The sequence below is a fragment of the Polyangium sorediatum genome, from assembly GCF_029946465.1.
GTDB classification, from domain to species: Bacteria; Myxococcota_A; Polyangia; order Polyangiales; family Polyangiaceae; genus Polyangium; species Polyangium fumosum.
In genome coordinates, this window is sequence record NZ_JARZHI010000018.1 from 1 (window position 1) to 57,671 (window position 57,671).

Annotated in this window: 35 protein-coding genes; 14 read left to right on the forward strand and 21 right to left on the reverse strand. The window is 68.7% G+C overall.

What is annotated here, in order from left to right:
• Window positions 1-390: 390 nt before the first annotated feature.
• From QHF89_RS20985 to QHF89_RS21030, 10 genes are all read right to left on the reverse strand, one after another.
• The gene (locus QHF89_RS20985) at window positions 391-1,140 is read right to left on the reverse strand and encodes a TrmH family RNA methyltransferase (protein WP_136969959.1); all 750 of its coding nucleotides are present in this window, start codon (window positions 1,138-1,140) and stop codon (window positions 391-393) included.
• A gap of 49 nt (window positions 1,141-1,189) precedes the next feature.
• A complete protein-coding gene (locus tag QHF89_RS20990) occupies window positions 1,190-2,065 on the reverse strand; it encodes a PAS domain-containing protein (protein ID WP_136969958.1) in 876 nt (291 codons plus the stop codon).
• A gap of 81 nt (window positions 2,066-2,146) precedes the next feature.
• A complete protein-coding gene (locus QHF89_RS20995; protein ID WP_136969957.1) occupies window positions 2,147-3,196 on the reverse strand; it encodes a hypothetical protein in 1,050 nt (349 codons plus the stop codon).
• A gap of 534 nt (window positions 3,197-3,730) precedes the next feature.
• The gene (locus tag QHF89_RS21000) at window positions 3,731-7,036 is read right to left on the reverse strand and encodes a hypothetical protein (RefSeq protein WP_284720746.1); all 3,306 of its coding nucleotides are present in this window, start codon (window positions 7,034-7,036) and stop codon (window positions 3,731-3,733) included.
• Between the two features lie 100 nt (window positions 7,037-7,136).
• Window positions 7,137-8,423, reverse strand: coding sequence for a hypothetical protein (locus tag QHF89_RS21005; RefSeq protein ID WP_136969956.1), 1,287 nt, complete (start codon window positions 8,421-8,423; stop codon window positions 7,137-7,139).
• 49 nt (window positions 8,424-8,472) lie between these two features.
• The gene (locus QHF89_RS21010; protein ID WP_136969955.1) at window positions 8,473-12,663 is read right to left on the reverse strand and encodes a VIT domain-containing protein; all 4,191 of its coding nucleotides are present in this window, start codon (window positions 12,661-12,663) and stop codon (window positions 8,473-8,475) included.
• A gap of 178 nt (window positions 12,664-12,841) precedes the next feature.
• Window positions 12,842-13,249 carry a hypothetical protein gene (locus QHF89_RS21015; protein WP_136969954.1) on the reverse strand — a complete coding sequence of 136 codons (408 nt, stop codon included), beginning with the start codon at window positions 13,247-13,249 and terminating at the stop codon, window positions 12,842-12,844.
• Complete coding sequence (locus QHF89_RS21020; RefSeq protein WP_136969953.1) at window positions 13,246-13,959, reverse strand: hypothetical protein; 714 nt, start codon at window positions 13,957-13,959, stop codon at window positions 13,246-13,248. The genes QHF89_RS21015 and QHF89_RS21020 overlap by 4 nt, the downstream gene beginning before the upstream one ends.
• A 146-nt stretch (window positions 13,960-14,105) precedes the next feature.
• Window positions 14,106-16,664, reverse strand: a complete 2,559-nt coding sequence (locus tag QHF89_RS21025; RefSeq protein WP_284720747.1) for an alpha-amylase family glycosyl hydrolase — start codon at window positions 16,662-16,664, stop codon at window positions 14,106-14,108.
• Between the two features lie 124 nt (window positions 16,665-16,788).
• On the reverse strand, window positions 16,789-18,294 hold the full coding sequence (locus QHF89_RS21030) for a DUF2330 domain-containing protein (protein WP_136969951.1): 1,506 nt from the start codon (window positions 18,292-18,294) through the stop codon (window positions 16,789-16,791).
• Between the two features lie 84 nt (window positions 18,295-18,378).
• On the opposite strand from QHF89_RS21030, the gene QHF89_RS21035 reads away from it, so the two are divergent.
• The gene (locus tag QHF89_RS21035; protein ID WP_136969950.1) at window positions 18,379-20,613 is read left to right on the forward strand and encodes a hypothetical protein; all 2,235 of its coding nucleotides are present in this window, start codon (window positions 18,379-18,381) and stop codon (window positions 20,611-20,613) included.
• Between the two features lie 82 nt (window positions 20,614-20,695).
• On the opposite strand, the gene QHF89_RS21040 is transcribed toward QHF89_RS21035, so the two are convergent.
• Window positions 20,696-21,985, reverse strand: coding sequence for a bifunctional nucleoside/nucleotide kinase/histidine phosphatase family protein (locus tag QHF89_RS21040; RefSeq protein WP_136935719.1), 1,290 nt, complete (start codon window positions 21,983-21,985; stop codon window positions 20,696-20,698).
• Window positions 21,986-22,031: 46 nt separating this feature from the next.
• The gene (locus QHF89_RS21045) at window positions 22,032-23,852 is read right to left on the reverse strand and encodes a radical SAM protein (protein ID WP_284720748.1); all 1,821 of its coding nucleotides are present in this window, start codon (window positions 23,850-23,852) and stop codon (window positions 22,032-22,034) included.
• A 70-nt stretch (window positions 23,853-23,922) separates the two neighbouring features.
• Here QHF89_RS21045 and QHF89_RS21050 point away from each other — a divergent pair, with 70 nt between their 5' ends.
• Window positions 23,923-26,931 (forward strand): radical SAM protein, encoded by a 3,009-nt coding sequence (locus QHF89_RS21050; RefSeq protein WP_136969948.1) that lies wholly within the window; start codon window positions 23,923-23,925, stop codon window positions 26,929-26,931.
• A gap of 45 nt (window positions 26,932-26,976) precedes the next feature.
• Here the strand turns inward: QHF89_RS21050 and QHF89_RS21055 are convergent, their stop codons facing one another.
• A complete protein-coding gene (locus QHF89_RS21055; RefSeq protein WP_284720749.1) occupies window positions 26,977-30,480 on the reverse strand; it encodes a calcium-binding EGF-like domain-containing protein in 3,504 nt (1,167 codons plus the stop codon).
• Between the two features lie 305 nt (window positions 30,481-30,785).
• Between QHF89_RS21055 and QHF89_RS21060 the strand changes: the two genes are divergently transcribed.
• Complete coding sequence (locus tag QHF89_RS21060; protein WP_284720750.1) at window positions 30,786-31,859, forward strand: NnrU family protein; 1,074 nt, start codon at window positions 30,786-30,788, stop codon at window positions 31,857-31,859.
• Between the two features lie 20 nt (window positions 31,860-31,879).
• On the opposite strand, the gene QHF89_RS21065 is transcribed toward QHF89_RS21060, so the two are convergent.
• On the reverse strand, window positions 31,880-34,000 hold the full coding sequence (locus QHF89_RS21065) for a response regulator (RefSeq protein ID WP_136969945.1): 2,121 nt from the start codon (window positions 33,998-34,000) through the stop codon (window positions 31,880-31,882).
• A 22-nt stretch (window positions 34,001-34,022) separates the two neighbouring features.
• Window positions 34,023-39,563 (reverse strand): HAMP domain-containing protein, encoded by a 5,541-nt coding sequence (locus QHF89_RS21070; RefSeq protein WP_136969944.1) that lies wholly within the window; start codon window positions 39,561-39,563, stop codon window positions 34,023-34,025.
• 189 nt (window positions 39,564-39,752) lie between these two features.
• Here QHF89_RS21070 and QHF89_RS21075 point away from each other — a divergent pair, with 189 nt between their 5' ends.
• From QHF89_RS21075 to QHF89_RS21085, 3 genes are read left to right on the forward strand one after another with little or no spacing between them, the layout of a single operon-like run.
• The gene (locus QHF89_RS21075; protein ID WP_284720751.1) at window positions 39,753-40,181 is read left to right on the forward strand and encodes a winged helix-turn-helix domain-containing protein; all 429 of its coding nucleotides are present in this window, start codon (window positions 39,753-39,755) and stop codon (window positions 40,179-40,181) included.
• Complete coding sequence (locus QHF89_RS21080; RefSeq protein WP_136969942.1) at window positions 40,174-40,431, forward strand: DUF5985 family protein; 258 nt, start codon at window positions 40,174-40,176, stop codon at window positions 40,429-40,431. Before QHF89_RS21075 ends, QHF89_RS21080 begins: the two co-directional genes overlap by 8 nt.
• On the forward strand, window positions 40,428-40,709 hold the full coding sequence (locus QHF89_RS21085; RefSeq protein ID WP_232379689.1) for a DUF5985 family protein: 282 nt from the start codon (window positions 40,428-40,430) through the stop codon (window positions 40,707-40,709). Before QHF89_RS21080 ends, QHF89_RS21085 begins: the two co-directional genes overlap by 4 nt.
• Before the next feature lies 1 nt (window position 40,710).
• Here the strand turns inward: QHF89_RS21085 and QHF89_RS21090 are convergent, their stop codons facing one another.
• Together QHF89_RS21090 and QHF89_RS21095 are read right to left on the reverse strand one after the other, a co-directional pair.
• Complete coding sequence (locus QHF89_RS21090; protein WP_136969941.1) at window positions 40,711-41,445, reverse strand: class I SAM-dependent methyltransferase; 735 nt, start codon at window positions 41,443-41,445, stop codon at window positions 40,711-40,713.
• Between the two features lie 14 nt (window positions 41,446-41,459).
• Entirely contained in the window at window positions 41,460-43,169 is a 1,710-nt protein-coding gene (locus QHF89_RS21095; RefSeq protein WP_136969940.1) for a hypothetical protein, read from the reverse strand.
• Window positions 43,170-43,314: 145 nt separating this feature from the next.
• Between QHF89_RS21095 and QHF89_RS21100 the strand changes: the two genes are divergently transcribed.
• Window positions 43,315-43,815 carry a hypothetical protein gene (locus QHF89_RS21100; protein ID WP_136969939.1) on the forward strand — a complete coding sequence of 167 codons (501 nt, stop codon included), beginning with the start codon at window positions 43,315-43,317 and terminating at the stop codon, window positions 43,813-43,815.
• A gap of 5 nt (window positions 43,816-43,820) precedes the next feature.
• Here QHF89_RS21100 and QHF89_RS21105 read toward each other — a convergent pair whose 3' ends face one another.
• A complete protein-coding gene (locus tag QHF89_RS21105; protein ID WP_136969938.1) occupies window positions 43,821-44,546 on the reverse strand; it encodes a hypothetical protein in 726 nt (241 codons plus the stop codon).
• Between the two features lie 497 nt (window positions 44,547-45,043).
• On the opposite strand from QHF89_RS21105, the gene QHF89_RS21110 reads away from it, so the two are divergent.
• A complete protein-coding gene (locus tag QHF89_RS21110; RefSeq protein ID WP_284720752.1) occupies window positions 45,044-46,231 on the forward strand; it encodes a hypothetical protein in 1,188 nt (395 codons plus the stop codon).
• A gap of 445 nt (window positions 46,232-46,676) precedes the next feature.
• Here the strand turns inward: QHF89_RS21110 and QHF89_RS21115 are convergent, their stop codons facing one another.
• Together QHF89_RS21115 and QHF89_RS21120 are read right to left on the reverse strand one after the other, a co-directional pair.
• Window positions 46,677-47,132, reverse strand: coding sequence for a VOC family protein (locus QHF89_RS21115; protein WP_136969936.1), 456 nt, complete (start codon window positions 47,130-47,132; stop codon window positions 46,677-46,679).
• A gap of 51 nt (window positions 47,133-47,183) precedes the next feature.
• Complete coding sequence (locus tag QHF89_RS21120) at window positions 47,184-47,723, reverse strand: TetR/AcrR family transcriptional regulator (RefSeq protein WP_136969935.1); 540 nt, start codon at window positions 47,721-47,723, stop codon at window positions 47,184-47,186.
• Between the two features lie 816 nt (window positions 47,724-48,539).
• Between QHF89_RS21120 and QHF89_RS21125 the strand changes: the two genes are divergently transcribed.
• The 6 genes from QHF89_RS21125 to QHF89_RS21150 all read left to right on the forward strand — a co-directional run bounded on the left by QHF89_RS21125 (window position 48,540) and on the right by QHF89_RS21150 (window position 55,288).
• Window positions 48,540-48,935 (forward strand): hypothetical protein, encoded by a 396-nt coding sequence (locus QHF89_RS21125; RefSeq protein ID WP_136969934.1) that lies wholly within the window; start codon window positions 48,540-48,542, stop codon window positions 48,933-48,935.
• A gap of 405 nt (window positions 48,936-49,340) precedes the next feature.
• Entirely contained in the window at window positions 49,341-50,228 is an 888-nt protein-coding gene (locus QHF89_RS21130) for a hypothetical protein (protein ID WP_136969933.1), read from the forward strand.
• Between the two features lie 77 nt (window positions 50,229-50,305).
• On the forward strand, window positions 50,306-51,988 hold the full coding sequence (locus QHF89_RS21135) for a 1-acyl-sn-glycerol-3-phosphate acyltransferase (protein WP_136969932.1): 1,683 nt from the start codon (window positions 50,306-50,308) through the stop codon (window positions 51,986-51,988).
• Entirely contained in the window at window positions 51,985-52,968 is a 984-nt protein-coding gene (locus QHF89_RS21140) for an NAD(P)-binding domain-containing protein (protein WP_136969931.1), read from the forward strand. Before QHF89_RS21135 ends, QHF89_RS21140 begins: the two co-directional genes overlap by 4 nt.
• Before the next feature lie 84 nt (window positions 52,969-53,052).
• Window positions 53,053-54,597, forward strand: a complete 1,545-nt coding sequence (locus tag QHF89_RS21145) for a serine/threonine protein kinase (RefSeq protein WP_136969930.1) — start codon at window positions 53,053-53,055, stop codon at window positions 54,595-54,597.
• Between the two features lie 43 nt (window positions 54,598-54,640).
• Complete coding sequence (locus tag QHF89_RS21150) at window positions 54,641-55,288, forward strand: HAD family hydrolase (protein ID WP_136969929.1); 648 nt, start codon at window positions 54,641-54,643, stop codon at window positions 55,286-55,288.
• An 18-nt stretch (window positions 55,289-55,306) separates the two neighbouring features.
• Here QHF89_RS21150 and QHF89_RS21155 read toward each other — a convergent pair whose 3' ends face one another.
• A complete protein-coding gene (locus tag QHF89_RS21155; protein ID WP_284720753.1) occupies window positions 55,307-57,670 on the reverse strand; it encodes an MYXO-CTERM sorting domain-containing protein in 2,364 nt (787 codons plus the stop codon).
• Between the last annotated feature and the right edge of the window lies 1 nt (window position 57,671).

Below are 57,671 nucleotides of genomic sequence, written 5' to 3' on the forward strand. Positions count from 1 at the left end.
GGCGCGGGCGCGGGCGCCCCTGCGGCGGGGCGCGGCGGCGACGGCGCGGCGGGCGCGGGCGCTTCGAGGGGGCTCGGGAACGGCACCGTGGCGATGGCGGAGGGCAAGGGCGCATCCGCGAACACGGGCGGCGGCGGCGCGGGGTTTGCCGCGGGGCCGGGGTGCACGGGCATCGGCACCGTTCCCGTGGCCCTGGGAGGCGGCGCGGAAGGGCGCGCGATCGCGCCGGGTGCAGGGGGTGCCGCGCGAGGCGGCGCAGGCGGTTTCGGCGGCGCAGGCGGAGCAGGCACGAGGACTCCCGGACGATCGAAAACAGCCGACAATCGTCGTTCCGCACAGGCTATCGACTTTCGCCGGAAGGGGCAAGCGAGGTGGAAATGTCCCTGCGCGCTACCCCTCCGCCCCCTCGACCCCGAGCGCATCCTCCCCGAGTGAAATCCCATTCGCGAGAAGAACCTCCGCCGCGTGATCGATCGTCAGGATCATCGCGCGGGCATGCAGCGCGCGTAACTCCTCCTCGGGCAGATCCCCTTGCCGGCCCGAGGTCGCGTGCTGAAGCAGGATCGCGCCCGTGACGCTCACGTTCAGGCTCTCCACGAACCCCCGCATCGGGACACGCACGCTCCGCTTGCAGGCGGCGACGAGCTCCTCGTGGATGCCGTCGCGCTCGTTGCCGAGGACGAGGCACACCTTCGGGATCGAACGAAGATCCTCGGGCATGAGCTCGCCTTGCGGATGCGTCGCGACGAGCTCGTGGCCGGACGCGGCGAGGACGTCGAGGGCCGCTCGGCCCGTGGGATACGTGCGCACGTGGACCCATTGCTCGGAGCCGCGGGCGACCTCGCGGGCCGCGAGGAACGAGATGCCGCCGCGCTCGACCACGTGGAGCCGCTGCACGCCGAATGCGTCGCACGACCGGAGGACGGCGGCCCCGTTGTGCGGGTCGTAGGGCGCGTCCATGAGCACGGTCACGTTGCCGAGGCGGGAGGCGAAGACCGCGTCGAAGCGGGCTTTGCGCTCGGGCGTGAGGAAGGGGCTGAGCGCGCGTACGATCGCGGCGTGGTCGAGGCCGGCGAGCCGGGCGAGGAGCCGCTTCTGCGCGAGCTCGACCTGGATGGCATGGGGGGTCCTGCGGCGCATCGCGGGGGCGGGGATAGCACGAGGGAGCCGATCGCGGGAACGGGGGCGATCAGCCGGCGCGGGCCATCGCGAAGGCGATCCCGCTCTGGACCGTGCTGCGCGTGACGATGCCGCCGAGGTCGGCCTGGATCTCGACCAGCGTCTGCGCGACGTCGCGCCGGACGCCGGTGAGCACCACCCTCGCGCCGAGGAGCTGCACCGCGCGGGCGGCCCGGACGAGCGCGTCGGCCACCTCCGTATCGACGACCGAAATGCCCGTGATGTCGAGGATGGCCGTGCGCGCGCGCCGCTCGGTGACGCCACGGAGCAGCGTATCCATGACCTGCTGCACGCGCTGCGCGTCGAGCACGCCAATGAGCGGCATCACCACGATCTCGTCGGTGACGGGGATGAGCGGCGTCGAAAGCGCGGAGAGCGCCGCCTCCTGGGCGTCGATCACGGCCTGCCGGCGTATCCCCTCGGCGAGCGCCTCCTCGGCGCGCTTGCGGTCGGTGACGTCGCGCGCGACGACGATGGCCACGTCGTCCGACATCGGCGTGATGTTGGTGCTGAAGAAGATCTCCCGGCCGCCGGCGGGCATGCTGTATTCGAGGTTCACGAGCCCCTGCTGCTCCAGCGACGCGCGGACGTGGGACAGGAGGAAATCGGCCATCGCCGGCGGCATGACCTCGTGCAGCGTCTTGCCGAGGAGATCACCGCTCGGCTTGTAGAGGAGATCGGCCCCGGTCGGCGCGATCTTCAGGTACCGCCCCTCCCGGTTCATGACGATCACCACGTCCGTCATGGCCGTGAACATGGCCCGGAGCTCCGCCTCGGCGGTGCGCGCCTCGGTGAGCGCCGTCTCGGCTGCGGCGAGCCGCGCACGCAGCCCCGCCACCTCGGCGCGAAGGGCGTCGGTTTCGTTCGGATCGAACGTTTCCCCCATCCCTGCGTCCTGTCGCAGGTGACGCGCGATGTCTAGAGCCCTGTCGCAGGCCTCGTCGACCTGCCTCCGAGGGTCGTGGCTTTAGCTGCGCGCCGTCGCGGCGTGCAGCCGCTCGCGTGCGGCGAGGTACGCCGTCTCCAACGACCACGACAAGCTGCGGTCCGTCGCCGTGGAGAACACGCGAACCTCGTCGAGCACGCGGCTCGGCACCGCGAGGGTCCGCTTGACCTTCTTGTCGGACGTCGGCGGCGTCTCCAGCGCCTTCGCGGACACCGACACGAGCTGCGGGACCTCGATCGCCTGAGGCGGCTGGGCGGGCGGGGCCGGCAGGAAACGAGCGGGGCCTGACGCGTCGCCCCCCTCGCAGATCGGCGTCGTGTGATGCAGCTCGAGCTTCGCGGCTTCCCACGCGGCCCACGCGATCGTCCCCACCGGGACGTCGAGGCGGCCCGCGAGCCCCTCGATCTCCGCGACCATCCAGGCGGGGAAGTAGAAGGTCTGCGCGACATCGAGCTCGCCCGTCAGCGTCGCCGGTGAAAGCCCGCCGTACAGGCTGCGCAGCGGCTGCGCCAGGTACGCGGCGATGGCGTCCGTGCAGCTCGGCCCGACGAGCGCGACCTCGACCGTCGGCGTGTCGTACCCGAGGGCCATGTCGAGCACGCTGCGCGGAATGCCGAGCGTCCTGGCGAGCGCGCCGAGCGGGGCGGCCTCGAACAGCCGCTTGGCGCGCTCGGCGCGGTCGAGATCGCCGCCGAGCTCCTTGGCGAGATCGTCCCAGCGACAGGACACCTCGCGGAGCTTCGTCCCGTCGGGGCCGAACGCACGCACGGACTCCGTGCCGACCTGGTTCTCGTAGTGGTACGCCCATACCTCGACGCCGGCGGCCCGCGCGACGTCCGCGCCGAGGTCGGCGTTCTGCTCGTGGAAAAACGCGTAGTCCTTGCCGTCGGCGACCGCGCCGCGCACCGCGACGTGCATCACCGGGCAGCCGCGCCGGGCCGCGAACGTCAGGTGATTGCGCTCGAGATCGACGCGCCGCGCCGTGAGCGCGCTCGCAAGTGCCTTGCGAATCGGCTCCGCCACCCCTGCATCGACCGACCGCACGAAGAAGCCGCCGTGGAACTCGGACACGCGGGGGTCCTACGTCACGTGGTGCCTTGTTTGCAATAGCGTGCAGACCATGGCGGGCCTCCCCCGATACAAGCCGCCGAGGTGGTCACGACCCTCCCGCAACCCTCGGCGACAAGCCGCCGAGAGGGTCACGACCCTCCTGCAACCCTCGGCGACCAGCCGCCGAGAGGGTCACGACCCTCCTGCAGACCTCGTCAGAGCCTCCTCCGACAGGGTCACATCCCTCCCGCAGACCTCATCGACCCACCTCCAAGACGGTCACGACCCTCCCGCAAGAATCGTCGACAAGCATCCGAGACGGTTACGACCCTCCCGCAGGCATCGTCCGAGCCTCCTCCGACAGGGTCACGCCCGTCCCGCAGACCTCATCGACCCACCTCCGAGACGGTCACGACCCTCCCACAAGCATCGTCGACAAGCGGCCGAGACGGTCACGACCCTCCCGCAGGCATCGTCGACCAGCCTCCGAGACGGTCGCGACCCTCCCATCGGCATCGTCCACAAGCCTCCGAGACGGCCACGACCCTCCCGCGGTCAGGGCCTACGCCCCTCCCGACGGCCCCGCCGCGTCATCGCCGCGACGAGCCCAAGGGCCGCCGCCGCGAGCGGCATCCCGGACGACCCGCCATGACCCGCGGCGCGGCAGTCACATTCGGCCCCGCCTCCCGGCACGGTGGAGCCGCCTGTCCCGCCCGAACCGCCAGAGCCCGGACCCACGCCGCCCATGCCGCCGGACCCGCCCACGCCACCAGAGCCGCCCATTCCGCCAGCGCCGCCCACGCCGCCCGTCCCGCCAGAGCCCGGACCAGCGCCGCCCATTCCGCCAGCGCCGCCCATTCCACCGGACCCGCCCATTCCACCGGCGCCATTCCCTTCCCCCACGCAAATCCCATCGACGCACACGCCGCCGTTGCACTGCGCATCCATCGTGCAGGCCGTGAAATCCACGACCTTCGCCAGGACCCGCGACGTCCCGAAGGGCGCCTCCGTATGGAATTGCGGATAAGCCACCAGCACCTTGCCCGCATTCGTCGAGGCGAGCGCCGGGAGGCCCTCGGGGTGGCCATCACTCGTGATCACGAGCGTCGTGATCGGCGCGAGCATGCCGTCGACCACGAGCGCATGCACGTCCGTCGCGCCCTGCCCACACGTGCGAACTCCGATCACGGTGCGCCCCCCGTCCGCGACCACGCCGCGCCCCGCGAGCCCCACGTGCGCGCATCCCGGCGCGCTCGCGAGCGGCACCGCCGCGGCATCGAGCACGGCCCCCGCAGGGCTCACCCGCGCCCCGAAGACGCCCTCCCCGTCCACCCACACGACGACATGGTTCGTTCCATCAAAGGACACGGACGCCCCGGCCGGCGCGGCGAGCGTCCCTGAAAGGGCCATCGGCATCGCATCCACGGCGCTTCCCTGCGGCGTGAAGCGCTTGCCGACGATTTGCTTCGCCGCGTTTTGCCATACGACGAGGTGATGCACGCCGTCGAACGACGCGCTGAGCGCCTCGGGGCGGGCGTCCGGCGCAAACGACGCCAGCGTGCCCGATGGCTGCCCCGCCCCGTCGATCGTCGTCGCGAGCAGCTCGTCATAGCTGCTCGCGGCCACGAGCGTCGCGCCGCCGCCCACCGAGAGCGCCACACGGTCGCCGTACCCATCGAAGCCCAGGATCTCCGTCGCAGGCGTGTCGAGCACCACGCCCTGCGGGCTGAGCCGGCCCGCGCGTAACCCGCAGTCCGTGCCGTCGTAATAGATGTGGCACTCGAACCACGAGAGGAGCGTATTCGTCCCGTCGAATACGGCCGCCGGGTGGATCACGTCGTACGCCCCGTCATCCACCTGAATGGCGCTCGCATCGACGACCATGCCCGAGGGATCGATACGCGTCGCATACAAGTTCGTCTCCTGCTTCGCGACGAGATCACGCCCGTCCGACCAGGCCACGACGAAGTTCTGGCCGTCGAACGCCACCGCGGGCGCACGCTGCTCGCTCGCCCCGCGCGACACCACGATGGGCGCGGGCTCGAGCGCCTGGCCATTCGCGTCGAAGCGCAGGGCCTCCACGGAGAGGGCGTCCGGGTAGAAATTGTCGAAGTAGGCATTCCGCCACACGTGGAGCGCGTGCGCGCCATTCGAAGCGCCCCGCGCCACGGTCCCGCGCGGCGCATACAAGACGCCGTTGAAATCGAGCACGGACCCCTGGGGCGAGACACGCGCCCGCCGGAGCGGATGCGCCGCCAGGTCGGGCAGGTAATCACTCCAGGTCACGACGGCGTTCGTGCCGTCGGTCGTCACGTCGAGCTCGGTGAGCTCCTTGCCGTTGGGATCGATGAGGGGAATCGGCGCGGCATCGAGAAAGGTGCCCTGCTGCGGGTCGAAGCGCGCCGCGACGACTGTCCGCTCCTCGATGGTAGACTGGATATACCCCACGAAATACGACGATCCCATCCACAGAGGCGTGGGCTGATGCTGCCCGAGGAGCGGGTCGGGCAGGACCGGAAGGGCCACGGGATCGAGCAAGACGCCCTGGGCATCAACCCGCGCGAGGTGGGCCTTTGATAACCCCGGGCTGTCCCACGCGAGCAAGGCCCCTGCGCCGTTCGTCGCGACGCGCAGGGTCCGGACCGTCCCCGCGCCGAACACGACGCCATTCGGATCGAGGACCTGCCCGGACGGCGTGACGCGCGCGTAATATCCCGTCTTGTCGTTGAGGCCACTCCAGGCGACGAGATAATTCGTCCCGTCGAAGACCACCTGGCCATCGGTGCCGGACGGCGACAACGAGATCGGCGCGCCGACCGGCTGACCATTCGCGTCGAGGCGCTGGCCGTAGAGGCCCATCATCCCCGCGGGCGCGGGGAAGGCGGTGTCGTACGCGAGAAAATACCCATTCCCGTCGCTCGCGAGAGACGGATTTTCCCCCGCGTTCGCCAGCGGAATGCCGGACAGGTCGAGCACGTCCCCCTGCGGGCCGACACGCGCGGCGTAGATTCGTCTCTCCGAGATGGGATCGAGGAACCGGCTCACCTCCCAGGCCACGAGATAACGGCTCCCATTCCACGCGACGGCCGGATCCCTGTGGATGCCCGTGCCGAGGCCATTCACCGGCTCGTCCACCGCGATCTCCGCGCTCAGGATCGGGTCGAGCACGGCCGGATACACGGACGTGGCGAGCACGCGGTCGGGGACACGCAAGACGATCCGCGTGTCCTCGACGCGCGCCTCGACGTGGGTCCTCGTCCCGCGCGCGTCGATCCACGTCGCGCGCCCGAACCGCACGCCGAGCCCGGTCGCGGGGTCCACGTAATGCAATCCCTGCGGCGTCGCGCCGACATACCGCTCGCCGCCGGTCGCGAGCACGACGGAGAGATCCCCCTCGCCCTCGGGCGCACGCGCGAACCCATAAGAGAGCTCCACGCCGTCCTCGCGGTTGTCGATGTGCTCGGTGACGTCGCCCGCCTCGATGGCCAGGTGGTGGCCTCGTTCGATCCGGCCCGTGGGCGTGCCGCGCAAGAGTTCGCGCGCGCCGCGCGTGATGCGCGCCCTCTCGATCCGCAGGGGCGCCCCCGCGCGCGCCGCCCCGCGAGCCGAAGGTGCGAGGGGGGCGACGTCGAAGCCCTCGACCGTGGCCGAGACGTGATGGGTCGGCCCGGCGCCGACCCATCGGGATCCCTCGGCGCGAAACGCCCGCCGCGCGTCACGCGCCGTCACGTCAAGGTCGAGGGGCCCGGACAACCGAGCGTCGGTCCGCTGCGTGGGCGGCGCCGGCGAAACGCCCGGCGCGGGCGTCTCCGTGCATGCGGTGAGCAGGCCCGCGACGAGGAGGAGGGACGTGCGTTGCATGAACGAGCGGAGCCGACGAGGCGTTCGGAGGGCCATGAATCGTCCTTTCTTGTGCGAGGTCGGGACTAGGAAGAAGACATGCGGACGCGCGGGGTCCGCCTCACCCAATGGAGCGCAGCGCCGCGACCACCCCGCCCAGCGACGCCCGGTCATCCTGGTCGAGCGCGCTCGTCCCCCGCGACAATGCATCCACCAGCACCCGCAGGTCCTCGTCGCGCCCCGGCGGCTCGATCGAGGACACCCGCTCGGCCCGCGCCACGTCGTCCAGCAAGAGGCCAAACTCCCGCTCGTCGAGGCCAAACACCTGCGCCTGCTTCGACACCACGCCCGCCGCGCTCGCCACCTCGGCCAGGCCCTTCTGCGCTTGCAGCCCGAGCCGCGTCAGCTCCGCGCGCTCCCGCAGCGATCGATACGCCGCCTCGATCACGTCGAGGTCCGCCCGCGCGTGGGCCAGCGGATCCTTCGCGCGCCCGTCGTCGTCGTCCTCGTCGGCCGCGTCCGGGGCGGGCGGCGGGAGCGTCGGCCGCCGCGTCGTGACCTCTTCGAGCTCGGCGCGCGCCTCCGCGATCGCCGCAAGGTAACCGTCGATCGCGGCCGTGGCCGCGACGAGCCGCGCCGCCGGATCACCCGGCGCCGCCGGATCGAGCCCCGCGATCTCCGCGGGCCGCCTTCGCACGAGCTTCTTGATCGGCAGCGCGCACGCGAGCCGGAACGCCGCGGCCTCGGCCGCCGTGAGCACGCGCTCCCCGAGCTCGATCCGCAACGTGAGCTCGTCCCGCATGCGCGCGACCTCCGGCACGAGCCGCGCCTCCCCTTGTCCGCTCCCCTTCTGGAGCTTCTGCCCGAGCGCCGCGCGTGTATCCACGAGCGTCCCGAGCGCCTCGCGCAGCCTCGTCAACGCCGCATCCGCCGCGCGCAGCTCCCCGCGCAAATCCTCGCCCGCGAGCCGCTTCTTCGCCTTCGCTTCGAGCGCCGCCGTCTCCACGGCCCGCGCCGCCGAGAGCGCCTTCGTCTGCACGACACGCCCGCCTTCGAGCCGCGCGGCCGTCCGCATCGCCAGCATCGTGAGCGCGAGCGTCACGCTCCGCGCGAGCATGCCGAGCGCGGCGGCGAACGTGAGCGTGGCGAGCGTGCCTCCGATGGTCGACGTCGCGATCACGAAGGCGAACGTGAGCACGCCGAGGATCAAGGCGATCGATCGCAGGATCCGCGCGCGGCCCGCGACGACCTCGGGCAGCACGCCGCGCGGCGTGGCGAGCCCTTCGAGCCCCTTCGCGGCCGCGCCGAGCACGTAGGCGCTCGCGGCGAGCACGAGGAGCAACGAGACGAACGCCAAAGCGCCCGCGATCGTCGCGACGAGCTGCCCGAGAAAGGTGATCTCGATCATGCGCCTCTCCTCCCCTCGCCCAGCGGGCGAGGGGCTGGGGGTGAGGGACTCAGAGGCCGGGGTTGAAGGACGGAAGCGAGACCTCCATGTCCTTCACCCCGAGCTTCGCTTTGCGGATCGTCACACGAAACGCCTTCCCGTCCCACGCGATCAGGTGCAGCGCGACAGGCACCTCGCGCCCCGGGCTCGCCTTGCGGAAGCGCGCCAGGAACACGAGGCGCGCCTCGTCGCCGAGCGGGAGCTCCACCGCCGAGATCCCGATCGACGCCGCGTCGGAGAGCTCGGCGAGCGTCGCCTCCCCCTCGCCCTGCTTGCCGACGAGGCCGAGCGTCGTGTCGAGATCCTCCCACGTGAGGACCGCGAGCGCGCTCGGACCGCTGAAGAGGGAGAGCTCCTTCAGCTTGCGCGAGAGCCCCTCGGCGAGGCCCGGCTCCACGGGTTTGCCCTCGCCTTCGAGCAGCCGCGCGAGGTGCGCCGCCGCCCAGAGCCGCGCCCAGAGCCGCGGATCCCGCGGGCCCGGCGTGCCCTCGGCCGAAGCAACTTGCCGCTCCAAACGCAGCGCCTCGTCCACGCGCCCGCTGCCCGCGGCCGCCAGGGCGAGCCGCAAGAAGCTCGGCGCGTCCGCGGTCGGCAGATCCGTGAGCGTCTTGTATTGCCGGTACGCCGCGCCGTACCACGCGTTCCGCAAGAACACGTCGCCGAGCAGCCGCCGCGACTCGGGGCTCTGCGCGTCGAACTCCACGATCTCCGAGTACGTGCGGAGCGCCTCGTCCTGAAACCCCTGCGCCGCGAGCACGTCGCCGAGCGCGAGCGCGAGGTCGGGACTCATGAACCCACGGTCGCGGAGCCTCCGGCCTTGCGCGAGCGCGTCGTCCTTCTTGCCCGCCTCCGCGAGCAGCCGCACGACCCGCAGCTCGCCCTGCGGATCCCCGGGCGCGACGAGCATCCGCTCGCGCAGCTTCGCGAGCTTCGCGTCCACGCCGTCGATCGCGGCGAGCTCCGCGTCGACCTGATCCCAGGCGATCTTCTCGCCGAAGAGCGTGCGCCGCACGGACGCGGCGATGCGCGGATCGACCGTGCGGCGGAGGATCGCCTGCGCCACGTACGCGCGCGTGTCGGGCACGGGCTCGAAGTGCGCGAGCAGCGTGGTCACGGCGTCCTCGGTGCGGGCCTTGCGCTGGAGGAGGTCGAGCAGCGCTTGCTCGGCGCGCCAGTCCGGGATCTCGCACGCGCCGCGCGCGGCCTGGTACCGCGACACCAGCGTCTTGCCGTCGAGCTCGCCGCGCAGCCGCTTCGACCACATCACGATGCGGTCCGCGAGGGGCCTCCGCGCGACGTCGCTGCACGGCGTGACCGGCGACGTGACCGGCGGCGGCGGAACACGCGGCGTCGTCCCCTCCGCGAGCTTCTTCGTGGCCTCGAACTGCGACGTCGACGTCGCCATCGGGGGCGGCGGCGGCGCCTCGGGCGCGCGACCCTTCGCCTTGTCGATCGCCGGCTGCTCCTCGTTCGCCGACCCGGTCACCATCGACCGCTTGCCCGCGATCTCTTGCCCGTCGAGCTCCTCGCGCTGGGCGTTCCCGCGGAACGCCCCGCCCCCGCCGCCCGGCGCGGGCTTCGCAGGCGAAAGCGCGTTCTCGGCAGGCTCGGGCTCCGTGGGCGTCGCCGTCGCCATCACCGTCGCTGGAGGCGTCTGGTTCGGCCCGTCCATCGGCTTGTCGTCGACCACCAGCGGCGCAGGCACGGCCGCCACGCTCTCCGACGGCGCTTCCTCCTTGCGAAGGCTGCACCCCATCGCGACCGCGGGCGCCGGGTTCAGCGCCGCATCCATCAGCGCCCGCTCCGTGCGCGCATCGAGCGCCGTGAGCCGCACGCCCCGCAGCGGCGAGGACCTCCGCCGGATCCCTTGCCGCGCATACGCGGCCTCGCTCTCCAGCGCGAGGATGCTCGTGAACGGCGTCATCAGCCCGTATTCGAGCCCGACTTCCACGATCTTGCCGCGTTGCTCCTCGGGATCCGTCACCTCGCCGAGCAGCCGCCGCACCTTCTCCGCGGCCCAGAGCCGCGGCACGAGCGACGTGCTCGTCCCCTGCGCGAGCGTGATCGGGTAGCTCTTCGCAAAATCCTTCCCGCCCACGCGGCCCTTCACCGTCGCCTCGGCCGGCAGCGCGTGGTGCGTCCGCGCGAACAGGAGCACCTCCTCGCCGCGCGAGACCTTCCCGCTCGCCGTGAGCATCGCCTCGTCGAGCCCCGCGCCGAGATCGATCGAGAGCTCGGTGATCGTCGGTGTCTTGATCGCGCTCGCGAGCCGCAAGACCTCGCTCGTCGCCGTCTCCATCCGATCGATGCGGAAGCTCTGCCCGCCGCCCTGCCGCGCAAGCTCGCGCAAGAGCCCCACGTTGCTCTGGCTCCCCACGGCCACTGTGAAGAGGCGCGCCCGCGACGTCGAGAGGCTGCGCCGGAGCCGCTCCGCGAGCCGGTCGCCGCTCACCTCGCCCGACGTGGGCAACCCATCGCCGATGTAAACCACCGCGGGCTGCTCGGTCCCGTGCAACCGCCCGAGCGCCGCGTCGAAGAACGCGCCGAGGTCCGTCGCGCCGCCGGATGAATGCTCCGCGAGCCGCGCCAGCGCCGCCGCGATCTCCTTGTCCGTCGCCTCGGCGAGCCCCTCCTTCGGCCAGAGCACCGTCGGCGCCGAGTCGATCGCGATCAGGACGAACCGATCCTTCTGCGAGAGCGCCCGCAGGATCGCCTCCGCCGCGGCCGCCTTCTGCTGCCGCACCGCCTCGTCCCCCGACGCCGACGTATCGACCACGACCGCGACGTCGCCCGGCGGCGCAGGCACGGCCGCCCAGTCGATGTCCGGCACGTACCGCGCCATCACGTAGTCGGCCCGATCCGCACCCGCGGCGAAGCGCGCGACCGTGAGCGCGGCTCGCTGTTGCGGCTCGATCGGCGTCGCTTCGAGCTGGAAGTCCGCGCGCGGCAGATACCCGCTCCGGCGCATCGTCACGCGCCGCCCGCCGTCCTCGACCACCGCGTCCGCGAGGCTCGCGATCCGCATCTTCGAGCCCGCCACCCCGAGATCCACCTCCAGGGAAAACTCCCCGATCCGCGCGGGATCCTCGCCGCGCATCGGGTAGAGGTACTCGAGCTTGCCGCCCTGCGAAGGCAACACCTCGAGGTACCGCAGCACCACGCGGCGCGCGCCCGACGCCGGGATCGGGTAGATCCGCGAGCGATACGTGCGCCCATCGACCCATTCGAGCAGCGCGGGCGAGTGCCCCGTCGCCACGGCCGTCGCATACCGCGCCGCGGCCTCCTTGCGCTCGGTCACCTCGCCCTCGACGAGCACGCCGTTCGTCTCGACCGCGAACGACGTCACGATCGCCCGCTCCGGCACGCTGAACCAGTACCAGCCTTCGAGCACGCCGCCGCCGGGGTTGCCGAACGTCTGATCGACCTCGGTCTCGGCGAGCCCCTCGCGGATCACCGCGCGCACGGACTGGCGGCTGACTTCGAGCACCTTCGCTTTCTCTCCAGGAAGACCCGGGCTCACGCCGTAGATCCGGCCCGCGCCGCTGCCCGCGCCCGCGAGCGGACGGCCGTCGCCCATGCCGCCGGTCCAGTCGTCCCAGAAGAGCACCGGGCTCATCTTGGGTTTGTCGTTCCCGGACGCCTGCGCCTGCTCCCCGGCGCTCACCTCCACGCGCCCGCCCGGCGACGTGAGCACCGCGAGCCCCCGCGTCACCACGACGACGACCTCCGCGCCCACGCGTCGGATCGAGAGCCCCGCGTCCGCCGCGGCGATCGTCGCGTCCCCGGCCTTGTGCTTGAGGCCGCCGCGCTCCGAGGGCGGCGCGTCGAGCCACACCTCGCCGGCCACGATCTCGGCACCGTCCGGCTGGAGCCGCACCGTCGCGTCGCCGCGCAGGAAGAGCGACGATCCATCCGAGAGCCGCACGAGCGCACGCGCCCCGGTCCCCGTGGCGAGCTCCGCCCCTGCGGGCAGCGGCGCGCCCGAGATCACCGTGCTTGCCTTGCCGGCCTCGACGAGCCGCACCTCGCCGGCCGCGAGCTCGAGCCGCGCGTCGACGACGCCCGCGCGCACCGGCGGGACGCGCTGCGACGCGATGAACACGGCGAGGCTCGCGACGAGCACGAGCAGGCCGATCGCCGCGCGCAGCGGCAGGGAGTGATTCTTCGCGAACGCCCTGATTCGATCCAGCGAGCGGGACATGGTCCTCCGGAGCCGACGAAGGCCGAACGGCCTGGGGAGCTCGGAGCTGACACCCCGCTCGATGATCCCCCTGCCACGCCGTCCATGTTCGACGGTCCGCGCGGCGGGGGAAAGATCTCTTCAGCGAGAGGGTCGGTCTAAAAAGTGCCCTTGCAGGGCATTGCCGGCGCGATGACGCTCACGACCCGAGCTTCTTGATGGGCCCCGGCACCACGGAGAGGCGCCCTGTCGGGGTGCGCCCCCCGTCCGCCCCCGGCGAGGACGGCGGCATCGTGGCGCGCCCGATCCGAGCAAACACCCGCTCCGGCGTCTCCACCTCGGCCGACTCCATCCCCATCGTCTCGCGCACGAGGATGCACATCTGGTAACAAATCATCGCCGCCTCCCGCACGCCGCGCTTGAGCAGCAATGGCGGCAGCGTCCTTTCGAGGACCACGGTCATCGAGCGAGGCGTCACGTTCTTCGGCAAAAACCCCGCCTCCCGGAGGGCGATCCGCAACGTCCCCCGCGCCTCCAGCCGGGTCAGCTTCGAGAGCCGCTCGAGCTCCTCCGCGACGCGCTCAAATACACGCGAACCCTCGCTCATGATGCGACCTCCGCGCCGAGCCGTCGCTCGACGTATCGCACGTACGCGACCGGCGGGAAAAAGCTCAATCCGAAGGCAAGCATGGCCGGCACCCCGAACGCCGCGCCGCCCACCAAAAACACGTCGGCGAAGCGCGATTGCAGCACGTGGAGCGCGCCGCCCGCGGTCAGGCCGTCGAGCATGAGCGCGGCGCAAAGATAACCGAACCCCCAGAGGCCGAACCGATCGGCCACGAGCGGCTCGGCGAGCCCGAAACGCACGCGCTTTCGCATGAGCGTCGCATACCGGAGCGCCTCCACCGCGGCCCAGCCATAACAAAGCGTCCGCAGCACCGCGCGGGGCCAGAGGGCCGAAGGCAATCCATTGGACCAGGGAACGAGGTGGTTCACGACGGGCATCGCGAGGCCAAAGGCCCCGAGCAGGAACGCGAACACCTGGGCCCAGGTCTCCTCGCGCCGAAAGACGAGCCACACGAAGCCCGCCACGGTGAGGAATCCGATGTCGACGACGAGCCCGCCGATCTCCACGGCGAGCGGCGCGGGCGCGCCGCCTCGCGTCACCGCGCTCGTGACCTGAATCGAATACCCCACGAGCGGAAGCAACATCGAAAGCCCGAGCAGGAACTCCGGGGCTTTGCGCGTACGCATCGCGAGCCCCAGCAGCCTCGCAGCGACCGCCGCCGCCACGAGCCCGAACACCACCAGAACCATGAGGGTGAACGGTTTCAAACGACCGAAGAGACGCTACCACGATGCGCGGCTCGGCGTCGAGCCCCGCGCACGGGGCCGCCGAGCGACACGACACCGCGCCCTCGCCTTCGGAGGGCGCAGCCCGTGTTTTTCTCATCCGTACATTTTTAGTTGTTCTGCACGATGATCGCCCCGTACGCGGGCACATCGAACGACATGCCCGTCATTCCGCTGAGGAGCTCCGTCGCCGCGGCGCCCCAGGGGATCGTCTGCGGCGTCGACGTGCGGTTCAGGACGACCGAGATCGTCTCCGCGCCGCTCTGGAGCTTGTATTCGTAGACGTCGGTCGTGTTCTTCACGAGCGTGATCGTCGCGGCGAGGTCCGTGAACACCGCGTGCGCCTTCCGGATCGCGACGAGCTTCCGGTAGTGATGCAAGAGGCTCGATGCGTCGGTTTCTTGCGCGGCCCACGAGGCCGGCTCCTGCTCCGCCATGAACTTCACGAACGGGTACTCCGGGTTCGGCGCGACCGTGATGCCCACGCCCGCGAAGGGCAGCACGTCCTTGTTCGCCTCGTTCGTGGCCGCCGCGTCGATGTTCCACGCCGCCGTCTTGTCGCCGGTGAACACGTTCGTCTCGAACCAGCTCATCGGCTCGCGGATGAGCTCGTCGCGGTCCCACGCCTCGTTCCCGAGGAACTTGTCGCGCTTGCCCTTCTTGCCGAACTCCTCCCCGTAATAGATGACCGGCATGCCCGGCACGGTGAGCACGATCGTCGCGGCCTGCTTCAGCTTCGCGTCGAGCGCCGCGCCCGCACCTTCGAATTGCGTCGCCGGCCGCTCGAGGTCGTGGTTCGACAGGAACCGCTCGAGGTAATGGTGCGGGCTGCCGCCATTGCCTCCGGCCGCGAGGTCGGCCTGGACCTTGTTCACGTACCCCACGAAATCGATCGCCTCGCCCGCCTGCCCGTTCACGAAATTGCCGACGATGCTGCGGAACGGGAAGTCGAACTGCGAGTCCATGTCGCCCCCGTACGGCATCATCTCGCCGTACTGGGCCGGATCGTCCCAGCGATTCTCGCCCGTCAGGAGCACCGCGGCCGAGCCCGCGGGCCGCACGACCTCTTTCTTGACGAAATGGTTGAACTCCTTCCACCACACGTGCGTGCCGTGCTTGTCGAGCGAGATCTTCGCGTTGTCGTCGAATTGATCGATGTGCTTCGACGCGTCGAGGCGGTACCCGTCCGCCCCGAGATCGATCCAGTGCTGCGAGATCTTCTTCATCTCGGCGCGCACCGCGGGGTTCCTGTAGTTGAGCTCCGGCATCGGGCCGCCGAAGATCTGGTGGTAGCACTGGTAGTTCTTGCACGCCCACATCACGGCCGAGCCGTCCCACGGGTGCCCGTCCGCCAGCATGTTCGAGTATTGATCGGACCAGACGAACCAGTCGTGGTACTTGTCGTAATCGGCGTGCTTCGGATCCGCGCCCGCGACGAACCAGGGGTTCACGTCGGCCACGTGGTTCTGCACGAGATCGAGGATGATCTTGATCCCCGCGGCGTGCGCCGCCGCCGTCAGATCGGTGAAATCCTTCATCGTGCCGACCGACGGATCGATGTCGTAGAAATCCGTCGTGTCGTAGCCGTGGTAGCTCTTCGCCTTGAAGACCGGCGTCATCCAGATGGCGTCGGCGCCGAGCTCCTTCAGGTACGGCAGTGCCTTCCGCAGGCCGACGAGATCACCCACGCCGTCCATCTTCGTCGTATCGATGCCGCTCTCGGCCTTGGAATCGCCGACCGCCTTCGTCGCGCCGCCGTCCGCGAACGTGCGCACGATGAGCTGGTACATGATCCCCTTGCTGCCCCACGACGCCCAGTCGGCCGCGTCCGTGATCGGCGTATACGAGATCGGCTTCAGATCAAGCACGTCCGACGTGTCTTCGAGCGTCTGCCCATCGACGTCGAGCTTCGTCGAGATCCGGTAATACATGGCCTCCCCGGGCGTCAGACCCGTGATCACGAGGCCATTCTTGTTGATGTCGTCCGCGGATGTCCACGTCGCCTTCTTGTCGAGCGTGCCCGCAGCCGCGCCGTACTCGACCGTGCCCGTCGAGCCCTTCGCCACCCGGAACATCATCCGCACGCTGCCATTGCCGAGGTCGATGAAATCCTTCGGCCGCGAGATCTCGTACGCCGGCCCCGCCGCCGCCGGCGGCGTCGTCGAGACGGCCTGGCCCTGCGTGATCCAGCACTCGGCGACGTTCGCATCCTGGGCGTTTTTCGTGAGATCGACGAAACGAACCCCCGTCTCGACGTCCTTCTTGCAATCGCCGTTCGAGCATTGCACCGGGATGAGCCCGAGCCACGCGTCATCCGCGTCGCCGGTCACGGTCACCCGCACGTCGGTGTACACGCCGAACTCGTCCGTCCCGTCGAACACCTGCGGCGTTCCCCACGCCGGCGACGTCGAGCCCGCGCCCCAGAAATGCACGCCCCACGACTTCGGATCGCCGCCGTCCTGCAGCCGATAATGGATCCGGATGAAGCTCTCCTGCACGATCCCGCCCGCGCCGCCCGTCCCGGCGCCCGCGCCGGCGCTGCCCGTATTCGTGGTGAGCCCCGATCCGCCCGCGCCGCCCGTGTTGAGATCCTCGCCTTCGCACCCCGCGTTCAGCGCGAGGAGGCAAGCGAGCGAACCGAGAATCGAATAACCAAGATATCGTCGCATCGTGAATCTCCCGTTCTGTCGAAGCCGTCCCGGACCCGCGAATACACCTTCGCGCCGCATTCACGGAGGATCGCTCATGATGCGACCCGCGAAGGGGATGTCAAGCGAGGATCGAGCGCTCGTGTTATGGCGAATTCCTGCGCGAACCGCGTTTTCTTCCGGTCACCGCCAATACCACGCCGATCGTGCCGCAGAGCCCCGCGCCCGCGCCGAGGCCGAAGCCGAGCAAGAATCGCCTTCCCGCCGAGGCCCCGTCCGGACGAAGCTTCGATTCGATCCCGGCAGCGGGCACGGAATCGCGCACCATCGCTGAAAGATAGACCTTTCCCCGCGCCACCTCGGACGACGGCGCGGCGGGCCGCACGCTCGTGAGGTCCGCGCGCGGCGGCCCGCCCCAGATGTCGAAATCGGGGTTCGGGCACGTCACCGGGCCCTGCCAGCGGTTGCGAAGAACGTAACGCCCCTGAAACGTGCTCACCTCCGCGGGCACCGCCGCCTGCCCGTCGCCGCCGCGCCCGCCCTGGACCGGCGGCGCGACCCGCAACACGGGGTCCTCCCCGAGCGCCTCTTTGCGATAACGCGCGTGAAGCCGCGTATGCACGACCATCCCCGACGGCGCGCCCAGCAATCGCATCGCCTCAGGCGAAAGCAAGGGCCCAGGGCACGGGTCACACGACTCCGTGTCCCACGCGTATTCGGTCACGAACGCGCCTTGATTCTTGTCGAGCGTCGCGTCGAAGAGCGACGCGTAGAGCTCACCGAAGTGCGCGCGGGCCGCCACGTCGACCTCCACGTTCGTGGGAATCGTGAGGTTCGGGAAATTCGCGGCCTCGTACCTGTCCTCCGCGAACACGTGCACCACGAGGTCGTGCGTGCCCGCCGCGCTCGAGAGCCCGAGGCGCAAAGGCAGCCGGACCGCCTCTGCGTCGTATTCGAATCGAAGGGGCGGGGGCACGACGCGGCCGTTCCGCATCTCGTCCTTCGAGAAGCGGAGATCCGACACGAGGAATTTCCACCCGGCCTCCTTGTACGAGCGCAGCACGGTCGCAACGTTCTCCGGGATGCGACGGGGACGCCTAAATCCGTCGATCCAACGCTCCAGGTCGGATGCTTCGAGGATCGTGACATAGGCCCCGAATGGCGTGTCGATCTGGACGCGGGACGTTTCCGGGGCGCGGGCACGTAGAGCGCCCTCGTCCGGCAGCGCGCTCGGGCCGCCCTCCTTGTCGCGGGCCGCGATCGAGGCGATATCCGCGTAGGTGCAGGGATCCTGCTGCCAGGATTCGACGAGCCGCGGCGCGCTGATCACTTCGAGCCGCTCGAAGATGTCGCTCGGGAGCCTCCGCACCGCGTCGTGGTCGAGCGTGGCCGGCACGGGCACGATCATCTCGACCTCGAAGGTCCTGGGCGCGAACTCGTCGTCGACAGCGGAGGGCTCGGCCAAGTCGATGTAGTCCATTTGGATCTGCATCGAGACGACGGTGCGCGTCCCGCGCCGCGCGATCACCACGGTCGTCGCGCTGCTCGTGATCTTCGACTCCCTCTTGCCCAGCAAGTAGGCCGGGAATGCTTCGGCCGACGCGGCCGCAGCCGTCAAGAGGGCCCACGCGAAGACGCCCGCGGCGCGCATGCCGTGCAGGGTATCGACGGCCGCGACGCGTTGCCACGGTTTTTCCCTCGCGGCGCGGGGCGCGGTCCGGATACGCTGCGCGGCGTGGCTGACAAGGACGCCTCGGGCAAGCCCGAAGAGCGAGCCCGCCGCGCGTCCCGACGCACGCGGCAAAACCTCGCTGTCGCGACGATCACGCTCCTCGTGCCGATCGCCGTCGCGCTCGTCCTGCTCGCCGAAGCCGAAGCGGGGCTCGTGCGCGTCGCCTTCTTCAGCCTGCACCTCGCCGAGCCACGCGGCGCGCTCGCCGTGGGCTTCGCGCTCGGATTCGCGCTCGCCGCGACCGTCGCGCTCGCTCGCTTCGTCGCGGAGCGACGCGCCTCGGCGTCCCTCGTCTGCCTCCCGCCCGCCTTCCTCGCGGCCATCACGCTCGCGGCCTCGATCGCATGGATGCCCGATCCGCTCGCGAGCGCGCCCGATCTCTCCCTCGGCGACCGCGCCCGCGCCGCCGCCTTCGCGCTGACGACCCGCGCCTCCCTCGAAGGCGCAGGCCTGCTCGTCGCGTCGATCTCGCTCGGCATCGCCGCGCTCTCGCTCCGGCCGGGACGCGTGACGGCGTCGATCAACAAGGACAACCGCCCCCTCGCCGCGCTCATCGTCGCCACGCTCTCCCTCCCGGCGGCGGCGCTCGTCGCGCGCCTCCTCGGCAAGGACGACCTCGGCCGCGATGCGGTCGGGAGCTGGATCGCGGCGCTGCCCGCGGGCATGGGCCTCGTCGCCGTGGTGCTCGGCGCGTCGCGGACGAACCGCGGCGACGGGTATGCCGCCACGCGCCTGCTCGCCGCCGCGTGCGCCGGCATCGGCGGCGTCCTCCTCGCGTCGCTCGCGCCTGCGATGGGCGAGGTCATCGTCCTCTCGACGCCGGGCGCCCCCCTCCCCGCGCTCGGGCGCGCCGCGCGCGACCTCCGCCGCACGACGGTCGAGCTCGCTGCCACTGGCGCGCTCTTCGCCCTCCCGATCGTCCTCACGACGCTCGTCGCGATGCCGCCGCGTGGCCTCACGGGCGCCCTCTCCCGCGCGCGCCCCACCTTGCTCGTGACATTCCTCCTCGCGCTCGCGCCGGCCCTCTTCGTGCTCCCCACGAACGCCGCGCTCCGCCACATCGAATCCCTCGTCGCCGACCAGACCCGCCTCACCACGAACCCCGGCGTCTCCCTCGCGGACCCGTCCTTGCCTCCGGGCACGCTCGTCGTGGATCTCGCGAGCCCTTTCCCGACCGAGCTCCCGCCCACGACCCCCGCGCAGATCGTGCTCGGCTTTCAGTTCTCCCCGGCGCGCTGGGAGCACGGCGTGCCCGTGCGCTTCGACGGCCTCGACGACAGCTCGTACGACCTTCTCCTCAAAGGCCGCTACTTCAGCACCCCCCTCCGCATCACGCTGCCCGATCCGCGGTTCGGCACCCGTATCGCCGTGCCTGCCATTCCGCTCGCGCCGCCGCTCCTCGGGCCTGCCGAGCCCATCGAGACCCACGCGCCCCACGCGCCTCCGCCTGGCTTCCTCGACATCGACGCCTCGCTCGACGAGTTCGTCTTGAAGTGGCGCATCCGCGACATCGTCACCACGCTGCGCCGCGCGCCCCGCGAAGCTGCGGCGGGAAACGTGCGTCACCCGGTGCTGGCCGCGGTGGTGGCGGACCTCTGGAAGGACCACGGCGCGCACCACGACCCGCAGGATCGAACGCGTGACCGCGCGATGATCCGTTTGTCGCCAGACACGCGGCTCGAAGAGGCCCGCGGCGTCATCGCATCCATCCTCTCGGTCGAGCGAACGATGCAGACGCGAAACGGCGAGACGCGGTCGGTCCCCGTGTTCGACGTGACGGTCGCCGAGCCTCTGAAGCCACGCGCGCGCGCGACGTTATCGCCGCCCGACGCGCAAGCGTCGGACACCGTGACGCTGGAGGAAGCCGAAGAAGCCCGGGTCTCGGGCAACCTCACACGCGAAGACGTCGACGTCGGCCTCGCGGTCCTCCACGCTGAGATCCGGGACTGCTACCGCATCGAGTTCGACAAGCGCCCGGGCGAGCCGATCGACCTCAACCTCCAGTTCCGCGTGGGCGCGGACGGCTTCGTCGGCGACGTGAAGCTCATCTCGCCGCCGGGCGAAACCTCGTTCGGCGCCTGCGTGAAGGACTCCGTGTGGCGTCTCCCCTTCCCGGAGCGCGAGACCGGGATCTCCTCGATTCGCCAGCACCTCCGCCTGACCCCCAAACCGCCGGCCGAGGACACAGAGGCTCCCGAACGCTCACCCGAGTCCGTGTATTACGGTTACGAGCCCTGAGGGCCAAGCCAGGCCGCGCGCCGCTCCAAACGACCTCACGGCGTGGCAAACGATGCCGGGGGAATGGTTTCCCTGGTAAAACCTATCCCCCCGCCCCCTGATCCTCCACGTTCGGCGGCAGCGCGAATCGTTTCTCTTCGCAGCCGTACGCCGTCGGCGTCAACTGAATCACCGTGTGCAATGGCACGCTGATCGACGGGCACTCACCCGGCGGCCGGTCCATCAGGTACGCGTAAATCGCCCGAAGCACCGCCTGGTGCGCGATCACCAAGGTCGGCGAGCGCTGGCGTTCGAGCTGGATGATCACCGGGTCGAGCCGCTGGATCACGTCCTCGTACGACTCGCCCCGCGGATATCGATACCGGAATTTGTCCGCGCTCCGCGCAGCCCACACGTCCGGCATCTCGATCCGCACCTGGTCGTACGTCATCCCGTCGCAAACGCCCGCGTCGATCTCGTCGAGCGCCCGCCAGGTCCGCGGTGACCGCGTGATCTTCGTCGCCGTCTGGATCGTCCGCCGCAGCGTGCTCGTCCAGACCGACACCTCTTGATCCCGCGGCGCGTTCTTCCGAACGAACTCCGCCAGGTGCTTCGCGTACTCCTCACCCGCCGGGGAGAGTTCGGGATCACCGCCGATGCGGCCGTGCCGGTTGTAGTCGCTTTGCCCGTGCCGCGTCAGCCAGATCGGGCGCGGCGAGACGTGCAGGTCGATGAGCAACGGCGCGAGGCGCGCGGGCAGGTAGCCGTGGATCCGGTTCAGGATCACCTGACGGCCGACGTCGATGATCTTGATGTAGCTCTGGTTCGGATCCTCGAGCGTCTCGTACATGCTCTCGTAGTGGGCGATGCGCCGCAGGAAGTCCTGCGCCGCCGCGTCCGGATCCATGTCGACGTAGTCCGGCGACTTGAGCTTCGTATCGCGGACGTTCGCCTCGATCACCCCCGGGTCGTTGCAGAACGACTCGATGAAAACGACCGGCAGCCCCTCCTTGCGGCACCGCTCCTCGACGAGGCGCCTGCGCTCCTTCGTGCTGTTCGTCGCGTCGAAGATGCCGACCTCGCCGCCCTCGCGCAGCCAGACGAGCATGTCGTCGAGCGCCGTCATGGCGAGGTCGTGCAGGACCTGCCGGCCTTCCTTGTTCGACGGCGCGAAGAAGTCGGCAGGCTGGCTCGCGCCGATCTGCCGGCGACGGTAACTCCCCACGTTGAACACGCGGGTCGGATGACCGAGCCAGCTCAGGTAACGCGCCACGCGGCGCCCGATGTACGTCTTTCCCCGCGCAGGGAGGCCGACCATGGACAGAACGGTCGTGGCCTTGTCTCGCTCGCCCGGCACCCTTTTGCTCCGTACCCCCGACACGGCACGCTCCATACCGCCCTACGAGGGAAGGGGGAAGCACGAACCGCGGACGGAGGCGTCAGCCGATTTCGGCCCCCCGCACGATCGCCCGCGCCTCGCTGGTTCCATGAAGCTCGGCGTAGCTGCGCCGCAGGCCGAAGCAACGCGCCGAAAGTTCACACCGCCCGCACGCTTCTGCGCGGACAAACTCGCCGCCGTCGTGCCCACTCGGGATCTCGGCGAGGTCGAAGAACCCGCGTGGATCGACGGGCGCGAGGCAGAGCGGGATCCCGCACATCGACTCGAAGCCGAGCACCGGGATCCCGGCCGCGCGCGCGATCCCGAGGCCCTCGCGCATCGCAGGCAGCAGATCCGTGTACCGCGGGATCAAGCTCTCCGTGCGGGGCACGAGGTCCGTGAACGCTCCGACGACGGAGACGCAGATCTCCGCCGCCGGCCAGCGCGCCGCGACGAGCCGCACGAAGTCCGGGAAATCCGCCTGGTTCGGCGCGCAAAAGACGAAGTTCAGCCGCACGCGGATCTTCGTCTGCGCGAGCGCGTCGAGCCCCCGCGCCGTCTTCTCGAACGTGCCCGGCGCCCGCGTGATCATGTCCGAAATCTCCGCGCGCGACCCGTGCAGCGATACGAACGCCACGTCGAGCCCAGCCTCTTCGAGCTCGCGCGCGCGGCCCGGCTCCCCGAGGCGCACCGCGTTCGTCTGCAGCTCCACCGCCATCGCCCCTTCCCGTTTCGCGAGCGCGACGTACTCGCGGAGACGGCCGTTCAAGGTCGGCTCGCCGCCCGAGACTTGCAGCACACCACCGGCGTGCGCGATCTCGAGGATCGCGCGGCGCACCGCCTCGTCCTCGGGCGCCGGCAGGTGCGTGGAGACGAAGCAAAAATCGCAGGCCTGGTTGCACTGAAACTGGATGCGCACGATGTGCGAAGGCACGAGCCGGCCGTCGGGCGCGCGGTGGACGTCGCGGGTCACGAGCTCACGATCGATCTGCTCGCGCACCGACGAGATCACCGTGAGCTTGCGGCGAACCCGGTCCTCCGTGAGGGGCCGGAAGGCGGACGTAGGCTCTCGCGCGAGGAGCGCGCGCGGCACGCCGGGACAACGATCCGAAACGACACACGCGCCGCACGCGGGCACGCGCTCGTGGCCCGGGCGATTCGCGCCGCCGGGGTTTAGCGCGTAGAGATGCGCGAGACGCGCGGGCCGCTCGAACGAGCACGGAGGGATGGCCGCGCCGGGGTCGAGCGAGAGCGGGATGCCGGCCTCCCGCGCGGCCTGATCGAGCCGTTCGAGCGCACGCGCGGCGCCTTCGAGAGGCGCGAGCGTCGCAGGATCCGGCGCCTCCACGGGGATGGACGCGAGGAGGCGCAAGGCCGGGAGGTTCGCCGCGCGCACGCCGCCCGGGATCCCCGCCACGAGATCGAGGTTGTTCCGAACGATCGGCGTCGTGATCTCCAGCGGGATCCCCGCGGCAGCGAGGGCACGCGCGCCCGTGAGCGCAGCGGAGAACCCGCCCTCGTCGCGCGTGATCCCGTCCGCCTCGGGGCCAAACGCCGGCACGTGCACGCGCGCGACCGAGAGGCCCGCGTCGGCGAGCGCGCGCGCGAGGCTCTCCGTGACGAGCGACGCGTTCGTCTCCAGCACGACACGCTCGGCGCCGCGCGCGCGGGCGTGGCGGACGAGCGCCGCGAGATCCCGGCGCATCGTGGGCTCGCCGCCCGTCAGCACGACCTCGCGCGTGCCCTTGGCGAGCGCCTCGTCGATGCGAGCGAGCACGGCCGCGGGGCGGACGAAATCGGGCCGTTCGACCGGCCTTCGCGCCGAGCAGAAGCCGCAACCCTGGTTGCAGGTCTCGTTCGTGAGCACCCGCGCGACGCGCATCACGGGCATCGTACCCTAGTCCCATGCCTCTTGCGCGCGGCGTCTCCCACGGCGAACAATGCGCTCTCCCATGAGCCCCCGCGCCGGCACGACCGACACGAGCCTCCTGCTCGCCGAGGGCTGCAACCTCGCCTGCCCCGTCTGTGATTGCCGAGGCAAGCCGCCGGACGAAGGAACGCAGCAGCGCGAGCTCCGTCGTGGCGGCGGCGTGCTCGAGCTGCGCGGAGAAGCTTCACGTCTGAAGGATCTGCGCGCGATCGTGCAGAACGCGCGCGACGCGGGCTGGGGCGCGGTGTACGCGCGGACGAACGGCGTGGCCTACGCCGCCGAGGGGCGCGCCGACGAGCTCCGCGCGGCGGGCCTCTCGGGCATCGTGTTTTTCCTCGCGAGCGACCGAGCGGCCGTGCACGACGCGATCGCCCGCGTGCGAGGCGCGTTCTCCGCGGGCCTCGCGGGCCTCGGCGCCATCGCGGCGACGGGGCTCGACCTCGTCTTCGAGATCCCGGTGCTCGATCCCTCGATCCAGGACCTCCGCGGGCTGATCGCGCTCCTCGCGGGTGTCGCGCCGAGCGCGCGTCGTGTCCGCCTCTACGCGCCGTCCGCGCTCCGGCCGGTGGATGGACGCGCGCCGCGCGAGCTCGCGCCGCCGCGCTGGGATCGGACGCGGGACAGGCTCCTCGCGGCGATCGGGTTTGCCCGAGAAAAAGGGCTCGAAATCACGTTGACCGAGCGCGACGGGATCCCGCTCTGCGCCGTCGCCGCCAAGACCCCGGACGGCGGCATCGACGTCCCCGAGCGTTTGCTCGCCGATCGCGGCGGCCGTCCCATGCCACGCCACGCCACCTCCTCGCTCGCGCCGGCCTGCGACGCCTGCGGCGCCTCGCGCGCTTGCCCGGGCACGACCACGCTCTACCTCTCCACGCACGGCGCCGCGGGCTTGTCCCCCTTGCCGCGCGCCCCGCAGCAGCGCCCGCGCGAGCGCTGGGACGAGACCCGCAAGAGCGCGGCGCGCGCGGCGTTTTTTACCGTCCTCCGCCCGACGGTCCATTGCAACCAGGATTGCTGGTTCTGCAGCGCAAACGAGACCTCCCACAACGTGGAGGAGGATCCGGGCCGGATGATGCGGCGGATCGCGCGCCTCGGCCGGACGGGGGTCGAGCAAATCTCGTTCAGCGGCGGCGAACCCACGCTCTCGCGCCACCTCGTCGATTACGTGTCCGTGGCCAAGCGGACCGGCGTCCGCAGCGTCGAGCTCGTCACGAATGCGGTGCTCCTCGACAAACCGGAGAAGGTCGACGCTCTCGTCGCGGCCGGCCTCACGAACGTCTTCGTCTCGCTGCACGCGCACGACGAGGCGCTCGCGCGGCTGCAAACCCGAAAGATGGGTGACCACGCCCGGACGGTGCGGGCGCTCCACCTCTTCGCGCGCCACGAGGCGCTCCGGCTCGACGTGAACCACGTCGTCTCCGCGCAGAACTATCGGCACCTCGTGCGGTTCGTCGAGTGGATGCACGCCGAGTTCGGCGCGCGGATCGGCATCTCGTTCGCGTACGTCACGCCGCAATACAAGGCCCTCGAGCGCCTCGCCGACCACGTGCCCCGCTTCTCGGACGTCATGCCCTACCTGAAGCGCGCGATCGCGCTGGCAAACGAGCTCGGCGTCGAGGTCGTGGTGGGCTCGCGCCAAGGCGTGCCGCCATGCCAGCTCGAAGAGATGATGCCGTGGAGCGACGTGCTCGTCTCGCTCAGCGGCGCGCTGACGGAGGACCTCCCGCAAAAGCAGAAAGGCCCGGCCTGCGCCGATTGCCGCTTCGACCTCGTCTGCACGGGCGTATGGAAGCCTTATGCGGCGGTCTTCGGCACGGGCGAGCTCCGGGCCATCCCGGGCGAGAAAATCACGCCCGAGCGTTGCCTCACCGAGCCCCGCATCGCGCGGTTTCGGCCGGGGATCGACCGCCTCGACGAGCTCCGCTTCGGCGACGGCCGCATCCCGCGGAGCGACGACATCCCGCTCCCGGAAGCGCCGCGCGAGCGTATCCACCTGCCCGTGGCCCAACCCTCCCCCGCGCCGCGTGCCGTCCGTGTCGCGATCGTCGGCACGGGCCGGCGGGGCCTCGCCTTCGCGGCGGCGCTGGAACAAGCGGGCGGGTTCGTCCTCTCCGGCATCGCCTCCCCGCACGCGCCGGACAAGGATCTGCCGGAGATCGCGGCCGACGTGCCCCGCGCGCGCACGCTCGCCGAGCTCTGCGAGCGGACCCCGATCGACGCGGTGATCGTCGCCACGAGCACGCGGCAGCACGCGGAAATCACGCGCGACGCGCTTACGCGCGGGCTCCCGTGCCTCGTGGAAAAACCGCTCGGCGCGAACCTCGCCGAGGCCGAAGCGCTCGCCGCCGAGGCAAACGAGCGCATCACGGTGGCGCAGCAGCTCCGCACGGCGGGCGGGCTCGAAGAAATTCTCACGGTGCTCGCGGATCGAAAAGGGCCCGATCGTCCTCTCGAAATCGAGGTCGTTCACCGGGCCACGGCCACCTCGCCCGCGAGCTTGCACGCGTGGTCGCGCACGGCGCTCTACGAGCTCTTGATCCACCTCGGCGACGTGGCGCACGCCGTGACAGGCGAGGAGCTCCGCATTCGAAAGGCCACGGCCAAGGGCGGCGGTCGGCCCGAACGCGTGACCTTGCGCGCGCGCGGCGCTGGTCCCTCGCAGCCGGACGTGACGATCGAGCTCTTGCTCGCCGAGGCCGCGGACGCCCTCGAAGTGCGCGCGCGCCTCGCCGATGGAAGGCGTTTGTCCTGGATACGCTCGGAAGGACGTGACCTCGTGGAAGTGAGCGACGCCGGGGGCAAACGGACGCGCACGCCGCCGCGTGGAGGCGACCTCGCGCGCCTGCTCGTCGCGTTCCGGGAGAGCGTCGTCCGGGGCGATCGGCCGAAGGTATCGGCGGAGGATGGCGTTCGTGCGATGCGGCTCGCGGCGGAGGCGATCACGGCGCTGGAGGCCGCGGGCGCGCCCTTCGATCGGGCCGCCGAGCCGAAGCGGGTGGCTTCGGTGCCGCTCCGGGATCGGGTGGGGTGACACTCGACCCCGGGGGCTTCTACGCCCCCGGGGTTCGTTGCTCCTTCAAGGCGTCGTCATGCATCGATCCAGAAGCCGGTACCCATTGACGTGCGTGGCCGTCACGAGCGTGCGCGACACCGTATTCCCGCTCGACCCCCAGCCTCGCCGATAGAGCACGTCGTACGTCCCCGAAGGCACCTTGCCGCCGTAGGTGTTTGGGATCAGCGAATACACGCCCACCGACTGGTACTGGTAGCTGTAGCCGCCGATGTAATGCGCGGCCGCCGTGTCCTTCGCCACGAGGTAGATGTCCGCGCCGTCGTAGTCGTTGTTCGTCGCCGGCAGCGCCGCGCCTGCGAGCGTGATCGTCCCGCCGACGAGCGACACCGGGATGTTCACGTCCAGCGCATTCGCCCCTGCCGACAGCGTCACGTCCGTCGCCAGGATCCGATACCCATTCACGTGCGTGGCCGCCGGAAGCGTACGCGACACCGTATTCCCGCTCGACCCCCACCCCCGCCGGTACAGGACGTCATACGTCCCCGCAGGCACCTTGCCGCCATACGTGTTCGGGATCAGCGAATACACGCCCACCGACTGGTACTGGTAGCTATAGCCGCCGAGGTAATGTGCTGCCTTCGTGTCTTTCGCCACGAGGTAGATATCCGCGCCGTCGTAGTCGTTGTTCGTCGCTGGCAGCGCTGCGCCCCCGAGCGTGATCGTCCCGCTCACGCTCGCCACCGGGATGTTCACGTCCAGCGTATTCGCCCCTGCCGACAGCGTCACGTCCGTCGCCAGGATCCGATACCCATTCACGTGCGTGGCCGCCGGAAGCGTACGCGACACCGTATTCCCGCTCGACCCCCACCCCCGCCGGTACAGGACGTCATACGTCCCCGCAGGCACCTTGCCGCCATACGTGTTCGGGATCAGCGAATACACGCCCACCGACTGGTACTGGTAGCTGTAGCCGCCGAGGTAATGCGCTGCCTTCGTGTCCTTCGCCACGAGGTAGATATCCGCGCCGTCGTAGTCGTTGTTCGTCGCTGGCAGCGCTGCGCCCCCGAGCGTGATCGTCCCGCTCACGCTCGCCACCGGGATGTTCACGTCGAGCGTGTTCGCGCCCGCCGAGAGCGTGACGTTCGTCGCCAGAATGCGGTACCCATTCACATGCGTGGCCGCCGGAAGCGTACGTGACACCGTATTCCCGCTCGACCCCCAACCCCGCCGGTACAGCACGTCGTACACGCCCGCGACCACCTTGCCGCCATAGGTGTTCGGGATCAGCGAATACACGCCCACCGACTGGTACTGGTAGCTGTAGCCGCCGAGGTAATGCGCGGCTCCCGTGTCCTTCGCCACGAGATAGATGTCCGCGCCGTCGTAGTCGTTGTTCGTCGCCGGCAGCGCTGCGCCCCCGAGCGTGATCGTCCCGCTCACGCTCGCCACCGGAATGTTCACGTCGAGCTTGCTTTCCCCCGCGCCGATGACGACGTCCTTCGCCAGGATCCGGTAGCCATTCACGTGCGTGGCCGCCGGAAGCGTACGCGACACCGTATTCCCGCTCGACCCCCAGCCCCGCCGGTAGAGCACGTCGTACACGCCTGCGACCACCTTGCCGCCGTACGTGTTCGGGATCAGCGAATACACGCCCACCGACTGGTACTGGTAGCTGTAGCCGCCGAGGTAATGCGCAGCCTTCGTGTCCTTCGCCACGAGATAGATGTCCGCGCCGTCGTAGTCGTTGTTCGTCGCCGGCAGCGGCGCGCCTCCGAGCGTGATCGTCCCGCTCACCACGCCGACCGGGATGTTCACGTCCCCCGTGCTGGGGTGCGTGGTCGCGCAAACCCCGCCGTCGCACCCGATCGAGGCCGTCCCCTTGCAAGCGCCCTGCGCGTCGCAGACGTCCCCGCTCGTGCACGGGATGCCGTCGTTGCAGGTGCTCCCCGGCGACGCGAACACCGGCGGGAACGACTTCGTCGCCTCGTCACACGCGCCATAACTCACGCACGGGCTGATGCTCACGGGCTTTTGCGGCACGTTCACGTGCACGCATCCCTCCGCGTCCGCGCCCGCCTGGAGCGGTGCGCAGACCTCCGCGCCCGTGCACCACGACCCGTCGTCGCAAGCCGCGTTGCTCGTCGTGTGCGACGCGAGGCCGCCCGTGCACTTGTCGATCGTGCACGCGATCCCGTCGTCCGGCACGTTCGTGTTGTCGTTCGTCGCGACGCACCCCACCGCGAGATCACACGAGTCGTCCGTGCACGCATTGCCGTCATCACACACCCGCGGGCTGCCGCCCGCGCAGACGCCCGCCTGGCACGCCTCTCCCACGATGCAGAGCGACGTCTGGCACGTCGTCCCGTCCGGGCGTGGCGTGTGCGCGCAGTTCCCGCCGACGACCGTGTCGACCGTGCACGGATTCTGATCGTCGCAATCGGGCGTGTAGCACTGCGGCATCCCGCCCACGACCTGGCAGGCCTGGTTCATCACGAGGCAGACGTTCGGCGTGCAGGGATCGTCGGTGCAGCCGCCGCTCCCGTCGTCGTGATACCCCGCATCACACGAACACACGTACGAAGCGCCTTGCCCCGCGCACACCGTCTTGTTCGGCATGTCGCACGGGTTCGGCAGGCACGGGTCCGTCGTACAACCCCCGCTCCCGTCGGCGTGATACCCGCCCGCCACATCACACGTATCACACGAATCCCCGGCGAAGCCGGCGTCGCACGTGCAGACCACGTGGCCACCTTCGACCACGCACGAGCCATGGCCCGAGCACGTCGACGGCGTGCAAACCTCGTCGATCACGCAAGCGCCGTTCTGGTCGTGATACCCGGGATCGCAGCCGCAGACCGGCGATCCTCCTTCGACCGTGCACACGCTCGCGTGCGGGGCCACGCAGGGATTCGGCAGACACGGATCCGTCGTGCAGCCGCCGTTTCCATCGCTGTGATAGCCCCCTGCGTCGTCACACGCGTCGCATGCGCTCCCGCTCCATCCGACGTCGCACATGCACACGGCCTTGCCGCCCCTGTCGTCGCAGCTCCCGTGGCCGCTGCACGTCGTCGGCAGGCACGTCTTGTCCTCGACGCACACGCCGCTCTCGTCGTGCGTGCCGGGCTTGCACACACACTGCGCGCTGCCCGAGCTTCCATCACAGATGCGATCGGCCGACATGCACGGATCCGGCACGCACGGGTCCGTCGTGCAGCCGCCGCTGCCGTCGTCGTGGTAGCCGCCCGCGGCACCACACGACGTGCACGTCGCGCCGGCCCAGCCCTTCTCGCACGTGCAGACGGCCGATCCACTTGAATCGTCGCACGTCCCGTGTTCGCCGCAGGGGTTGTCCTTGCAGCTCGCGTCGATCACGCACGCGCCGCCGTCGGGGTACGATCCTGGCGGACACCCCGCGTCGATCTCGGAGGCATCGGTCTCGGTAGCGTCGATCCCGGCATCGGTCGGGCGCGGCGGAATGCCCTCGCCTCCGTCGCCGCAGCCGAGGGCCACGAGCGCGAGGAGCACGAAGAGCGTGGGGGACAAACCCATCGGGGGGCGCTTTCGCATGGCGCGCATCCTATCGACGTTCGTTCGGTCTCGGAAGGGCGAGCGGGCGTCCTCGGCGAGATGGAGCGCACGGCAAGCAGAACGGCGTCAGGGACCGAGCTGCGCGTTGAAGCAGGGCGTTCCGGATTGGCGTGAGGTCTCGATTGGGGATGTCGGTGGGGAGCGCCTGCCCTTCTCGATCCGATATTCGACGGCAACGGTCTTTCCACCATGACCGAGGCACTCAAAGCTACCATTCGGATCCCCGGACGCACCCCCCGAAGGGCCTTGGCACATCGCCGCGGGCCGTCGTACCCTCCGGCGCCATGCGTACCCTCCCGGCTCTCGCCCTCGCGGGCCTCTGCTTGCTCCTCGCCCCCCGCGCGCTCGCGGACGGCGATCCCGCGCGCGGCAAGCAGCTCCTCTTCGAGCGCGGATGCGCAGCCTGCCATTCCTTCGACGGCTCCGCGCGCCCCGGGCCGACCTATCACAGCCTCGTCGGCAAGACACGCAAGGTCGTGACGCAGGAAAAACCCCGCGAGATCGTCGCCGATGAGGCCTACATCCGCCGCAGCATCGTCGAGCCGAACCACGACGTCGTCGAGGGATACATGCCCGGCGCCATGCCGGGACTCGCGATGCGCGAGGGCGACGTCGATCACCTCGTCGCTGCGATCCTCGAGATCGGCGGCGCCCCGAAGCCCGAGCCCGCGAAAAGCGGAAAGGACGGGAGCCTCCGCGCGATCGCGTCCGCGACGCTGGTCTTCGTCCTCGGCCACATCGGCCTGTCGAGCGTCACCCTCCGGCGCCCCCTCATCCAGAGGCTCAGCGAGAAGGGGTTTCAGGGGATCTATTCGCTCCTCGTCCTCGCGGCGTTCGTCTGGATGATCTTCGCCTATCGCGCGGCGCCCTACGTCGAGCTCTGGCGCGCCCCGCCGTGGACGCGCTGGATCCCGCTCGTCGTCATGCCGATCGCGTTTTTCTTCCTGGTCTGCGGGTATTCCACGCAAAACCCGACGCAAATGATGCAGGAGAAGGCGGTGAGCGCGGAGCCACGGGGGATCGTGCGGATCACGCGCCACCCGGCATTGTGGTCGTTCGCGCTCTGGGGGATGGCCCATCTCCCGCCGAACGGGGACGTGGCGTCGCTCTGCCTCTTCGGCGGGATCACCTTCCTGGCCATCGCGGGGATGCTGCACATCGACAGCCGGCGCAAGATCGCGCTCGGCGAGGCGTGGGAGCCGTTCGCCGCGAAGACCTCGCTCGTGCCGTTCGCCCGCGGCGGCGTGGGCGAGGCAATCGCCGAGATCGGCGTCGTGCGGTTCGTCGTGGCGATTCTGCTCTACGTGGGCATGCTGCACGGACACAGGCTCGTGATCGGCGTCTCGGCGATGCCGTAATCCACCGGGGCCTTCGCCGCTCACGCGTCCGTCAGGGGAATCCCGCAGAGATTCGCGATCAACGAGACGAGCCGCCCGAGGTCCACCGGCTTCGGCACGTGCCGCTGGAAGCCCGCGGCGAACGCGCGCTGGCTGTCCTCGCTCCGCGCATACGCCGTCAGCGCGATCGCCGGGGTCCTCCCGCCAAACTCCGCGGGCAACGTGCGGATGCTGCGGATCAGCGCATATCCATCCATGCCCGGCAATCCGATGTCGCTCACGAGCACATCGGGCCGGGACCGCGAAAGATCGTGAAGCGCCTCGTCGCTCGACGCGGCGAGGGTCACGGTCGCGCCCCGGTCTTCGAGGACACGCCGCAAAAGCGCGCGGGCGTCCTCCTCGTCGTCGACCACGAGCACCTTGAGCCCCGCGAGCCGGACCTGCTGCTCATGCGCCGCGGCCTCGTCCTCGGACGCGCGCGTGACCGGCGTGCTCCGGATGGGCAGCTCCACGGTGAACGTCGCGCCTCTCCCGATGCCGTCGCTCGCCGCGGCAATCGTCCCGCCGTGCGCCTGGACCATTTGCTTGACGAGCGCGAGCCCGAGCCCGAGCCCGCCATGGCGCCGCGCCGTGGACCCGTCCGCCTGCCGGAACGCCTCGAAGATGTACGGCATGAACACAGGATCGATGCCTTGCCCGGTATCGGTCACCCGGAGCAGGAGGTTCGGGCCTGAAAGTGCTGCGCTGAGCTCGACCTGCCCGTCCTTCGGCGTGAATTTGATTCCGTTCGAAAGGAGGTTCCAGACGACCTGCTGGAGCCGCTCGGGATCGCCGAGCGTGAAGCCCAAAGGGCCGACCTGGATCGTGAGATTCACGCCGCGCGCCTCTGCCACGGGGCGAAGTGATTCGACGGCGGCCTGGGTGATTTCCACGAGGTTCGTCGGCACCATGTCGAGCCGGAACTTCCCGCTCACGATACGCGAGATGTCGAGCACGTCGTCGATGATGCGCGCCTGCGCCCGCGCATTCCGCTCGATCACCGAGAGCGCCCGCTCGACCTGCGGCGGCGCCTTTTGCCGCGCGAGGACCGCCCAGCCGAGGATCGCATTGAGCGGCGTCCGGAGCTCGTGCGAGACCGTGGCGAGGAACTGATCTTTCGCCTGGCTCGCGAACTCCGCCTCGGCGCGCGCGGCGCGCTCGCGCTCGAGCAGCGCGGCGCGCTCGGCCTCGTGCGCCGCGCGCTGGAGGTGCCGGGCCACGGCCCAGGCCGCGCGCTCCGCCATGGCCGCAAAGAGCCGCTTCTCCGCATCGGAAAAACCGCTCGCGCGGCTCGATCCGATGAGGGCGACGCCGACGACCTCTCCGAAATGGAGCAGCGGCACGCCATAGAGGGCGCGCGTGGCGCTCGTTTCGAGGCAGGCGCAATCGGGGAAGGCCTGCGCGCCCTCCACCTCGACCGGCTCCTTCCGCGCCGCGATCGTCCCGCAGAGGCCCTCGCCGATCCGCACGGAAATGTCTTCGTCGGCGTGTGGGCCTACCGCGGCACGCACGCGGAGCACCTCGCCCTCCCGGAGCAGCACGGTCGCCGTATCCGCGGCGTCCGCGGCGCCGAGGAAGATATCGATCAGCTCGCGCAGGAGCACGCCGAGGTCATCCGTATCGAGGGCCGCCGTCGCGATACGCTCGAACGCCACGAGCCTGCGCACGGCCTCGTCGCGCTCCCGCGTCCGCAGCTCGACCTGCGCTTTGCGGATCTCCTCCCTTTGCTGGAAGAGGTCCACGAAGGCCTTCACGCGGGCGCGGAGCACGTCGACGTTGAAGGGCTTCGTGATGTAATCGGCCGCCCCCAGCGCGTATCCACGCCGCGCGTAGGCCTCGTCGCGGTGGATAGCCGTCAAGAACAGGATCGGGACCTCGCGGCCGTGCTCGGTCGCGCGCATTCTGCGTGCGACCTCGAACCCGTCCATGTCCGGCATCTGGACGTCGAGCAGCACGACCGCAAACGGCTCACGACGCGAGGCTTCCAGGGCCTCGACCCCTGATTTCGCCTCCACGAGCCGCGCGCCGAGCGGCTTCAGCACCGCGGCGAGGACGAGGAGGTTTGCCGGTGTATCGTCGACGAGCAGGACGCTCGCCGGCGCCGTGCGTTGTTCCGCGTTCATGGCTTCCTGAGGGGCAAAGAGGTCAATCGAGCTGTCCCGGACCGCCCGCGTGTTTCTTGAACCTCCAACCGTGAATCACGGCGAGCAGACGCTCCGGATCGACCGGCTTGGTGACGTAATCGGAGGCGCCCGCCGCGAGCGCCTTCTCCCGATCCCCCTTCATCGCCTTCGCGGTGAGGGAGATGATGGGGAGCGACTGGAACTGGATGATGTCGCGAATGGCGCGGGTCGCGGTGAGCCCGTCCATCTCCGGCATCATCGTGTCCATGAGCACGAGGTCGACGTCGGGGTGCACCTGGAGCAATTCGAGCGCGATGCGCCCGTTCTCCGCGTGGAGCACCTCGATCTTGCGCGCCTCCAGCACCGTGCGGAGCGCGAAGAGGTTGCGGTTGTCGTCGTCGACGAGCAGCACCTTCATCCCACTGAAATCGGCGTCCGGGGACAGCCGCAGGACGTCTCTGTCCGTGGACGGCGACATGGCGCTGGATTCATCGCGGGCCGACAGCTCCGGGCCGACGTACGTCACCGGCAGGTACAACGTGAAGGTGCTGCCCTGGTTCGGCGCGCTCACGACGTCGATCGTGCCGCCGAGCAAGCGCGCGATCTCGCGGCTGATCGTGAGCCCGAGGCCCGTGCCGCCGTATTTGCGGCTCGTGGTCCCGTCCGCCTGCTGGAACGCCTCGAAGATGAGCTTCTGCTTCTCCGTTGGAATGCCGATCCCGGTGTCCTGCGCGGAGAAGGTGATCATCGTCTCGCCCCGATCCCCCGGCGCCACGGCGATCGTCATGGAAACGCCGCCCTCGCTCGTGAACTTGAATGCGTTCGAGAGGAGGTTCTTCAGGATCTGCTGGAGCCGATTGACGTCGGTGTAAAGCGTCTCCGGGAGCCGGCTGTCCATGCGCACCTCGAACGACAGCGCCTTCTGGTCGGCGACATGTCGGAACGTCTGCTCCAGGTAATCGCTGACGTCGGCGAGGCGGAACGTCCTCGGATCGATGGGCATCTTGCCCGCCTCGACCTTCGACAGATCGAGGATCTCATTGATCAGCGCCAGGAGATCGTTGCCCGAGGTATAGACGGTCTGCGCAAAGCGGACCTGCTCGGCCGTGAGGTTCCCGTTCTGGTTGTCCGCCAGCATCTTCGACAGGATGAGCAGGCTATTCAAGGGCGTCCGGAGCTCGTGCGACATGTTCGCGAGGAACTCCGACTTGTATTTCGAGATGAGCTGGAGCTGCTCGGCCTTCTCCTCCAGGCTCAGGCTCGCGAGCTCCACCTCGTTGTTCTTGATTTCGAGCAGCTTCGCCTTTTCGTTCAGCTCCGCGGCCTGCGCCTCGAGCTCCGCGTTCGACTTCTTGAGCTGCTGCAAAAGCTCCTCCGTCCGCATGCTGGAGGAGATCATGTTGAGGATGACGCCGATGCTATCCATCAACTGATCGAGGAACGCGAGGTGGTTCGCGATGAACGGCTTGAACGAGGCGAGCTCGATGACGGCCTTCGTCTCGCCCTCGAAGAGCACCGGCAACACGACGACGCTCCGCGGCGGCGCCTCCCCCATGCCCGTCGCGATGTAAATGAACCCGTCGGGCACGTCGTGCAGCAGGATGCGCTTCTTCTCGAAGGCGCATTGCCCGATCAGGCTCTCCTTCAATCGGTACGTATTCGAGAGGTTCTTGCGGCCGCCGAACCCATAACTCGCGATGAGGTGCAAGACCGGCTCGCCGGTGGCGTCGCTCTCCATCATGTAAAACGCGCCGTGCTGCGCGTCGACGAGCGGCGTGAGCTCGGACATGATGAGCCGGGCGACCGAGACGATGCTGCGCTGGCCCTGCATCATGCTGGAGAACTTGGCGAGGTTCGTCTTCAGCCAGTCCTGCTCTTGGTTCTTGTGCGTCGTGTCCTTGAGGTTGCCGATCATCTGGTTGATGTTGTCTTTCAGCGCGGCCACCTCGCCTTGCGCCTCGACCGTGATGTATCGGGTCAAATCGCCCTGCGCGACGGCGGTGGACACCTCGCCGATCGCGCGGACCTGCGACGTCAGGTTCCCGGCGAGCTGATTGACGTTGTCAGTCAAATCGCGCCACGTGCCGGCCGCGCCTGGCACCTTCGCCTGGCCGCCGAGCTTGCCTTCGATACCGACCTCGCGCGCCACCGTGGTCACCTGATCGGCGAAGATACGCAGCGTGTCGGTCATGTTGTTGATCGTCTCGGCGAGCGCGGCGACCTCGCCCTTCGCTTCGAGCACGAACTTCTGCCGCAAATCGCCGTTCGCGACCGCGGTCACGACCTTCACGATGCCGCGCACCTGCTTCGTCAGGTTCGAGGCCATGATGTTGACGTTGTCGGTCAGGTCCTTCCAGACGCCGGAGACGCCCGGCACCTTGGCCTCCGCGCCGAGTTTGCCCTCGATACCGACCTCGCGCGCGACCGTGGTCACCTGATCGGCGAACGTGCGCAGCGTATCGGTCATGTTGTTGATCGTCTCGGCGAGCGCGGCGACCTCGCCTTTTGCTTCCAGCACGAACTTCTGGCTCAGATCGCCGTTCGCGACCGCGGTCACGACCTTCACGATGCCGCGCACCTGCTTCGTCAGATTCGCGGCCATCACGTTGACGTTGTCGGTCAGGTCCTTCCAGACGCCGGAGACGCCTTTCACGTCGGCCTGTCCGCCGAGCTTGCCCTCCGTGCCGACCTCCTTCGCGACGCGCGTCACCTCCGCGGCGAACGAATTGAGCTGGTCGACCATCTTGTTGATGACGTCCTTGATCTGGAGGATCTCGCCTTTGACGTCGACCGTGATTTTCTGCGTCAAATCGCCGTTCGCGATGGCCGTCGCGACCTTGGACACGTCGCGGAGCTGGACCGTCAGGTTCGAGGCCATGGCATTGACGTTGTCCGTCAGGTCCTTCCACGTGCCATAGACGCCCTTGACGTCGGCCTGCCCGCCGAGCTTGCCCTCGGTGCCGACCTCCTTCGCGACGCGTGTCACCTCCGCGGCGAACGAATTGAGCGTGTCGACCATCGTATTGATGGTGCTCTTGAGCTCCAGGATCTCGCCGCGCGCGTCGACCGTGATCTTCTGCGAGAGATCGCCCTTCGCGACGGCCGTCGTCACCTTCGCGATGTTGCGCACCTGCGTGGTGAGGTTCGCCGCGAGGACGTTCACGTTATCGGTGAGATCCTTCCACGTGCCCGAGACGCCTTTCACGTCGGCCTGACCGCCGAGCTTGCCCTCCGTGCCGACCTCTTTCGCGACGCGTGTCACTTCCGCGGCAAAGGACCGGAGCTGGCCGACCATGACATTGATCGTGTTCTTCAGCTCCAGGATCTCGCCGCGCGCGTCGACCGTGATCTTTTGCGAGAGATCCCCCCGCGCGACGGCGGTCGTCACGTTCGCGATATTGCGCACCTGCACGGTGAGGTTCGCCGCGAGGACATTGACGTTGTCCGTGAGATCCTTCCACGTGCCGGAAATGCCCTTGACTTCGGCCTGCCCGCCGAGTTTGCCTTCGGTGCCGACCTCCTTCGCGACGCGCGTCACCTCCGCGGCAAACGAATTGAGCTGGTCGACCATGACGTTGATCGTGTTCTTCAGCTCCAGAATCTCGCCGCGCGCGTCGACCGTGATCTTTTGCGAGAGATCCCCCTTGGCGACGGCCGTCGTGACATTCGCGATGTTGCGGACCTGCGTGGTGAGGTTCGCCGCGAGGACGTTGACGTTGTCCGTGAGATCCTTCCACGTGCCCGAGACGCCCTTCACATTGGCCTGACCGCCGAGCTTGCCCTCGGTGCCGACCTCCTTCGCGACGCGCGTCACTTCCGCGGCGAAGGAGTTCAACTGGTCGACCATCTTGTTGATGACGTCCTTGATCTGGAGAATCTCGCCCTTGACGTCGACGGTGATCTTCTGCGTCAAATCACCGTTCGCAATGGCCGTCGCGACCTTGGACACGTCGCGGAGCTGGACCGTCAGATTCGCGGCGAGGCCATTGACGTTGTCCGTCAGGTCCTTCCACGTGCCCGAGACGCCTTTCACCTCGGCCTGACCGCCGAGCTTGCCCTCGTTGCCGACCTCCTTCGCGACGCGCGTCACTTCCGCGGCAAACGACGAGAGCTGGTCGACCATGACGTTGATCGTGTTCTTCAGCTCCAGGATCTCGCCGCGCGCGTCGACCGTGATCTTCTGCGAAAGGTCGCCCTTCGCGACGGCCGTCGTCACCTTCGCGATGTTACGCACCTGGGCCGTCAGGTTTGCGGCGAGGCCATTGACGTTGTCCGTCAGGTCCTTCCACGTGCCCGAGACGCCCTGTACCTCGGCCTGCCCGCCGAGCTTGCCTTCATTGCCGACTTCCTTCGCGACGCGCGTCACCTCCGCGGCGAACGAGCGGAGCGTGTCGACCATCGTATTGATGGTGTTCTTCAGCTCGTAGATCTCGCCGCGCGCGTCGACCGTGATCTTTTGCGAGAGGTCGCCATTGGCGACCGCAGTCGTGACCTTCGCGATGCTGCGAACCTGGGCCGTCAAATTCGCGGCGAGGCCATTGACGTTGTCCGTCAGGTCCTTCCACGTGCCCGAGACGCCTTTGACGTCCGCCTGTCCGCCGAGCTTGCCCTCGGTGCCGACTTCCTTCGCGACGCGCGTCACCTCCGCGGCGAAGGACGAGAGCTGATCGACCATGACGTTGATCGTGTTCTTCAGCTCCAAGATCTCGCCGCGCGCGTCGACCGTGATTTTTTGCGAAAGGTCGCCCTTCGCGACGGCCGTCGTCACCTTCGCGATGTTACGCACCTGGGCCGTCAGGTTGGCCGCGAGGCCATTGACGTTGTCCGTCAGGTCCTTCCACGTGCCGGAGACGCCTTTGACGTCCGCCTGCCCGCCGAGCTTGCCTTCATTGCCGACCTCCTTCGCGACGCGCGTCACCTCCGCGGCGAACGAGTTCAACTGATCGACCATCGAGTTGACGGTCGTACCGATGCGGAGGAATTCACCACGCACCGGGCGGCCGTCGATTTCGAGGACCATCTTCTGCGAGAGGTCGCCGCGGGCGACGGCGGTGATGACGCGCGCGACCTCGTTCGTCGGGGCCACGAGGTCGGAAATGAGCTGATTGACGGACGCCATGCAGCTCGCCCACGAGCCCTTCGCAGGGCCGACGGAGGCGCGCTCGTGCATCTTGCCTTCCTGACCGACGACCTTGCCGACACGAACGAGCTCGCTCGTCATGTGCTCGTTCAGGCCGATGATGTCGTTCAGGAGCTCGCCCGTGCGGCTCAGAATCCCGTCTTTCTGGTATTCGAAGCGGACCGTGAAATCGCCTTGCTTGACGGCCTTCAGGACTTCCTGGAGGTGCTCGACCTCGGCGCGGCTGTCGTCGGAGAGCCGCTCCCATTCCGCGATGGCGGATGCCCCGCGGCTCCGGGTCGTCGTCTTGCCGAGGCTCCTCGCTCCATTCTTGGCCGTGCTTCTTCCATGAAGATAGCTATCGACGCCGTTCGGGGTCTTGTGCGCGCCATTCGATCGCACGGTCCGGCTCTGCTTGGAGACGACGGCTTCTTTTGTGCTCATTCCTCGTTCCCCAGGGACGTCCTTGGTCCGCTGCATGAGCGGTCTTCACCCAGTGTGGTCAAGGCCCCGGCATAGCTTTGTTTGGGACAGCACGCTTGCATCATCATGCATGAGGCCGTCACGTCCGCGATTGCACGGCTTGTCCGTCTTCCCATGTCGTCGCCGCTCGGTTGCGAGGTGTTCGCTCGAATGGTACGCCCACGATCGGGAGAGACATTGGCCGAGGAGCGGCGATTACCCGACGAGGTCGCGCGGTTCATCGCCGACCACATCACTTCGGTGGAGCAGCTCGAGATCCTGCTCCTCCTGCGTGGCGCTCGTGACAACGCGTGGACCGCCCGCGCGATCTGCGAGGCGCTCCGCACGAGCGAGCAATCGGTCATCCGCCGCCTCGCGGACCTGGAGGCGAGCGGGCTCGTCGCGTCGCGCCCCGGCTCCAAGGTGCTCGTCTACCGGTACGCCCCCGCTTCGCCCTCGCTCGACGAGGGCGTCGCGCGTTTATCGGCGGCGTACACGGAGCTCCGTTACAAGGTGCTCGACAGCATTTTTTCGAACCCGATCTCCGACCTGCACGTGTACGCCGAGGGGTTCCGGTTCAGAAAGGATCGGGATGGCTGAGACCGTTTATGCGCTCTGCCTGCTGGCCAGCCTGGTCTGCGCGGCGCTCCTGCTCAAGAACTACCGCCATACCCGCCTGCGCCTCATTCTGTGGACGGGCCTCTGTTTCTCCGCGATGGCCCTGAACAACCTGCTGCTCCTCACCGATCTCCTGATCGGGCCGCTCGCCGATCTGTCGATCCCGCGCGTCGCGACCGCGGTCATCGCAGTCGGGCTCCTCCTCTACGGAATGATCACGGAGGTCACGTGATCCAGCTCCTCTCGGGCATGTTCGTGGGCATGGCCCTGGCCGTCAGCTTGTTTTTTCTTCGCTTCTGGCGGAAGAGCCGCGAGCGGCTGTTCGCGCTGCTCTCGCTCGTCTTCGCGCTCCTCGCGGTCGAGCGCTCGGTCCTCGCGTTCGTCCGCGGCGACCACGAGAGCAGGCATTGGATCTTTCTCGTGCGGCTCTTGGCGTTTGCGCTCCTCATCGCGGGCATCGTCGACAAGAACCGGCGTCAGCCGCGCCGATTCACGTTTCGCCCGCGTTGATTCACTTCACGCAGGAGAGCACCTCGGCGTGGGGACGGCGGAGGTATTCGGTCCAGAATTCGGTCCCGAGCGCCGTGATCCCCTCCGGGGCGATCTGCGGCGGGTGCCAGACGATCTCGCGGAAGCCGGCTCCCCGCAGGGCCTCCTCGTAGGTGGCGCGGCTCCAGTGATGCGCGGAGATCGTGAACGGCAGCCCCGGCGCAACGCTCGTCAGCGTGGCGACGTCGCCATCTCCCTCGCCATGCGACGCCACTTCGAAGCCGTATTTCCGATAATACGAGGCGTCTGCAAACTCCATGTCGGGGCTCATGCAAATGGACACGAGGCGACCGCCCGACGCGAGGGAGGCGAACAGGCTCGTGCACATGTCGCGCAGCACCTCCCGCGTCGGCGCGTAATGCAGGAGGTAGGTCGCGGCGACGACGTCGAAGGTGCCGAGGCCGCGGGCGCTCGCGGCGTCGAGCACGTGGTACTCGATGCCGAGCGGCTGCGACGCTTCGAGGTGACGCGCATAGTCGATCATGCCCTCGGAGTTGTCGATGCCCACGACACGCGCCGCGCCGCGCTGCTGGAATCGACGGCTGTAGAGCCCCGTGCCGCAGGCGACGTCGAGCACCGAGCGGCCCTTGATGTCGCCGAGCGCCTGGAAGAACGTGTACTCCTCGTAATATTTTCGTAATGGCAGTTCGGCCGTGAGGTTCGTGATGGCTGCGAGTGTGTCGTATTGGCTACCCATCTGGTTCCTCTCTTTCAGAGTTCGATCAGCGCCTGCGCGGCGACCACGGGGATCGACGGCCTCGCGCTCGCCATGCTGGAAAAACGCACCGCGGCAGGGTGCGGCACCCGCGCGAGCGCGTCGAGCTCGGTGGGACGCACCGATTGATACAGCAGCTCGACCGTCACGCGCCGGACCGCCGCGCCGCCCTCGATCTTGTACGTGACGCGGTCGAAGCCGGCCTGGAACGTGCCGTCGCCCGAGACGCCCACGGGCCCGATCCAATCGATCCACGTATCCGCGCTCGACCAGCCCAGGGGCAGGAGGCGATTGTCTTTGACAAACCCGACGGACGCGAGCGGCCGATGCGTGGGCGCGCCCGTGGCGTCCTTGGGGACGGCCTCGTAGACCTGCACCTCGGATTCTTTCGTGACGAGGTCGAGGTGCGGCAGGACCGCATCGGCCCGATCGAGCCGCGCGCCCGCGCGATCCACGAGGGCGCCCGTCGCGTCGAACCCGCCCGATTCGAAGAGCACGTCGCCGCCCGCGCCCTCGGCGCGCAAATGAATCCACGCGCGCCGGCTCGGATACCCCGTGGGGAACTTGTGCCCCGCGTGGTTCTCGACCTGCACCTCGACGGAGAGCGCGCTGCCCGCCATCGACGCCGAGAGAATCTTGACGCCGCCTCCCTCGGCGATGTGCGCCTCGGCCCGCGCGGCCGATTGTTCGAGCTCCTCCGGCGCCACGCTCGCGCCCGTCCATTCGACGTTGTCCGCGAGGATCCGCAGCATGTAGGAATTGCCTCCGCTGAACCGATGCTGCCCGTACGGCGTGCGCTCGCCGAGCCCCGCGGGGAACTTGGCAATGGGAGAGGAGATGTCGACCTTCGCCGCGTCCTGCGTGGGCAAATGGCAGGTCGCGCAAGGGACGCCCGACGCGAACGTGGAGTTTTTCCATTCCAGGTAGGGCGCCTGCTCCAGGAAATCCCCCACGCGCTGGTCGCCCTTCATGATGGGCACGAGCACCGTATGGCACGTGGCGCAGACCTCGCTCTTCGTGATGTGCGTGGAGGCGGTGGGCGTGTAATTCACGATGAGCTCCATCGGATCGACCTTGGGCACGAGGTGCGGGCCATAGATCTTCCGCTCGTATCCAATGACGAACCCGCCCCCGAAGCTCTGCGTTTTCCCGAGCCCATCGTCAGCGATCTGGTGGCACAACGTGCAGGTGACCCCGTCGCGGGCGAGGTGCGCCTCTTCGCCGTCGCCCGCGACGAGGGCGTCGAACGTCAAATGCGCGCCTGCCTGCGCTTGCTCCTCGGACCCGGCCGGCGCGTGGCAACGCGTGCACGTCTCCTCGACGAACGCCTCGCGGCCGGAATGCTTGACGAGCTCCTCGCCGAAGACCGCGAGGTAATATGGATCCCGTGCGGCGAAGGCCATCATCGAGCTTCGCCACAGATACACCGGCGAGATGTCGTTGCCGGCGGTGTCGTGCATCACCGTCGATTCCGGGCCGGCGAAGTGGCATTGCCCGCACTGGCTGCTGGTCGCGAAACGATCGGTGTTCGTGGGCAGGACAGGCGGGAGCGAATCGAGCGGCGGGGGGAGCACGACCTCGGGTTCGGGCTCGGGTCCGGGTCCGGGCCCGCCGCCGGGCGATGTCTCCCCGCAGGAAACCCCGAGGGGCCAAAGGAGCAGCAAGATGCCTGCGCTCCGCGCGTATCGGGTGTTCGTCGCGTTCATGGCAGATCCCTCCGATCTGTGGGTCCGGGCGCCATCAAACCAGAGCCCTGCGCGAGAGGCGATGACATTGTGCAGACCGCGTGCGAGGATGATGACGGAACGCAACGGAATCGGCGTGGGATCCAGCGGGGCGAGGGCGGAGACGATGGGCGCACGGGACGCGATGGGCGTGTTGCTCCGGCCGGGGATCACCGGCTTTAGCGGATATCCCGGGCCGCCTCCCGACGCGGCGACCTTCCGGGCGTCCTGCCACGCGGCGCTGCGCAGGCTGCATGGCAAGAACCAGGTCCTCTGGTTCGACGGCCCGAATGCCGGGCGAAATCACCACCGCGCGCTGCTTCGGCTCGGGCACGCGGGGCTCCCGTCGCACGTCCTCGTGCTGCTCAACGAGATCTTCCCGATCCTCGCATTCGCGCGCGCGAGCGAGGACGGGCCCGGGAACCTGCTGTACACGTTCCTCGACGCGCCCGCGCTCGCGGCAGGATTTCACGGCGCTTATGAGATCGCGGCCGCGGAGGATCTGCAAGCCCCGTTTGATGGGAAGACGTGCGAGCGCCGCGGCCTGCTCGACCGGGACGAGCTCGCGCAGGCGTCGTACTGGAATCCCGCGCAGCTCGGGCACGTGGTGTTCAACCACTGGGATTGAACGTCCTAACATTCCGGGACGAGGTCCACGCCGCCGAAGAACTCGTCCACCAGGATCCTCCAGGCCCGGCCATTCTCCTCGGGCCCGCATTTGAACGCCGGCTTGATCGGTTTCTCGCCGCGGAGCACGGCGCGCGTCTCGCGGTAATACCGGGCGGCGAGGTCGGCGCCGTACTCGTTCACGGCGTCGCCGTTGTTCGGCTGGAACGCGTAATACGTCCCGCCGCGGACCATCGTGGGCATGGGCGCGTAGGGCGCGAGGCACGAGGGCTTCGTGCTGCATTTTTGGAGGATGGTGTCGTGGATCGATCCGAGCTTCTTGCGGGACCATGGCTCGGGCCCCGAGAGCCGCGCGGCGTCGTTCAGGTGAAAAATCTCGTGGAACAGGGTTTCCCGCACGGCCTCCGCGGAGCCGTGGAGCGAGCCCGAGACGTTGTAGCCGATGCTCCAGCCGCTCGCGTACGCGGAAGGGGTCGTGCGGCCGACGGAGCGAAAAAACTTCCAGGAAAGGGAGCGATGTCGATAGCGGACGCCTGCCTTCGCGCGGGCGGCGACGCCGTCGAAGAAGGCGTCGAAATCGGCGCTCGCCTCGGCGATCCAGGTGAGGTGTTTTTCATATCGGCCCACGGGCAGCTCCGGGACGATACGAATCGAGCCGCGGAAGCCGCCCTCCATGACGTAAGGCTCCTCGACGCCGACGACGCTGCCGGTCTTTTCGTAGAGCGAGAGCACGGTGGCCCGCGCGGAGGCGTGCCCTTCGTAGCGCTTTTCGATCAGGCAACGAATCCGCGCCCGTGGGTCGATTTCGGTGCAGGCGGCAGCGGCGGACGCATCGCCGGGGAAAAGCAGCGTGACGGCTTCGTCCGCTGAAAGGGAGGGGGGAGCGGGGGCGCTGGCGGGAGCGGGAGCGGAGGCGCTGGCGGGAGCGGGAGCGGAGGCGGAGGCGGAAGCGGAAGCGGAGGCGCGCGCGGAAGCGGAAGCGGAGGCGCGCGCGGAAGCGGACGCAGGCGCCGGGTCCGACGGTACGGCGGCAGGCGTCCCGCAGGCAGCGAGGAAAAGCGGCGCAAAAAAGCCGGGTTTGGCCAGGCGTATCATTGTCCCATCCACCGGAAGTCGGACCGAGGGGCGGTCAGATTCTTGCCGCCAGCATACTGCGCGTCGTGGCTTCTGCACAGGCATGGTAGGATGTGAGCCGGCGTCCGTAGCTCGGGCGCCGATCGGAGGACTTCATGCTTCGTTTTGGCTTGATTCGCGTGGGCGGGGTGATGATGGCAGCCGCGGCGCTCGCGCTCACGGCGTGTAGCCCAACGGTGACGGGAGGCGGAGGCGGCGGGTCCGGCGGATCCGGCGGATCCGGCGGATCTGGTGCGCAAGGCGGGACGGGCGGCATTGGGACGGGCGGTACCGGCGGCATCGGGACGGGCGGCACCGGCGGCGGGATCGGCGGCACCGGCGGCACCGGCGGCGGCACGGGCGGGGGCGGACAAGGCGGGAGTTTGCCCGCGTGCATCGACGGACCGGAGGTGGTGCTCGCCGTGGATCGCATCCTGATCGGGGATACGGACCCGAATGGGACCCCGAATCCGACGAATGGGTGGAAGCAATACGGAAGGAACATCGACGGGCTCGTGTCCACGAAAGAGTCGGTGGGCCTCTGCAAGCCTGCCGCCGGCGGGTCGCCGGCCTCGTCCTATCCCGACGGGCCCAACGGGATCGACAACTCGTTCGGGAAGAACGTCCTGCCCATTTTTCTGGGCCTCGCATCGGATGTGAGCACGACGAGCAACGAGCGAATCGGGAATGGCGAGTTCACGTATTTACTCTCGATATCGAGCCTCGGTCAGGAGGCGTGCGCGACATCGAGCAAGTTGTACCTGGGTGCAAACCTGGGCCACCAGCCATTCTTCGACGGGAGCGATGTCTGGCCGATCGACGCGTCCTCGCTCACGGATCCGGCGGACCCGACGTCGGCGGTATGCGAATTCTCGACCACGGCCATCGAGCAGGGCTTCGTCGAGGCCGGCCCCCCCGGTCAACTCGACTTGTTGCTCCGGATCTCGGACTTCGACATGGTGCTACCCATTCACCACGCCCGCATTTCGATGGTGCTCGATGCGGATCACATGGGCGCCACGGCCGGCCAGATCGCGGGCGTGATCGACACGCAGGATCTCACCGATGAGGTGGCGAGGGTGCTGGCCGCTTACGACGAAACGTTCTGCGATTCGAACAGCCCCACGCTGCAGAGCATCCTGAATCAGCTTCGCCAGGCTTCGGACATCATGAGCGACGGGACGCAAGATCCGACGAAGCAATGCAATGCGATTTCGGTCGGCATCGGCTTCACGATGAAATCGGCGCAGCTCGGGGCCGTCGTGCCGGCCGCGCCGCCGCCGCCGGATCCCTGCGTACCTTGAGCCGGCGAAACGGATAGAATGCAGGGGCGTCGACGGGCGCCGATCGGACGAAGCCCTGTTTTTTGGGGTTTTGCCGAACCTCGGGCCCGTGGCGCTCGCCGCCGACGCCGCCGGATCCCTGCGCACCCTCCGCTCGTTGAGAGAAAGCATACCGCAAGCTGCGTCCACGGGGTCGCTCGTGGTCGTCTGCGAGGCGCGTGGACCGCCAATGCGCAAGTGGATGCCTATTGGGCAACACTGCTTGCCGTTCCCCAAGGCGCGCTGGCTGGGACAACGAGTGTCATGCCGTAGTTGGGAATACAGCCGTGGCGGTGGCGCCGCGGTGATGGTGTTCGTGCGCGAGGGCCAATTGGCGGGTTGTTCACCCGAAGCGCACGCGAGTGAACACACGGCTGAAACTGCTGTCGGCCCTTAGCTGCCGGTAAGGCGCTATGAGCCATGTCAGCTACAGCGACGATCCAACTTTCTGCGCGACATCCCAGATGTAGCCGAAGGGATCTTTTATTCGCGCTTTTAGGTCGCCCCAGAACTGCATCTTCGCCGGGCTCACCACTGTGCCGCCCGCTGCTACCATAGCTGCAACTAGCTTTTCCGCATCATCGACGTAGAGATAGAAGACGAACGGCGATGGTACACCACTGGTCAGTGGGCTCTGGCATTCCGAGTCCCAGCCTTCCTTGTTGATCGTAAAATTTATGCCGCGATAACGAATCCGCGCAAACAACAGGCCTCCGGAGTCATCTTCCAATTCGGAAATGGCAACCATATTCATTACATCCGTGTAGAACGCCACGGCCTTGCGTGCATCTGGCACGCAGATGGCCGTAGTCAGCCAATTGAGACCGGGCCAGGGATGGTTGCGATGCTCCACATTGTCGAACCAGTTGAGCTTCTTTGTCATGTCTTCCTCGGGATTGGGGTTTGGTTAATAAATGATCAGGGAGCTGCTGTGTCAGCCGCTTGTTCCCAGCAATTGCACCAGTCGCTCCGATACCTGCTTACGTAGGGCAGGCTGCATCGGTCGGCCCGAGACATATTCGTAGGCCCAAAGCCCATCAGCCGCGAGGCGCGCAATGAAGCGGACAAGTTCTGCCTCGTCGCCGGAAGCCAGGGGTTCCGGCACTGACCACGCCTCGATAAGGCGCGCCCATGGCGCGCTCATGGTGCGATCCTTCTGGAACTCCAGCAAGAACAGCAGTTCCGCGCGGGAGGCCCGAAGAGAAGCGCCGACATAGGCCCGACGGCGTTCTTCGATCGTTGTCTGCTCGAATGGCTTACCCGCCGTTTTAAGCAGGTTTGCCTCCCATTGATCGGCCAGATATTGGTTGATCGCCAGGATCAACTCGTCACGTGAACCGAAATGGTAGAGCATACCGCCCCGCGTCACCCCGGCCTCTCTCGCTACGGTATCAAAGGTGATCGCGGTGAGCCCGTCACGATTGATGACGCGCACCGCTGCATCAAGAATGCTGTCCCGGTTATTCTGGCGCATGGCAGTCTCCGTACAGTCAGGCTCGAAACAGCATCAGGATTTCCCTGATGGAAGCAGAGAACCTATGTGGGATCCCTTAAACTGTACATTCTAGAATGTACAGTCAAAATTTACGCGCCGGATCCCTGCGCACCCTCCGCTCGTTGAGAGAAAGCATCCCGCAAGCTGCATCCACGGGTCGCTCGTGGTCGTCTGCGAGGCGCGTGGACGAGACTTCGAGACGCGTCCACGAGACTTCGAGGCGCGTGAGCAAGGCATGGAGGCTCACACGACGCGTCTTCAGGTCGTGTGGACGAGACTTCGAGACGTGTCCACGCGCCTCCGAGACGCGTGGGCGAGGTATGGAAGTTCACCCGACACGTCTTCAGGTCGTGTGGACGAGACTTTGAGACGCGTCCACGAGCCTCCGAGGCGCGTGGGCGAGGCATGGAGGCTCACCCGGCGCGTCTCCAGGTCGCGTGGACGAGACCGCGGTGTTGCGTGGGAGGGGCGCGTTGACGGTACAAATGTAGGTGTGGTAACGTCTGCCGGCGTTGAGGGGGGACGATGATGCGGGCGTACCTTGTGGGGCTTGTTCTTGCGCTGGCCGGGATGACGGTGGGGTGTGGGCCTACGGTGACGGCTACACAGTGCCGCGATCCGGCGGCATGCGCCCTGCAAACCGATCTCTGCTACAACAGTTGCGCAAATCCCGGCGCGCGCTCCGGATGCGGAGACTGTTGTAGAGAGACGCAAAGAAAATGCAACGACTGCGACGTCAGCAGAGATGATTACAGCTTCCGTAGCTGTGATTGAACCGTGCACAGGAACCAGATCATGCGACGTAAGATAAGCGGGTTTTTGTTCATCCTTGGGTTGATGACGGCCTCGTGCGGGGGCTCCGATCCAGAGCGCTTCATCCTCAAGAACAAAGAAGTCGCGCGCGTCGAGGGATGCCACCTTTTCATGGATAGCTGGAACGCTGCGGACGACCGAGGGCGTCGCTGGGCGGGGCTCGAATTCGTCTGCGACGTGCCCGAGTCGGCCCAGAATGAAAAGGAGTGGTGGGGGGACAAGCCCCACCCCTTGGCTTTCACCATGGGCGTGGGCGAATGCTTGGTGCTCGGTAAAAAATTTTATTGCTTGGAGAAGATTGAACCGGGCGAAGCGACATTCAAAGCCACCTACGAATGGGTGACTCGTCACCACGACCACATCAAGCCGCTCCCCTGATCCTCCCCTCGCCCGCCCCTTCCAAAACTTCCGCCTGAGCCGAGCGCGCGCCGCCCCCTCGCGCACGCCCCCCGCGCGCACATCGTGCTCGCGCCGAGCCGCGAGCCTGCAACATTCTTCCGCCGGACACAGTCCCCATGATAGAGGGCTTACCAACGCCCGTCGCATCTGACGTGGCCCGGAGGACCCTACATGATGTTTGCGCGTTCGGTTCGTGTCGGTTCGGCTCTTTCAGCAGCGACGCTCTCGCTCGTATTCGCCGTGCATAGCGGTGTGGCTGGGGGTTGCTCCGCCTCCCAGCAATCCCGAGGGGACGGTGGTAGCGGTGGAGAGGAAGAGCCGTGGGGAGAAGGTGGGATGGGGGGTGGTGTCGGCGGAAACTCGCCGGCATGCGAGGGTCCCGGCGTGATGCTCGCCATCGACAAGCTGCTCCTCAGCGATACGAACCCGGACGGGTCGGCGAGCCCGCAGGCGTGGCGTCAGTACGGGATGAACCTCGACGGGCTGTTCACGACCGCCGAATCCCTGAATACCTGCAAGCCCAGGCCGGGAGGCACGGCCGTGGACGTGCTCCCCGACGGCGACAACGGCAAGGACAACGCCTTCGGCAAGAACATATTGCCCATTCTCATGGGCTACTTCGGGTCGATGGGGGAGATGACGAACGCGATGATCACGAACGGCGATATGACGCTCCTGTTTTCGCTCTCCGGCAGCGGTCAGGGCGGCCCTGCGTGCGCGGCGACGGGCAAGCTCTTCCTCGGCGCGGATCTCGGGAAACCTCCGCTCTTCGATGGGAGCGACATCTGGCCCATCGACCCGTCGTCCCTCACGAATCCTGCCGACGCGACGTCGGCTGCGTGCGTGTTTCCAGAAACCGCTGTCGCAGAAAACACCGTGCAAGCCCAGCCCCCGAGCGAATTGCAGGTTGTCCTCTCGCTCGACGGCGCTCGCCTCGTGCTGCCGATCCGGCATGCCCGTATCTCGATGCAGCTCGACGCCCAGGGCGCGACAGCCGGGCAGATCGGGGGGCTCATCCCCGCGGCAGAGTTCGTCGATGCGTTCAAGAAGGCGGCGGGGTCGATGGACGATGCGTTCTGCGATCCGAACAGCGCGACGGCGCAGAGCCTATTCAACATGATCCGCGATGCATCGGACATCCTGAGTGACGGGACGCAAGATCCGAAAAAACAGTGCGATGCGATCTCCATCGGCCTCGGGTTCACCATGAAACACGCGAATCTCGGGTCCGTGGCGCCCGCCGCGCCGCCGTCGGAATCGTGCGTACCGTGACGTAGACGGCCCGCCGCGTACGCCCACACGCACATCCCGCTCGCGCCCGGCCGCGAAATTTCCTACACAATATCCGCATGCAGGACGACGCCCCCATCTTCGGGTTCAACGCGGCGCGGGAAGACATCGTGCGGTCCGTGGTCTCGCGTGTCGTGCTCTCCACGAAAGACCCGCTGCTCGCGCTGAACGACGCGGCCTACCACGAGACCAAGCGCCTCGAGTCCAGCAAGCGCGGGCCCGAGGAGCAGAAGGAGCTCGCCGAGTGGCAAAGGCTCGCGCGCGCCCTCGGCCGCATGCCCGACGGCGAGCGGCGCGAGAAGCTCGCCTCCATCGTCGAGCACGTCGGCTGGGACGTCGCAGGGAACTTCGACCCACGCGTGTTCAAGGTGTCGTCGAAGCTCCTGCCCCCGATCGTGACGTACCTGCTCGCGCCGCGGACGCTCGTGCGTCTGGCCCGCGATCCGAAGCAGCTCGTGAGCCTGTCGGCGCTCGACGACAAGGTGCGCGTCGAGGGGCCGGTCGAGGAGCTGCGCGAGCTTTCGCGGCAAGGGACGGCGGTGTACGTCCCGACACACCTGTCGAACATGGATTCGATCGTGTTCGGCTACGCGCTCGAGCGCGCCGGGCTGCCGCCCGCGACCTACGGCGCAGGCAAGAACCTGTTCACGAACCCCGTGCTCTCGTTCTTCATGCACAACCTCGGCGCCTACCGCGTCGACCGGCGGATCCGGCACAACCTCTACAAGGACGTGCTGAAGACGTACTCGTGCGTGCTGCTCGAGCGCGGCTACCACTCGCTGTTTTTCCCGGGCGGGACACGTTCACGCTCGGGCGGCGTCGAGCGGCGGCTGAAGCTCGGGCTCATGGGCACGGCGATCGAGGCGTACGCGCGGACCTTGATGGCGAACCGGGAGCGGCGCGTGTACTTCGTGCCCGCGACGATCAACTACCTGATCACGCTGGAGGCCGAGACGCTGATCGCGGACTTCCTCGCGGAGGCCGGCAAGGGGCGCTTCATCATCGAGGACGACGAGTCGTCGCGCGTCGGCCGCGTGACCGCGTTCATGCGCAAGATGTTCGACATGCAAGGCGCCGTGGTGATCCGCTTCGGCAAACCCATCGATCCCTTCGGCAACATGGTCGACGAGCGCTGCCGGTCGTTCGATCGCCGTGGGCGCGAGGTGGATCCCGCGAGCTACGTGAAGGATGAAAGCGGGCGCGTGACGCTCGATCCCGTGCGCGACGCGCAGTACACGCGCGAGCTCGGCGACGAGATCTGCAAGGCCTACCTGCGCGACACGGTGGTGCTGGAGACGCACGTGGTCGCCGCCGCGAGCTTCGAACGGCTGCGGCGCGCCTCGCCCGCGTCGGATCTTTTCACGGTGCTGCGGCAGCGCGACGTGGTCGTGGTGCCGCGCGACGAGCTCGCCAAGGACGTGGTGAAGCTGCGGGATCGGCTGGTCGAGCTCGCCGATCGCGGCGAGATCGTGGTCGGCGGGTTTCTCCGGACCGCGTCGGGCGGCGACATCGTGGAGCGGGCGCTGCGGGCCTTCGCCGGCTACCACGCCTCGCCCGTGCTCGCGTCGCGGCCGGAGGGGCTCGCGATCATGGACACGAATCTATTGTTTTATTATCAGAACCGGCTCGCGGCCCACGGGATGGCCTGGGACGTCATCGCGCCGCCGGGCATGCCGCCCGCGCGGCCGCCGGTCTTCGCCCCACCCGCGGCGCGCGACGCGGCGCAGGGAGGTTTGTCGTGACGGATCGTCAGGCGCCGAGCGTGGGGATCGTGGGCGGCGGGCCCTGGGGGCGGGCGCTCGCGACAGCGGCGCGCCGGACGGGCGCCGAGGTCGTGTTGCACTCGCGGCGAGATCAACCGGGGGGTTTGGGGGCGCAGCTCCGCTCGTCGGAGCGGAGCCCCCAAGCGTCGACCGCCGATCCTGGCCTGCACGTGACGGTCGATTACGCGGAGGTCGCGAAGGCGCGGCTCGTGGTGATCGCGGTGCCGTCGTCGGTCGCGCGGAGCGTGCTCCGGGCGCTCGGGGATCACCTCGGCGGTCAGCACCTCGTGGTGCACGGGGTGCGCGGGCTCGGGGTCGAGGGGCTGGAGACGGTGAGTGATCTCGTGCGCGAGGAGACGCCCGCGCGGCGCCTCGGCGCGCTCGGAGGGCCGGTGCAGGCCGGCGAGCTCATCGAGGGGCGGCCGTCGGCGATGGTGATCGGGTCGCGGTTCCCCGAGGTGATCACGGCCGCGACGCGGGCGTTCCAGGGCCCGAGCCTTCGGGTGTACGGGACAAACGATCTTCGCGGGCTCGAGTGGGCCTCGGCGCTCGTCGGTTGTCTGTCGATCGGGGTCGGCTACGCGGAGGAAGCAGGCGCGGGGCCGGGGCTTCTGGCGGCGCTGATCTCACGCGGGGTCGACGAGGCGGCGCGGCTCATGGCGGCCGCGGGCTGCGAGGAGCGGACGATGCTCGGGCTCGGCGGGTACGGCGATCTCTTGGCGTCGATCGCGCTCGAAGACCGGCCGGAGGTGGTGCTCGGCAAGGCGCTCGCGCGGAAGGTGCCGCTCGATCAAGCGATCACGATGGCGAAGCTCCGGGTGGAGGCGATCCCGCTGATCCCGCGGATCGTGCGGTTCGCAGAGGAGCACCGGGTGGACGCGAACACGTTCGGGGCACTCTCGGAGATCCTCGCCGGCGGGCGCCCACAGGCCATGCTGGATCGCATGTTCACAGGTTGATCGTGACGCCGGGGCGAGCGCGTCGAAAACCTGCCGTTCCGGTGCGGCGGATCCCGCTTGCGCGGATGCGTGATCGGAACGAACATGGGCTCCGTGTCTGCCGCGCAGAGCCTAGCCGATAAGGAGCCGGTGAGCGTCGGCAAGTACAAGCTGATCGCGAACCTCGGCCGTGGAGGCATGGCCGACGTGTTCCTCGCCGTGGTCGCAGGGCCTCTCGGCGTGAACAAGCTGCAGGTCGTGAAGCGGCTGCGCGCCGAGTTCGCCGAGGATCCCGAGCGCCGGGAGATGTTCCTCGACGAGGCGCGGATCGCGACGCGCCTCAATCACCCGAACGTGGTGCAGACGTTCGAGGTGCACGCGGACGACGGCGTGTACTTCATCACGATGGAGTACCTCGAAGGCGCGCCGCTGAACCGGCTGATCAACCGGTCTTCGCGGACGAAGACGCCGGCGCCGCCCGGGGTGCTGCTCCGGATCCTCGCCGACGTGCTCGCAGGGCTGCACTACGCGCACGAGCTCGCCGATTACGACGGCAAGCCCTTGAACATCGTCCACCGCGACGTGAGCCCGCACAACGTGATCGTCTCGTACGACGGTCAGGCCAAGCTGCTCGATTTCGGGATCGCGAAGTCCGACGTGCGTTTGATGGAGACGCGCACGGGAATCATGAAGGGCAAGCTCGGGTACATGGCGCCCGAGCAAGTGCGCTGCAGGCCGCTCGATCGGCGCGCCGACGTGTTCGTCGCAGGGATCGTGCTGTGGGAAATGCTGGCCGGCCGGAAGATGTGGGACAAAGCCGCCGATATGGAGGTGCTCCACAAGCTGGCGACCGGCGAGATGGAGGCGATCGAGTCGGTTCGTCCCGACGTCCCCCCGGCGCTCGTGAAGATCTGCGCGAAGGCGCTGGCGTACGATCCGGCGGAGCGATATGCGACCGCGTCCGAGATGCGCGTGGCGATCCTCGGTTATCTCGACGGCGCAGGGCTGCGCGTGACGCCGGAGGACATCGGCAAATACGTCACGTCGGTCTACGCGGACAAACGCACCGAGATCCGGAAGATCATCGAGCGGCAGATCGCGAAGCTGCGGCAAAGCGAGGCGGCGTCGCCGTCGGCCGAGGACGCGCCCGCGTCATCGATGCGCGTGCTACGCGGGGATACGGCGCACGGCGGGAGCGAGCCGGGCGTGGGGGCGAGCCTGCCGAACCTGCGCAGCATGCCGCCGTCGATGGAGGCGCCCGACGCGCTCGCGCCGGAGATCCCGCCCCCCCCGAGCCTGCCCTCCACGGCGGCGATCGAGCCGGCGCCGGTGACACCGACGCTCGACCGGAACCCCGGGCCAAAGACGGAGCCGCCCGCGGTGCGGACGAAGGAACGAGCGCCCGTCGAGGCGCCGGCGGACCTGGTCGAGGCGGCGCCCGAGTCGTCGGGAGGGTCGGACCGCGTTCGCCTGTTCGTGGCGCTCGTGGTGGTGCTCGCCGCGGCGGTGGGCGCGTTCGTGGCGCTTCGGTTCCGACAAACCCATACGCCGCCGGCGCCGCCCGCGGCCGTGGGGACGTCGCAGGTGGATCCGAAGCAGCCGGGCGCCGGGCCGGTCACGCCGGCGGCGACGACGACGCCCCCGAAGTGAAGCGCTTGCCGGGGCGGCATGCCGTGCTAGTCGCCCGCTCGACATGAGCCGTTTCTCGCCACGCGCGTTGATCTTCGACATGGATGGGCTGCTCGTCGACTCGGAGCCGCTCTGGCACGAGGTGGAGCGCGCATTCGCCCGCGCGCGCGGGGGCGAGTGGACCGACGAGATGGCGCTCGCCTGCACGGGGCAAGGAATCGGGCGGATCGTGCACATCATGGGGGAGCACATCGGCTTCGAAGTGGACGAGGCGCGCGACGTGGCGGAGCTCGAGGATCGATTTCTCGCCCACGTGGAGGGTCTTTCCCTCAAGCCGTTCGCCCGCGCGTTCCTCGACGAGGCGCGGGGGCGATTGCCGATCGGGCTGGCGTCGTCGTCGCCGCGGCGGCTGATCGACGCGAGCCTGAAAAGGTTTGGCCTGACGGGCCATTTCGACGTGACGGTGTCCGGGCAGGAGGTGCCGCGGGCGAAGCCGTGGCCGGATGTGTATTTGCGCGCGGCGGAGCGGCTCTCGGTCGGGGCCGAGGGGTGCCTCGCGCTGGAGGATTCGAAGAACGGGGTGCGGGCCGCGAAGGGCGCGGGGATGGCGGTGATCGCGGTGCCCGAGGGGGACGGGGGCGCGTTCGAGGAGATTGCGGATGTGGTGGTGAGGAGCTTGGAAGAGGCGCGGGCGCTCGTGCGGTTGCCGTAGCGCCCGGGCCTTGCGGGATCAGCTCTGCCGGCGGCGACGCGCGAAGAGGGCCGCGACGGCCGCGAAGGCGGCGAGCGAGGCGCCCGCGGGGACGCTGGAGGAGCCGGGGACGGCGCAGCCGCAGCCGCCCGGGTCCGTGACGGGCGGGGTGGCCGGGTTGCCGCCCGCGCCCGAGCCGCCCGCGCCACCGGCACCACCCGCGCCACCGGCGCCGCCCATGCCGCCCGCGCCGGACGATTGGACCGGGGTGAACGTCAGGTTCGTGAAGAGGCCGTCGCCTTCGCCGGCATTGGCGATCATCACGTAAGCCGTCTTCATGCCCGCCGGGACCATCGTGGTGGTGTTGTAGGCATTGATGCCCTGGGAACCGCCGCCGTCGGGCGTGAGGACGACGGTGTCGGCCGTGGGCTTGAAGGGCCCATACGTGAACTGGAGAGGCTCCTCGCCGTAACGGACGAGGACCTTGGGCTCGAAGCTGCCGCCGCCGAACGGAGAGCCGCCGCCCGTGGTCGCGCCGTCGAAATCGACGGTGAGCGATTCGGTGTTCTCGGGCAGGGGGACGCGGACCTGGATGACGCCGGGCACGTACCCTTGCTGGTTCGAGCCGATGTTCGCCGCAGACACGCTCGGCGCGAACCAGACGCCAAGGGAGCCGCCGCTGGTGCCCACGAGGAGCGGGCCCTCCATCGTGGAACCCGTGAATTCGAGGATGCGCTTGCACTCGGGCAGGACGCCGCGCGTGGTGAACGCCGCCTCGAGCTGGGTGGCCACAGCGTCGCCGAGCGAGGAGGTTTTGACCTGCGCGAGGATGAGGTCCGCCATGTCGTGATAATGGAGGTCCCCCGAGGGCGCGGCCTCCATCGCGGCGAAGACGGCGAGGTCGAGCCCGGGCTTCTGGGCCTCGGTCAAACCCTTGCGGACGTCCCAGAGCGCGCCGGAGAAGAGGGTCGCGTCCTGGTGGGACTCGCCGGCGATGGCCGTGGGGCAGGCGTCGGGGGCCGCGAGGCTGCGAATGGCCTTGCCGCTGGGATCGGCGTCGAGGACGGCATATTCGCCGACGTCGGGGTCGCCGGTGATGGCCGACGAGAAATAATCGGCGAGGCCCTCGTTCATGCCGCCCGGCGAGAAGACGATGCCGTACGCATCACGGTGCGGGGTGCCCACGAGCTGGATCGTCGCATTGACGACGGCGTGCGTGAACTCGTGGTAAATGACGTCGCCGTCGTAGGCGTAATCCTTGACCGGCCCCTGGCCGAACATCATGGCGCCACCCGAGATGTCGAAGAGCGCGCCCAAGGACTCCGGCGGCGAAAAGAAGGCGTTCTGGAAAGGAACGAGGGGAACGTTGGGGTTGCCGATGTTGGCCGGGTTGCCGCCGAAGAGGCCGTCAGGCATACGGAGGTTCGCGACCGCGTCGAGCGGGCCCTGCTGGACGAGGAAATCGGATTTGAAGGTCCGGAAAAACTCGTATGCGATCTCGGTGTGCGCATACATGTGCAGCTCCGAGAACGGATCCTCCTGCGCCGTGTCCTCGGCCGGCATCGTCGACGTGAAATCGAGCGACCCCGCGGCCGCCGTCACCGTCTGCACGAGCTCGCAGGTGTGGATGTTGATACCCATGATGTTCTTCGTCGTCTTCATGTCGATGCAATTGCGCGCGACGACGAGGGGGCTCGAGAGCTTGGTGGCGCCGTCCGGCAAATTCAGCGTGACGGACTGCGTTTGCGGAGATTTGACGGGGTTCGAGGGGAACACGTTGGCCTCGTGCAGCGAGACCGCGGCATTGTAACGCGCCACGATGTCGCCGGTCTGCGCGTCGACGACGACGACGGGCGCATACGGAATGGCGAGGCCCGCGGTATAAAAATGCCAGGCGAGGACATTGCCGCCGCCCGACGGCCAAATCACGAGCCGGGCCTTCTTGGGGTCCATGTCGACGCCGGACGATTTGGAGGCCTTTGCGGCGACGTCCTCGGCCGAGAGCGCGGGCACGACGCTCGCGGGCAGGTCCTCGGCGAGGCGCGCCGCGACGATACGCGCGACGCCGTTCTCGCCGAACGAGACCGTGGCGCCACGGTGAAGCACGGGCACGCCCTGGTGCATCTGCGGCATCTTGACGATGCGCCGGCCGTCACGGAGGGTCGCGTCGCGCGCGGGGCCGAGCGAGAGGCTCTGCGACCAGGGCGCGCGCTCCGCGAGGATGGTGCGCGCCGACGCTTCGAGCGCCCGGGGCTCCGCATCCTTGGCCGCGACGAGCGGCTTCTGCGCGGCGGGCGAGAACGCGCCCACCTCGAGCAGTGTACGCGGCCCGGAGGCGGCGAACGCCGTCCCGCCGAGCGCGAGGACCATCAAGCTTGCCGAGAAAGAGGAGAAAAAGCGCATC

What these genes read in the sequence shown, in the direction of transcription:
- QHF89_RS20985 (WP_136969959.1), bottom strand. Translation starts at nt 1,140, where the DNA reads ATGCGCCGCAGGACCCCCCATGCCATCCAGGTCGAGCTCGCGCAGAAG.
- QHF89_RS20990 (WP_136969958.1), bottom strand. Translation starts at nt 2,065, where the DNA reads ATGGGGGAAACGTTCGATCCGAACGAAACCGACGCCCTTCGCGCCGAG.
- QHF89_RS21000 (WP_284720746.1), bottom strand. Translation starts at nt 7,036, where the DNA reads ATGCAACGCACGTCCCTCCTCCTCGTCGCGGGCCTGCTCACCGCATGC.
- QHF89_RS21005 (WP_136969956.1), bottom strand. Translation starts at nt 8,423, where the DNA reads ATGATCGAGATCACCTTTCTCGGGCAGCTCGTCGCGACGATCGCGGGC.
- QHF89_RS21010 (WP_136969955.1), bottom strand. Translation starts at nt 12,663, where the DNA reads ATGTCCCGCTCGCTGGATCGAATCAGGGCGTTCGCGAAGAATCACTCC.
- QHF89_RS21015 (WP_136969954.1), bottom strand. Translation starts at nt 13,249, where the DNA reads ATGAGCGAGGGTTCGCGTGTATTTGAGCGCGTCGCGGAGGAGCTCGAG.
- QHF89_RS21020 (WP_136969953.1), bottom strand. Translation starts at nt 13,959, where the DNA reads ATGGTTCTGGTGGTGTTCGGGCTCGTGGCGGCGGCGGTCGCTGCGAGG.
- QHF89_RS21025 (WP_284720747.1), bottom strand. Translation starts at nt 16,664, where the DNA reads ATGCGACGATATCTTGGTTATTCGATTCTCGGTTCGCTCGCTTGCCTC.
- QHF89_RS21030 (WP_136969951.1), bottom strand. Translation starts at nt 18,294, where the DNA reads ATGCGCGCCGCGGGCGTCTTCGCGTGGGCCCTCTTGACGGCTGCGGCC.
- QHF89_RS21040 (WP_136935719.1), bottom strand. Translation starts at nt 21,985, where the DNA reads ATGGAGCGTGCCGTGTCGGGGGTACGGAGCAAAAGGGTGCCGGGCGAG.
- QHF89_RS21045 (WP_284720748.1), bottom strand. Translation starts at nt 23,852, where the DNA reads ATGCGCGTCGCGCGGGTGCTCACGAACGAGACCTGCAACCAGGGTTGC.
- QHF89_RS21050 (WP_136969948.1), top strand. Translation starts at nt 23,923, where the DNA reads ATGAGCCCCCGCGCCGGCACGACCGACACGAGCCTCCTGCTCGCCGAG.
- QHF89_RS21055 (WP_284720749.1), bottom strand. Translation starts at nt 30,480, where the DNA reads ATGCGAAAGCGCCCCCCGATGGGTTTGTCCCCCACGCTCTTCGTGCTC.
- QHF89_RS21060 (WP_284720750.1), top strand. Translation starts at nt 30,786, where the DNA reads ATGCGTACCCTCCCGGCTCTCGCCCTCGCGGGCCTCTGCTTGCTCCTC.
- QHF89_RS21065 (WP_136969945.1), bottom strand. Translation starts at nt 34,000, where the DNA reads ATGAACGCGGAACAACGCACGGCGCCGGCGAGCGTCCTGCTCGTCGAC.
- QHF89_RS21070 (WP_136969944.1), bottom strand. Translation starts at nt 39,563, where the DNA reads ATGAGCACAAAAGAAGCCGTCGTCTCCAAGCAGAGCCGGACCGTGCGA.
- QHF89_RS21075 (WP_284720751.1), top strand. Translation starts at nt 39,753, where the DNA reads ATGGTACGCCCACGATCGGGAGAGACATTGGCCGAGGAGCGGCGATTA.
- QHF89_RS21080 (WP_136969942.1), top strand. Translation starts at nt 40,174, where the DNA reads ATGGCTGAGACCGTTTATGCGCTCTGCCTGCTGGCCAGCCTGGTCTGC.
- QHF89_RS21090 (WP_136969941.1), bottom strand. Translation starts at nt 41,445, where the DNA reads ATGGGTAGCCAATACGACACACTCGCAGCCATCACGAACCTCACGGCC.
- QHF89_RS21095 (WP_136969940.1), bottom strand. Translation starts at nt 43,169, where the DNA reads ATGAACGCGACGAACACCCGATACGCGCGGAGCGCAGGCATCTTGCTG.
- QHF89_RS21100 (WP_136969939.1), top strand. Translation starts at nt 43,315, where the DNA reads ATGGGCGCACGGGACGCGATGGGCGTGTTGCTCCGGCCGGGGATCACC.
- QHF89_RS21110 (WP_284720752.1), top strand. Translation starts at nt 45,044, where the DNA reads ATGCTTCGTTTTGGCTTGATTCGCGTGGGCGGGGTGATGATGGCAGCC.
- QHF89_RS21115 (WP_136969936.1), bottom strand. Translation starts at nt 47,132, where the DNA reads ATGACAAAGAAGCTCAACTGGTTCGACAATGTGGAGCATCGCAACCAT.
- QHF89_RS21120 (WP_136969935.1), bottom strand. Translation starts at nt 47,723, where the DNA reads ATGCGCCAGAATAACCGGGACAGCATTCTTGATGCAGCGGTGCGCGTC.
- QHF89_RS21125 (WP_136969934.1), top strand. Translation starts at nt 48,540, where the DNA reads ATGCGACGTAAGATAAGCGGGTTTTTGTTCATCCTTGGGTTGATGACG.
- QHF89_RS21135 (WP_136969932.1), top strand. Translation starts at nt 50,306, where the DNA reads ATGCAGGACGACGCCCCCATCTTCGGGTTCAACGCGGCGCGGGAAGAC.
- QHF89_RS21145 (WP_136969930.1), top strand. Translation starts at nt 53,053, where the DNA reads ATGGGCTCCGTGTCTGCCGCGCAGAGCCTAGCCGATAAGGAGCCGGTG.
- QHF89_RS21150 (WP_136969929.1), top strand. Translation starts at nt 54,641, where the DNA reads ATGAGCCGTTTCTCGCCACGCGCGTTGATCTTCGACATGGATGGGCTG.
- QHF89_RS21155 (WP_284720753.1), bottom strand. Translation starts at nt 57,670, where the DNA reads ATGCGCTTTTTCTCCTCTTTCTCGGCAAGCTTGATGGTCCTCGCGCTC.